The sequence below is a fragment of the uncultured Eudoraea sp. genome (genome assembly GCF_947490415.1).
Taxonomy (GTDB): Bacteria; Bacteroidota; Bacteroidia; order Flavobacteriales; family Flavobacteriaceae; genus Eudoraea.
Genome location: NZ_CANLGX010000003.1, coordinates 1 through 57,671, shown reverse-complemented (window position 1 = coordinate 57,671; position 57,671 = coordinate 1). Strand labels below are relative to the sequence as shown.

Annotated in this window: 54 protein-coding genes, 2 tRNA genes and 1 pseudogene (1 of these 57 running past the window's edge); 35 read left to right on the top strand and 22 right to left on the bottom strand. The window is 37.3% G+C overall.

The window, feature by feature from the left end:
• Positions 1-32, top strand: partial view of an NAD(P)/FAD-dependent oxidoreductase gene (locus tag Q0874_RS08515; RefSeq protein ID WP_299161887.1) — the 3' end only. Its footprint begins 1,219 nt before the window's first position; the window shows 32 of its 1,251 coding nt (coding positions 1,220-1,251); its start codon lies off the left edge, out of view; the stop codon is at positions 30-32.
• Between the two features lie 26 nt (positions 33-58).
• Here Q0874_RS08515 and Q0874_RS08510 read toward each other — a convergent pair.
• A pseudogene (locus tag Q0874_RS08510) lies at positions 59-166 on the bottom strand (DUF2237 domain-containing protein); the annotation flags it as partial.
• Between the two features lie 83 nt (positions 167-249).
• Entirely contained in the window at positions 250-477 is a 228-nt protein-coding gene (locus Q0874_RS08505) for a hypothetical protein (protein ID WP_299161885.1), read from the bottom strand.
• Between the two features lie 398 nt (positions 478-875).
• On the opposite strand from Q0874_RS08505, the gene Q0874_RS08500 reads away from it, so the two are divergent.
• Entirely contained in the window at positions 876-1,340 is a 465-nt protein-coding gene (locus Q0874_RS08500; protein WP_299161882.1) for a (2Fe-2S)-binding protein, read from the top strand.
• Positions 1,341-1,408: 68 nt separating this feature from the next.
• On the top strand, positions 1,409-3,658 hold the full coding sequence (locus Q0874_RS08495) for a molybdopterin cofactor-binding domain-containing protein (RefSeq protein WP_299161879.1): 2,250 nt from the start codon (positions 1,409-1,411) through the stop codon (positions 3,656-3,658).
• A gap of 171 nt (positions 3,659-3,829) precedes the next feature.
• On the opposite strand, the gene Q0874_RS08490 is transcribed toward Q0874_RS08495, so the two are convergent.
• Positions 3,830-6,094, bottom strand: coding sequence for a tetratricopeptide repeat protein (locus tag Q0874_RS08490; RefSeq protein ID WP_299161876.1), 2,265 nt, complete (start codon positions 6,092-6,094; stop codon positions 3,830-3,832).
• A 480-nt stretch (positions 6,095-6,574) separates the two neighbouring features.
• Between Q0874_RS08490 and Q0874_RS08485 the strand changes: the two genes are divergently transcribed.
• On the top strand, positions 6,575-7,162 hold the full coding sequence (locus Q0874_RS08485; RefSeq protein WP_299161874.1) for a DUF4136 domain-containing protein: 588 nt from the start codon (positions 6,575-6,577) through the stop codon (positions 7,160-7,162).
• A gap of 147 nt (positions 7,163-7,309) precedes the next feature.
• Here Q0874_RS08485 and Q0874_RS08480 read toward each other — a convergent pair whose 3' ends face one another.
• Together Q0874_RS08480 and Q0874_RS08475 are read right to left on the bottom strand one after the other, a co-directional pair.
• Complete coding sequence (locus Q0874_RS08480; protein ID WP_299161872.1) at positions 7,310-8,095, bottom strand: hypothetical protein; 786 nt, start codon at positions 8,093-8,095, stop codon at positions 7,310-7,312.
• Between the two features lie 34 nt (positions 8,096-8,129).
• Positions 8,130-8,651 carry a glycine zipper family protein gene (locus tag Q0874_RS08475; RefSeq protein ID WP_299161869.1) on the bottom strand — a complete coding sequence of 174 codons (522 nt, stop codon included), beginning with the start codon at positions 8,649-8,651 and terminating at the stop codon, positions 8,130-8,132.
• 329 nt (positions 8,652-8,980) lie between these two features.
• Between Q0874_RS08475 and Q0874_RS08470 the strand changes: the two genes are divergently transcribed.
• Positions 8,981-10,549, top strand: coding sequence for a M28 family peptidase (locus Q0874_RS08470; RefSeq protein ID WP_299161867.1), 1,569 nt, complete (start codon positions 8,981-8,983; stop codon positions 10,547-10,549).
• A 113-nt stretch (positions 10,550-10,662) separates the two neighbouring features.
• On the opposite strand, the gene Q0874_RS08465 is transcribed toward Q0874_RS08470, so the two are convergent.
• A tRNA-His gene (locus Q0874_RS08465) sits at positions 10,663-10,738 on the bottom strand.
• 257 nt (positions 10,739-10,995) lie between these two features.
• Here Q0874_RS08465 and Q0874_RS08460 point away from each other — a divergent pair.
• Entirely contained in the window at positions 10,996-13,086 is a 2,091-nt protein-coding gene (locus Q0874_RS08460; protein ID WP_299161865.1) for a tetratricopeptide repeat-containing sensor histidine kinase, read from the top strand.
• Here Q0874_RS08460 and bshB1 read toward each other — a convergent pair.
• The 5 genes from bshB1 to ccsA all read right to left on the bottom strand — a co-directional run bounded on the left by bshB1 (position 13,083) and on the right by ccsA (position 20,527).
• Entirely contained in the window at positions 13,083-13,805 is a 723-nt protein-coding gene (gene bshB1, locus Q0874_RS08455; protein ID WP_299161862.1) for a bacillithiol biosynthesis deacetylase BshB1, read from the bottom strand. The genes Q0874_RS08460 and bshB1 overlap by 4 nt on opposite strands.
• A gap of 19 nt (positions 13,806-13,824) precedes the next feature.
• Positions 13,825-15,003 (bottom strand): aminotransferase class I/II-fold pyridoxal phosphate-dependent enzyme, encoded by a 1,179-nt coding sequence (locus tag Q0874_RS08450; protein ID WP_299161860.1) that lies wholly within the window; start codon positions 15,001-15,003, stop codon positions 13,825-13,827.
• Between the two features lie 36 nt (positions 15,004-15,039).
• Entirely contained in the window at positions 15,040-16,449 is a 1,410-nt protein-coding gene (locus Q0874_RS08445) for an MATE family efflux transporter (RefSeq protein ID WP_299161858.1), read from the bottom strand.
• A 200-nt stretch (positions 16,450-16,649) separates the two neighbouring features.
• A complete protein-coding gene (locus tag Q0874_RS08440) occupies positions 16,650-17,204 on the bottom strand; it encodes a hypothetical protein (RefSeq protein WP_299161855.1) in 555 nt (184 codons plus the stop codon).
• A gap of 149 nt (positions 17,205-17,353) precedes the next feature.
• A complete protein-coding gene (ccsA, locus tag Q0874_RS08435) occupies positions 17,354-20,527 on the bottom strand; it encodes a cytochrome c biogenesis protein CcsA (RefSeq protein WP_299161853.1) in 3,174 nt (1,057 codons plus the stop codon).
• A gap of 141 nt (positions 20,528-20,668) precedes the next feature.
• Between ccsA and Q0874_RS08430 the strand changes: the two genes are divergently transcribed.
• The 8 genes from Q0874_RS08430 (at position 20,669) to Q0874_RS08395 (ending at position 29,512) form a co-directional block, all read left to right on the top strand.
• Entirely contained in the window at positions 20,669-21,433 is a 765-nt protein-coding gene (locus tag Q0874_RS08430) for a Rossmann-like and DUF2520 domain-containing protein (protein WP_299161850.1), read from the top strand.
• Positions 21,417-21,944 carry an HAD family hydrolase gene (locus tag Q0874_RS08425; RefSeq protein ID WP_299161847.1) on the top strand — a complete coding sequence of 176 codons (528 nt, stop codon included), beginning with the start codon at positions 21,417-21,419 and terminating at the stop codon, positions 21,942-21,944. Before Q0874_RS08430 ends, Q0874_RS08425 begins: the two co-directional genes overlap by 17 nt.
• Positions 21,945-21,948: 4 nt before the next feature.
• A complete protein-coding gene (locus tag Q0874_RS08420; RefSeq protein WP_299161844.1) occupies positions 21,949-22,536 on the top strand; it encodes a Maf family nucleotide pyrophosphatase in 588 nt (195 codons plus the stop codon).
• A gap of 172 nt (positions 22,537-22,708) precedes the next feature.
• Positions 22,709-23,425 (top strand): hypothetical protein, encoded by a 717-nt coding sequence (locus tag Q0874_RS08415; protein WP_299161841.1) that lies wholly within the window; start codon positions 22,709-22,711, stop codon positions 23,423-23,425.
• A gap of 156 nt (positions 23,426-23,581) precedes the next feature.
• Positions 23,582-24,538, top strand: coding sequence for a septum formation inhibitor Maf (locus Q0874_RS08410; RefSeq protein ID WP_299161838.1), 957 nt, complete (start codon positions 23,582-23,584; stop codon positions 24,536-24,538).
• A 5-nt stretch (positions 24,539-24,543) separates the two neighbouring features.
• On the top strand, positions 24,544-25,053 hold the full coding sequence (locus Q0874_RS08405) for a mechanosensitive ion channel domain-containing protein (RefSeq protein ID WP_299161835.1): 510 nt from the start codon (positions 24,544-24,546) through the stop codon (positions 25,051-25,053).
• Positions 25,054-25,168: 115 nt separating this feature from the next.
• Positions 25,169-27,703: a PIG-L family deacetylase gene (locus Q0874_RS08400; protein ID WP_299161832.1), complete on the top strand. Its 2,535-nt coding sequence runs from the start codon at positions 25,169-25,171 to the stop codon at positions 27,701-27,703.
• A gap of 102 nt (positions 27,704-27,805) precedes the next feature.
• A complete protein-coding gene (locus Q0874_RS08395; protein WP_299161830.1) occupies positions 27,806-29,512 on the top strand; it encodes a sodium:solute symporter in 1,707 nt (568 codons plus the stop codon).
• 114 nt (positions 29,513-29,626) lie between these two features.
• Here the strand turns inward: Q0874_RS08395 and Q0874_RS08390 are convergent, their stop codons facing one another.
• Both Q0874_RS08390 and Q0874_RS08385 read right to left on the bottom strand, forming a co-directional pair.
• Complete coding sequence (locus Q0874_RS08390) at positions 29,627-30,469, bottom strand: DUF2911 domain-containing protein (protein WP_299161827.1); 843 nt, start codon at positions 30,467-30,469, stop codon at positions 29,627-29,629.
• Between the two features lie 90 nt (positions 30,470-30,559).
• A complete protein-coding gene (locus Q0874_RS08385) occupies positions 30,560-31,708 on the bottom strand; it encodes a T9SS C-terminal target domain-containing protein (protein ID WP_299161824.1) in 1,149 nt (382 codons plus the stop codon).
• A 192-nt stretch (positions 31,709-31,900) separates the two neighbouring features.
• Between Q0874_RS08385 and Q0874_RS08380 the strand changes: the two genes are divergently transcribed.
• The 8 genes from Q0874_RS08380 (at position 31,901) to Q0874_RS08345 (ending at position 39,030) form a co-directional block, all read left to right on the top strand.
• Entirely contained in the window at positions 31,901-32,401 is a 501-nt protein-coding gene (locus Q0874_RS08380; protein ID WP_299161821.1) for an SRPBCC family protein, read from the top strand.
• Entirely contained in the window at positions 32,401-33,093 is a 693-nt protein-coding gene (locus Q0874_RS08375) for an SDR family oxidoreductase (protein WP_299163222.1), read from the top strand. Before Q0874_RS08380 ends, Q0874_RS08375 begins: the two co-directional genes overlap by 1 nt.
• On the top strand, positions 33,094-34,404 hold the full coding sequence (locus Q0874_RS08370) for a deoxyribodipyrimidine photo-lyase (protein ID WP_299161818.1): 1,311 nt from the start codon (positions 33,094-33,096) through the stop codon (positions 34,402-34,404).
• A 175-nt stretch (positions 34,405-34,579) separates the two neighbouring features.
• Positions 34,580-36,013 (top strand): amidohydrolase, encoded by a 1,434-nt coding sequence (locus tag Q0874_RS08365; RefSeq protein ID WP_299161815.1) that lies wholly within the window; start codon positions 34,580-34,582, stop codon positions 36,011-36,013.
• Positions 36,014-36,037: 24 nt separating this feature from the next.
• A complete protein-coding gene (locus tag Q0874_RS08360) occupies positions 36,038-36,469 on the top strand; it encodes a (4Fe-4S)-binding protein (protein WP_299161812.1) in 432 nt (143 codons plus the stop codon).
• Between the two features lie 72 nt (positions 36,470-36,541).
• On the top strand, positions 36,542-37,462 hold the full coding sequence (locus Q0874_RS08355; RefSeq protein WP_299161810.1) for a DUF5050 domain-containing protein: 921 nt from the start codon (positions 36,542-36,544) through the stop codon (positions 37,460-37,462).
• 45 nt (positions 37,463-37,507) lie between these two features.
• Positions 37,508-37,954: a VOC family protein gene (locus tag Q0874_RS08350; protein ID WP_299161808.1), complete on the top strand. Its 447-nt coding sequence runs from the start codon at positions 37,508-37,510 to the stop codon at positions 37,952-37,954.
• Between the two features lie 74 nt (positions 37,955-38,028).
• Positions 38,029-39,030 (top strand): pirin family protein, encoded by a 1,002-nt coding sequence (locus Q0874_RS08345; protein WP_299161805.1) that lies wholly within the window; start codon positions 38,029-38,031, stop codon positions 39,028-39,030.
• 60 nt (positions 39,031-39,090) lie between these two features.
• Here the strand turns inward: Q0874_RS08345 and Q0874_RS08340 are convergent, their stop codons facing one another.
• The 4 genes from Q0874_RS08340 to Q0874_RS08325 all read right to left on the bottom strand — a co-directional run bounded on the left by Q0874_RS08340 (position 39,091) and on the right by Q0874_RS08325 (position 41,825).
• A complete protein-coding gene (locus tag Q0874_RS08340) occupies positions 39,091-39,414 on the bottom strand; it encodes a GNAT family N-acetyltransferase (protein ID WP_299161802.1) in 324 nt (107 codons plus the stop codon).
• Positions 39,415-39,473: 59 nt separating this feature from the next.
• Complete coding sequence (murA, locus tag Q0874_RS08335; RefSeq protein ID WP_299161799.1) at positions 39,474-40,781, bottom strand: UDP-N-acetylglucosamine 1-carboxyvinyltransferase; 1,308 nt, start codon at positions 40,779-40,781, stop codon at positions 39,474-39,476.
• A 15-nt stretch (positions 40,782-40,796) separates the two neighbouring features.
• On the bottom strand, positions 40,797-41,450 hold the full coding sequence (locus Q0874_RS08330) for a DUF4290 domain-containing protein (RefSeq protein WP_299161796.1): 654 nt from the start codon (positions 41,448-41,450) through the stop codon (positions 40,797-40,799).
• Positions 41,451-41,537: 87 nt separating this feature from the next.
• Entirely contained in the window at positions 41,538-41,825 is a 288-nt protein-coding gene (locus Q0874_RS08325) for a DUF493 family protein (RefSeq protein WP_299161793.1), read from the bottom strand.
• An 87-nt stretch (positions 41,826-41,912) separates the two neighbouring features.
• Between Q0874_RS08325 and Q0874_RS08320 the strand changes: the two genes are divergently transcribed.
• The 5 genes from Q0874_RS08320 (at position 41,913) to Q0874_RS08300 (ending at position 46,444) form a co-directional block, all read left to right on the top strand.
• On the top strand, positions 41,913-42,476 hold the full coding sequence (locus tag Q0874_RS08320) for an ATP-binding protein (RefSeq protein WP_299161790.1): 564 nt from the start codon (positions 41,913-41,915) through the stop codon (positions 42,474-42,476).
• Between the two features lie 2 nt (positions 42,477-42,478).
• A complete protein-coding gene (locus Q0874_RS08315) occupies positions 42,479-44,377 on the top strand; it encodes an ATP-dependent DNA helicase RecQ (protein ID WP_299161787.1) in 1,899 nt (632 codons plus the stop codon).
• Positions 44,374-45,321, top strand: a complete 948-nt coding sequence (gene fmt, locus Q0874_RS08310) for a methionyl-tRNA formyltransferase (RefSeq protein WP_299161784.1) — start codon at positions 44,374-44,376, stop codon at positions 45,319-45,321. The genes Q0874_RS08315 and fmt overlap by 4 nt, the downstream gene beginning before the upstream one ends.
• Before the next feature lie 176 nt (positions 45,322-45,497).
• A complete protein-coding gene (locus Q0874_RS08305) occupies positions 45,498-45,770 on the top strand; it encodes an HU family DNA-binding protein (RefSeq protein ID WP_299161781.1) in 273 nt (90 codons plus the stop codon).
• 113 nt (positions 45,771-45,883) lie between these two features.
• Entirely contained in the window at positions 45,884-46,444 is a 561-nt protein-coding gene (locus Q0874_RS08300) for a YqgE/AlgH family protein (RefSeq protein WP_299161779.1), read from the top strand.
• Here the strand turns inward: Q0874_RS08300 and Q0874_RS08295 are convergent.
• Positions 46,437-47,279 carry an aminotransferase class IV gene (locus tag Q0874_RS08295; RefSeq protein ID WP_299161776.1) on the bottom strand — a complete coding sequence of 281 codons (843 nt, stop codon included), beginning with the start codon at positions 47,277-47,279 and terminating at the stop codon, positions 46,437-46,439. The two genes, Q0874_RS08300 and Q0874_RS08295, sit on opposite strands and share 8 nt — an antisense overlap.
• Positions 47,280-47,332: 53 nt before the next feature.
• Positions 47,333-47,716 carry an START-like domain-containing protein gene (locus tag Q0874_RS08290; RefSeq protein WP_299161773.1) on the bottom strand — a complete coding sequence of 128 codons (384 nt, stop codon included), beginning with the start codon at positions 47,714-47,716 and terminating at the stop codon, positions 47,333-47,335.
• Positions 47,717-47,851: 135 nt separating this feature from the next.
• On the opposite strand from Q0874_RS08290, the gene Q0874_RS08285 reads away from it, so the two are divergent.
• Together Q0874_RS08285 and Q0874_RS08280 are read left to right on the top strand one after the other, a co-directional pair.
• Positions 47,852-47,928, top strand: a tRNA-Met gene (locus tag Q0874_RS08285).
• 338 nt (positions 47,929-48,266) lie between these two features.
• On the top strand, positions 48,267-49,250 hold the full coding sequence (locus Q0874_RS08280) for an ATP-grasp domain-containing protein (RefSeq protein WP_299161770.1): 984 nt from the start codon (positions 48,267-48,269) through the stop codon (positions 49,248-49,250).
• A gap of 84 nt (positions 49,251-49,334) precedes the next feature.
• Here the strand turns inward: Q0874_RS08280 and Q0874_RS08275 are convergent, their stop codons facing one another.
• Together Q0874_RS08275 and Q0874_RS08270 are read right to left on the bottom strand one after the other, a co-directional pair.
• Positions 49,335-50,285: a phosphoribosylaminoimidazolesuccinocarboxamide synthase gene (locus tag Q0874_RS08275; RefSeq protein WP_299161767.1), complete on the bottom strand. Its 951-nt coding sequence runs from the start codon at positions 50,283-50,285 to the stop codon at positions 49,335-49,337.
• Between the two features lie 9 nt (positions 50,286-50,294).
• A complete protein-coding gene (locus Q0874_RS08270; protein WP_299161764.1) occupies positions 50,295-51,248 on the bottom strand; it encodes a PhoH family protein in 954 nt (317 codons plus the stop codon).
• 129 nt (positions 51,249-51,377) lie between these two features.
• Here Q0874_RS08270 and Q0874_RS08265 point away from each other — a divergent pair, with 129 nt between their 5' ends.
• The 5 genes from Q0874_RS08265 to dnaN all read left to right on the top strand — a co-directional run bounded on the left by Q0874_RS08265 (position 51,378) and on the right by dnaN (position 56,146).
• On the top strand, positions 51,378-52,208 hold the full coding sequence (locus Q0874_RS08265) for an SAM-dependent chlorinase/fluorinase (RefSeq protein ID WP_299161761.1): 831 nt from the start codon (positions 51,378-51,380) through the stop codon (positions 52,206-52,208).
• Positions 52,209-52,505, top strand: a complete 297-nt coding sequence (locus tag Q0874_RS08260; RefSeq protein ID WP_299161759.1) for a putative quinol monooxygenase — start codon at positions 52,209-52,211, stop codon at positions 52,503-52,505. It abuts the gene before it with no gap.
• Positions 52,506-52,509: 4 nt separating this feature from the next.
• On the top strand, positions 52,510-53,241 hold the full coding sequence (gene gldF / locus Q0874_RS08255) for a gliding motility-associated ABC transporter permease subunit GldF (protein WP_299161756.1): 732 nt from the start codon (positions 52,510-52,512) through the stop codon (positions 53,239-53,241).
• The gene (gene gldG, locus Q0874_RS08250; protein ID WP_299161754.1) at positions 53,241-54,908 is read left to right on the top strand and encodes a gliding motility-associated ABC transporter substrate-binding protein GldG; all 1,668 of its coding nucleotides are present in this window, start codon (positions 53,241-53,243) and stop codon (positions 54,906-54,908) included. The genes gldF and gldG overlap by 1 nt, the downstream gene beginning before the upstream one ends.
• Before the next feature lie 119 nt (positions 54,909-55,027).
• The gene (dnaN, locus tag Q0874_RS08245) at positions 55,028-56,146 is read left to right on the top strand and encodes a DNA polymerase III subunit beta (protein WP_299161752.1); all 1,119 of its coding nucleotides are present in this window, start codon (positions 55,028-55,030) and stop codon (positions 56,144-56,146) included.
• Positions 56,147-56,203: 57 nt separating this feature from the next.
• On the opposite strand, the gene Q0874_RS08240 is transcribed toward dnaN, so the two are convergent.
• Positions 56,204-56,566, bottom strand: a complete 363-nt coding sequence (locus Q0874_RS08240) for a DUF4870 domain-containing protein (RefSeq protein WP_299161749.1) — start codon at positions 56,564-56,566, stop codon at positions 56,204-56,206.
• Positions 56,567-56,754: 188 nt separating this feature from the next.
• Here Q0874_RS08240 and mnmE point away from each other — a divergent pair.
• Positions 56,755-57,671: tRNA uridine-5-carboxymethylaminomethyl(34) synthesis GTPase MnmE (gene mnmE, locus Q0874_RS08235; RefSeq protein ID WP_299161746.1), on the top strand; the 917-nt coding region annotated here is incomplete at its 3' end.

Below are 57,671 nucleotides of genomic sequence, written 5' to 3'. Positions count from 1 at the left end.
GCATTCTTGAAACGATTTCAAGTTCTATTTAATTAAAAGAACTGACATCTGAATGTAATTAGAAAATGGCCTCATATCCCTTAAGATGTTCCGGTGAAGTATATTGAAGTGATTTTTGAAGTGTGGCTTCAAGAACTATCGGAGGAGCAACACCTGCTTTCTCGGCTTCAAGCCATCTCTAAAATACACTGTCGCTGGATCAGTACAACGGGGCTATAACCCGGTTCATAATACATTCAACTTCAAAACTTAAAATGCTGTATCAGGTCTGCCTTTTAAGCGTATCTCAATTTTTTTCTTCTTTACTGTTAAACGTTTCATTATATCCATAAGATTGGTATCCTTAGATTTCTTATAAATCTCGTTTAAAGCTAATATCAGACGTTTCGCTTCTCTTGTTGCAGCCACCCTGTCACTAGTAGACATATTATTCATTTTGGCTTTCTCAAAGGCAAGTGCTTCATTTATTAAATCCATAGCAAACATTTTTTTTAACACTCTTTAAAGTTAATAAAACAGATCGCTATATTAAAGTGTATTCTATTGATTGTGATAATTTTATAATAGAGCAAGTCTATAGGCATTAATATGTGTAGCATAGATATAAAATAATAGTATAGGGGTCATTTTTATAATGAAATGGGTTCTTTTAAAATACAGCTTTGTCCCTGCAAAACATTTTGTTTCTTGGATTCACCAATTCTTGCCATAAACCCCAATTGTTATTGAACAACTAAATCCTTTTAATTATTCCTGGTTTTTATCTTTTGAAAGCACCTATTTGTTAGCAATTCACAGGAAATAATTTAATTAAAATCTTTGATGATATTGTTAAAATCCCTACTTTGAACATATTATTCACTCATCTTATTATCATGGCAAATTTTAGCTTGAATATCAATGGAAAAACACAGCAAATAGATGTAGACCCGGCAACACCAATGCTCTGGGTTCTGAGGGAACATCTTAATTTAGTAGGCACAAAATACGGTTGTGGTATTTCGCAATGTGGCTCCTGCACAATCCATGTTAGCGGTGTTGCGGTACGTTCCTGTCAATTACCCGTTTCTTCGGTAGGCAATCAGTCTGTCACTACTATTGAAGGATTATCCGAAAAGGGTGATCACCCTGTACAAAAAGCCTGGTTGGAACATGACGTCCCCCAGTGCGGATACTGTCAGGCAGGTCAAATTATGACTGCAAGCGCATTTCTTAAGAACAATCCCAATCCCAGCGATGAAGAAATTGAGGCCGCTATGAATGGCAACATTTGTCGCTGCGGCACCTACACGCGAATTAAAGCGGCAATCAAGACTGCAGCGAAAACTGAAAACGCATAGTTTTTATGACATGATCGGATGACCTCATCTGGACATTCACTATTAAAGCACAAATAAAATCACAGAAAATGACAATCGTTAAAACAACATACAACAGACGCTCCTTTTTAAAAAGTACCGCACTTGCCGGCGGTGGAATGGTGCTTGGTTTTAGTTGGCTCGCTTCCTGTAAGCCAACTCCGGAACAAGTATTGAATATGCCAAAAGAATGGTTTACCATCAATGGGTATTTGAAAATTGGAGAAAATGGTATGGTCACGATTATGTCTCCTAACCCTGAAATTGGGCAAAATGTTAAGACATCCATGCCTATGATTGTAGCAGAGGAATTGGATATAGACTGGAATAGCGTACTTGTGGAACAGGCCCCCTTGAATACGGCTATTTTTACCCGTCAGTTAGCCGGAGGTAGCCAGTCCATAAGACAGGGATGGCAGAGTTTACGCATGGCCGGGGCCACTGCAAGACAAATGCTAAAAGAGGCCGCAGCCCAGGCATGGCAAGTGCCCGTAGCTGAAATTACCACAGATAAAGGTGTTTTAACACATAAGAATAGCGGCAAATCGGCCGGCTATGGCGAAATGGCCTCCGCTGCTGCCAAAATTCCCGTTCCTGAGGAAGTAGCGCTAAAAGATATAAAGGACTTCACAATTATTGGCACCTCCCGAAAGAATGTGGATGGTCTTAATATTGTAACCGGAAAACCGTTGTATGGATTAGATTATCAAAAGGAAGGGATGCTTATCGCCATGATTGCACACCCGCCAGCTTTTGGTTTGAAACTAAAATCTATTGATGCTACTTCGGCAAAGGCTATGCCCGGAATTAAAGACGTATTCACTATTAAGACATTCAATGAAGATTACGAAAAAAGCGCTTTTGACAATAGTGCCTTTACAGATCTCGTGGTGGTGGTTGGCAATACGACATGGGAAGTTATGAACGCAAAAACAGCTGTGCAAATAGAATGGGAACAAGCACCTGATACTACAACAAATATGAGTCTTTTCGGCCGGTCAATGACTCTAAACTTTCCTGCAGGAATGGAAAACACCGATTCTCATAATGCAAAAATGTCTGAACTGGCAGCTAAACCGGGGAAGGTAGTTCGCAAAGATGGTAACCCTGAAGCAGCCTTTAAAAAGGCGGTAAAGGTCATTGAACGGAGCTACTCCTGTCCATTTCTCGCCCATAACACTATGGAACCGATGAATTTCTTTGCAAATGTTACTGAAGACGGTGCAGAGCTTGTTGGACCGGTACAGACCCCGGAATTCATGGAACGAAGTGTCGCAGAAAGATTAGGGATGCCCCTGGAGAAAGTGGATATTCAGATGACGCGTATGGGCGGTGGTTTTGGACGGCGGCTTTACGGACATTTTCTTACGGAGGCAGCGGTGATTTCTCAGAAAATGAAAGCACCTGTTAAGCTGGTCTACTCACGTGAAGATGATATGACAATGGGAGTTTACCGTCCATCTTATCATGCATACTACAGAGCAGCATTGGATGCAGATAATAACCTAATCGCTTTTCATGTGCGAACCGGCGGTATTCCCGAAAGTCCCCTGGCTGCAAACCGCTTCCCGGCAGGAGCAGTAGAGAATTACCTGGCCGAGGATTGGACTATAGATTCAAATATTACTGTTGGGGCATTCAGGGCACCAAGATCTAACTTTATAGCAGGCGCTGAGCAATCATTTCTGGACGAAGTAGCCGATGCAGCCGGCAAAGATCCTATTGAATTTAGGCTGGAGTTATTGAACCGTGCCCAGGAAAATCCCGTAGGTGAAAACAATGATTACGAAGCCAGCCGTTATGCCGGAGTATTGGAGTTGGTTAAAGAAAAGTCGGGCTGGGGCAAAGATATTTCAAATGTCCATAGAGGTGTCTCTGCTTATTTTTGCCATAACAGCTATGTTGCTCAGGTATTGGATATGGTCATTAAGAATGGTAAACCTGTAGTACAAAAAGTGTACTGTGCCATAGACTGTGGCATCGTCGTAAATCCTGATGCTGCCATTAACCTGGCCGAGGGTGGTGTAGTTGATGGTATTGGTCATGCCATGTATAGTGCCATCACTTTCAGGGATGGGGTGCCAGAGCAAAATAATTTTGACAGGTATAGGCTAATTCGCCATAGTGAAGCACCGAAAGCCATTGACGTACATTTCGTACAAAACAACATAGACCCAACTGGTCTTGGAGAACCACCGTTCCCTCCTATTATGGGAGCACTTGCCAATGCTTTGTACAAAGCAACAGGACAACGTCATTACCATCAACCGTTTATTTCAGAAAGACAGGTAGTGGGGTAGGAATTTTCAAGGAAGGAACTCCAATTATAATGGAGTTAGTATATTAATTGTTGCCTGGTATACCCAATTTTTGTAAAGCTTTGACTTTTTCCTAAATGATTTGCAGAAAGTTTATTTAAGGTATAAAAACAATCCATTTTATCAAAATAAGACGGTACTACCCTAATGTTATCAGGAACCCTGCTGTAGCCTTTGCAGTATTGACTGATAATCTCTGTTATTTGGATTGATTTGAAGTAAGAGGCGACATGTATTCATCGCACTATTTAACTGATTCAAATTAATTTCAGCTAAGAGCTTTATATATAGTAATCTTTCATCATAAGGGAACGTTTTTAATCCGGTTTCAATTATCTCGATAGACTCATTATTATTATTTTTCTGCTGAAGCATAAGAGCATAATTGTAATAAGCATTTGCATTTGGTGGTTCTTTGGAACAGGCTGCAGCCAAATATTCTAATGACTTATCCGTTCTATTCGTTTCGTTGTATAGTAAGCCCAACATATAATAGGGATAACTATAATCGGGTTCCTGTTCAATAATCTTTAAATACGTAGCCTCGCTTTCAGCTACCAGTCCTTTTTGGAAATAAATTAGGGCCAGATTTATGCGGGACCTGTTATTATAGCTATCCTCTAAAACTGCTTTCTCATAAAACTCAAGAGCCTTATCCGAATCTCCAAGGCTTTGGTGATAGACCCCTAATTGATGTAAACCGGCAGGAAAATCAGAATTTAAATTAAGTTCCGTTAAATACTCTCCGCTCGCCTTCTTAAATTCCTCCAATTGTTCCACACTGGTTCTGTCAATAGTATTGAAGTAGTGCGCTGCTGAAATGCGTACCGCTCGTACAGAATCCTTTAATAAAGGAATAACCTGTGGCGAAAAGTCGCTGCTTCCAATCGTCTCTAGTGCTCTTACAGTCTGATTTCTGACAAACACTGATGAATCATTTAAATACCTGGTTAAATCAAGTATTTCTTCATATGAAATTGAAGTATTAGCATAAAGTCCTATAGCTGTAGCCCGGGCTATTTCGGGATATTTTTTATCGGAAAAAACCTTTTTGAATTCCTGATTGTCTTCAGTATACCCTTTTAGTAAATGATCAGAAAAATGATCCGCTCTTTCAGGGCCGTATTTGTCTACTATAAAGTCGCTCGCCCATTTGGCCGTCTTATCCGCATGACATTTATTGCAGGCATTTGGCGTACTGTATTTTACAGATTGATCTGGCCTTGGTATCCTAAAACTATGATCTCTTCTGTAATCATTCACCATATACAATTTACCGTCCATATGGCAGTTAACACATAGAGCTGCATCTGTATTCATTGCATGGTAATGGTGATCCGGTGTATTATACTTATCCGGAACATGGCATGTTAAGCATAAGTCATTGCCCTGCTTTTTTAATTTAAGGGAATGTACGTCATGGCAGTCCTTGCAGGATACCCCAAGCCCGTACATTTTGCTTTGAAGAAAGGAAGTATACACATAAACTTCGTCTCGTATCTGTCCATCCAATTCATATAAAGGATCTTCCAACATTCTTGGAAAATAGTGATCCATAAAATTACCGGTATAATCAAAATACGGCGTCAAGTTTGTTCTTCTGGAATGACACCTGGCACATTTATCTACCAACTCTTTGGGTGGCACAGAACTACCCATGTACATTTCAGGGGGCAAAACACCATTTGCTTCATTTTCCTCTTGTTTATTATAGAAGGATACATGTGCACTTGAAGGGCCATGACATGCCTCACATGCCACATTTATTTCGCTAAAAGTCGTATTGTATACTCCTGCAGCCAAATCATAATTTTTACGCAGGTCCGTTGAATGACAATCAGCGCACATGGTATTCCAACGCTGACTCCCCCCGGACCAATTGATCCATTCATCATGTTTGATGTCCAGATCGGGTTGAAGATGAAACCATTTTTGCTCAACCGTATCCCATGCAGTAAGCAGGCAATTGTATTCCCCGTTTGGAAACTGCACAATATATTGCTGTAATGGGGTATAGCCAAAGGTATAAACAATCTTAAAATCAGAATAATTCCCGTCCTCCCCTTGCGTATTTACAAAATAATCGCCTGCTTTTTTGAAAAAGGAGCTTTTAACTCCCTTGTGGGTAAATGTGGTGTTATCAAAATTAGCAAGTATAGTGGTAGAATCTGCAATTTTCATTGCCTGATCGTGATGTGAATTCTCCCATAATTCATATTCTTGTTGGTGACATTCTATGCACGATGCTGAGCCTACAAAGGAAGCCTCGTGATATTCTTGCCCTACCTTTACATAAGCCTCCTTCTCGAGCCCATTGCAAGCAGCCAGGAATAGTGCCAATAGTATATTAGGGAAGATCGTAAAAATTGAAGGTTTAAATTTTTTCAGCCTAAAATATTTAATCATTTTTACTTTCAATCGTTCTATTTTGATTCGAAGATAGAACTCTAAATTTAGTTTTGAAAATTATACGATTAGATTAAATTATAACTGCCGTTTTAAAACTCAATAAATTTGGCAGGAGCATATTTGTAGCCTTTTTTAATAATAAATAACAAAATCAACACCGGATTTCTATGATTGCTAATTCCACGTTTTTTTGATCATTTGCCAGGCTAAAGAGTTAAAAAATGGCAAATACCAGTAGGCATCTTATTTCTGTTTTATGGTTCTTTCACGATATCAACGATAATAAGCAGGTTAATTATGAATGATATTTATATTCCACTTTTTGAAAATAATAACTGTTTTTATAATTGTTAAATTGACCTGATTCCAAGAATCTTAAGTCTAAGCATTATGTCTTATCTTTGTATTTCTGATCTATCTATTGCGATGGATAGTAACAATTACGGAATAAGTTCAAAGAAATGTTAACTCCTTTAAAACATAATAACAATGAAAAAATTCATTATTAGTTTCTCTGTTTTTTTAGTGGCTTTTTTGACCATTAGCCAAATTTACGCCCAGGTAACCAGCGATTATGACAAAACAGTAGATTTTACCAAGTTTAAAACAATTACATTCTTAGGCTGGCAGGATAATAGTGACCAGCTGATCAACGATCTGGATAAACAAAGAATCCTGGATAGTTTTGGCAAAGAATTCGAAATGAGGAATCTCACCTTTGTAGAACAGGGAGGTGAATTAGCTGTAACCTTATATCTTGTTATAGATCAAAAAACAAGTACAACGGCATACACCAATTATACAGGTGGCATGGGATATGGCGGAAGATGGGGCTATGGCTATGGTATGGGATATGGTGGCGGTATAGGCATGGGGTCAGCTACCACTAGTTATTCTGAAAGTGATTATCAGGTTGGTACTTTTGTCGTTAGTGTCTATGATGGGGAATCTAAAAAATTAATATGGCAGGGTATCTCTAGCAAAACAATTAATGAGAATCCAAAGAAAAGGGAGAAAACTATTCCAAAAGGGGTAAAGAAATTAATGAAGAAATATCCGGTGCAACCCCCTAAATAGAAGTTTCTCATTATTTCTGGCCATTTATTTTGATAAGTGGGATAAGCATGAAAATTAACAAATGTAAAGGCCCAATGGTATTCTATAAATCCCATTGGGCCTTTACTATATTCCTAAAATATCTGTTAACACAAAATAATGGCCTGTTTATTCAGCCATCTTCAATTGAGGAGCAAAAGAATACTGAGGCAGATACCAGCCTTCTGTAATTTTAGCTTCTTTTACTAATTCCATCAATTTAGACCATAATAAGGCACCGCTATCTCCTAACATTTCTGAAGTTTTTTCCAGGTTCTGATGATAGTCCAAAGGAGATTTACCCCAGGTTGTCAAAATATACGACGGGCGCTCTAATCCTATTTGACCGGCAAATACTCTGAATCCCATTTCCACATTCTTCGTTTCATACAAATGTTTATATGCGGCAAGTATCTCTTCAACTTCTTCTTCTGATCCGGGGTAGAAGTGATAATAATGCCATTTCCTGTACGTATTGCCCTCATCCCATTGTTGGGTAGAAGGAACATAAGATAATTCAGGTTTATATTGAACAACATAATGCCTGTAAGAGTCTAAAGAGAGGTCAAAATAATCCATGATGAGTTTCAACTCAGGCTTGTTAACCCTCTTTATCAGAGCCTCACGGGTTCCTTCACTTAGCTCCTCCAGGTTATTTAAGGGAACTATATGTACAAACTCAAAATTATCCTGTATATGTGTAAAATAGTTGAATCCCGTTACCTGGTTATCAGTCAGGTAATTTTTAAGATCCGCCAGAGACATTTCATACTCATCTGCCATTGCAGGCGATACTTTATCTTCACGTATCAACAATAAGTTCAGATTCTCCTCCATATTCTGGCCAAAGGCATTCGCCATCAACAAAAACATAAAAAGGGTGTTGAAATAGTTTTTTATAGAAGTAATCTTCATAATAATTGATTTAATAATTATATGGTTTTGGTTATTAGTTAACAGTATACCCTTTTCCTTGAAGGCATGCGCTGTAAGCTTTTTTAAAGCTATTTATCATATCTGCTTCTGCCTGGCCTGCCGCCTGGTTGTTTGCCTGTTGTTGTTGTGACCGGCCTATCCTGCTTGCTCTGTGTCCTGCCATAGCACCGGACGCAGCACCAATAGCTGCACCTTTCCCGGCATCGCCAGCAATTGCACCAATGGCCACACCTGCTAATGCTCCCCTGGCTGCGCCGCCAACGGCAGCACCGTCCGGACCAGTTTGCACTTGTTGCGCTTGTACTTGTGGAGGATTTAAAGGATCTATGCCACTTTGCTCAACGCCCCATTTATAGCAATAAGACTCATCCTGTGCTTGTTGCTCAGCACTTTGGTCTTTGGCAGGAAAAACGTATAAGCCCACTTTTTTTGAAACCATGGACCCAAGAGATTGCTCCTGAGCATATGTGCCATAATTAGCTCCAAATAATAAAGAACCAAAAACTAATAAATATTTGCAATAAGATAATTTCATAACCCGGTTTTATTATTATAATTAATAGAATTTTATAACGAAAAAATTAATCTCTAAATGTACAAAATATTCTCATTAAATATGATCTGCAAAGTTGGATAATAGTAGTTTTTGCAGTGAGATTTTAGGTTTTGTTACTAAATATTTATCCGGTGGAATGACTTGTATAATTCATATTTGTAAACCTTCATTTTTGCATCACCGAAATGGTACACGAATCTTATTTTAGGTTTGTGAAATTCAAATATTTAGTTTCTTTATCCCGCATTATAATTCATTTTCTTTTCACTATTTTTGGGGAATTTTCTAAAGTTTAGCATTCTAATTCTATGAAAAAAATATCATTAATTCTCTTTGCCCTTTTTTTTGCCTGTAACTCATCTCAGAAAACAGTTGCAGAACTAACCGATACTACTTCTGCAAATGTAACTTTAGATCCACGGGGCTATGCAGTAACAATTACCGAAAAAGAGCTTAAGGAACATTTATATATCTATGCATCAGATGAATTTCAGGGTAGAGAAACAGGGCAACCGGGACAAAAAAAAGCGGCAGAATACCTAAAATCTAATTATGAGGCAATGGATATCCCTGCGGCAAAAGAAGATGGTAACTATTTTCAGGAAGTTCCGTTGGAATTTCCCAAATTGCCTGTTGGTGCTATAATGGCGGGAACAACTGAATATGAGTTAGGAACCGATTTTTTAACATTTACACCTATTGAAGGAGATTTTAGTGAAATTGTTTATGCAGGCTACGGGATAGAAGACCAGGTTTACTCAGATTATGAAGGATTAGACGTATCGGGGAAGCTTATATTAATAAAGTCCGGAGAGCCTGTGAATGAAGACGGCACCTATCTGATTTCAGGAAGTTCTAAAAAATCTGTTTGGAGTAATAAGTCTGATGCTGCTGCGGCCAGATTAAAATTAGCCAGAAGTAAAGGAGTGAAAGGCGTACTTTATTATGATCCTGACAATTACGGGCGTTATAAAAGATATTATGACTATTTGAAAGGGGGTGATAAAATGAAGATGGAACTAAAGCTTGAAGAACACAATGCGGCATTAGTTCTGCTTAACGAAACCATGATAAAAGATTTATTCCCTGCCATTAAACAAGAGCGGACTTCCAAAATAATTTCACAGCCCATATCTCTTAATATTAAAAGCAATAATGAGGCCGTATCGTCGGAAAATATTGTGGCAGTTATTCGTGGTTTTGAAAAACCCGATGAGTTTATAGTCATATCTTCACATTTAGATCATATAGGAGTTAATAACAATGGTGACATTAATAATGGTGCAGATGACGATGGTTCCGGAACCGTTGCTATGCTTGAAATTGCCGAAGCTTTTAAACTGGCTGCAGATTCCGGTAACGGACCAAAACGATCTATAGTATTCCTGCATGTTACCGGTGAGGAAAAAGGATTGCTTGGATCAAAGTACTATACAGATAATGATCCTGTTTTTCCTCTTTCTCAAACTGTTGCCAACCTCAATATAGATATGATTGGACGCATTGATCCTAAATATGAGCGTGACGGAAATTATGTCTATCTTATTGGTTCTGATAAGTTAAGTAAGGAGCTTCATGAACTGTCGGAAGATGTTAATGACAAATATTCGCAGCTGAAATTAGATTATACTTATAACGATGAAAATGATCCCAATCGTTATTATTACCGAAGCGACCATTACAATTTTGCGAAAAATAATATTCCAGTCATTTTTTATTTTAGTGGTACACATGAAGATTATCACAGACCTGGAGACACACCGAATAAAATAAACTATGATGCGCTGGAAAGTCGTTCGCGACTAATCTTTTACACAGCCTGGGAAATTGCAAACAGGGAAGATCGTGTTGAGGTAGATATTACCCCTTCCAAATAAAGGTATTGACCAGCCAGTACATTTCATTCTTTTACAGTTTTTGTTAAAGTAGACCAGGAGGAACGCAAAAAATAAGCCCCATCAATAATGACAGGGCTTTAAACAATTATTAAGGGTGGAAGACCGGGTTCGAACCGGCGACCTCTGGAACCACAATCCAGCGCTCTAACCAGCTGAGCTACAACCACCATTTGTAAGCGCTGGCAAAGGTAATTTTTTTTACCCATTGTTTCAAACTAAACTCCTGAAATTTTTAGAGCTGTACCATGGTTTAGACCATAAACCAACATCGCCATAAATCAACGAAAAATCATCAATATTTTTAAAAATACCGATGAAATGCACGGTAAGGTCGATAAAACACACAAAATTCGGCGTTTCACAACATAAATTAGACCATTAGGCATCACAGCTGTAATTTTATTTATAGAACTGGTTAGTAACCCATGCCCTTTATTTTGACCTACATCCGGAAACATTTTATAGACGTCATTAAGCATGCTGCAATTGTTATACTCATTATTTGCAGCATTACAGATGCCTATGCTCAGCAGGAACTGCAAAAAAAATACAAAGACAGTATCCGGGAACTTAGGGCCCATAAAGACTTTTCTAAAAAAGACACCCTTTATATCGACCTCTTGAATGAATTAGGGTCACAACTTAGATATTATAATACTGATAGCCTGTTACTCCTTTCCAAAGAGGCGCTTCAATTAAGTATTGATTCTGGTTACAAAGAAGGCGAATGCAGATCCAGACTTCGTTTGGGGGATTACTTTTCTGATAAGGGAGATTCTGATAAAGCGATTTACAATTATGAAGTAGCTCACGAGATTGCCAAAGAACTTGGAAATAAAGATCTAAGCCTTAGAATCATTAACAATCTTGCTGGAGAAAATGCTTATAAAGGTAACTATGCCCATGCTTTAACGGGTTACCTGGAAGCAATTGAAATTGCGGAAGAAATAGACGATAAAGAGATGTTGTCCATTATGAATGAGAACATCGCCAACCTATATGCCTCACAAAAGGACTATGAACAATCCCTGGATTTTTACAAAAAAGTCAAAAAAATTAATGGGGAGCTAGGAAATGAGATTATTATAGCAGAAACCTTAAGTAATCTGGCCTCAGTCTATGCAGATATGGGTAAACTAGATTATGCAATGTTTAATATTAATTCAAGCGTTGGCATTTTTGAAAAGCACAAAATAATAGATTGGCTGGCATTTACCTACGAAATTAAAGGCAAAATATATTTAAAAGAAAATAAGTATAAATGGGCTCTTTATTGGTATAACCAGAGCGAATTATTACATAGAGATCTGGATGATAACCGTGGTAAAATTGACCTCTATAATGGAATGGCTGAGGCATATTTAGGGCAGGGTAAGGATAGTATTTCTGAGAAAATTGCACTTCAGGCTTATGCAATATCTGACAGAATACAGTTTATGGAAGGGACTCAAAAATGCGCTTATACTCTTTACAGAATAAATAAAAATAAAAAGAACTACTCAGAGGCTTTAATCTTTCATGAACTCTATCAAAAACTTTCTGATACCTTGTCCAGAAATGAGAATAAGAAGAGTTTAACCATGCTTAAAACCAAAACTGAATATGATAAACAGAAGCAAACGCTTATAGAGGAAAATGAAAAAGCATTAGCTCAACAACAGCGCTATATCATAGCAGCACTAGCCATATTAGTAGTGTTTATAATAATTATAATTTTGGTATATCGGGCAGAGAAAATCCAAAAACGACTTAACAAGGAACTAGAGGCCAAAAAAGAAATTCTGGAAAAACGAGAATCTGAATTGCAGGACAGTAATGAAACAAAAACTAAATTGTTCTCTATAATAGGACATGACCTTCGAGGTCCTGTAGGGGCTCTTCAAGAACTGTTAAGGCTTTATGCTGATGGCGATATTGAGACTGATGAATTTTTAGAGTTTGTTCCTAAATTAAGGGAAGACGTTGATCACATTTCATTTACCTTAAATAACCTACTTAGCTGGGGACATACCCAGATGAACGGTTCTGTAACCAAGCCTTCAATCATGGCTCTTGAATCACTGGTTTCTGAAAATATTAAATTACTTTCTGAAATTGCGAAAAAGAAGTCAATAAAAATTGTAAGCGAGCTTGTGGAAAATACACTTACATGGTCTGATAGCAATCAAATTGATATTGTTGTGAGGAATCTTATCAGCAATGCTTTAAAATTTACACCACAAAATGGGATGATAACTATATCGGCACGTGAACGCGATAATCTATGGGAGGTTTCAATTAAAGATACAGGTGTTGGGATGGATAAAATTACAGTAAAGAACCTTTTTGAAAAGAATTCGAATATCACTACCTATGGTACAGCTAATGAAAAAGGGACAGGTCTTGGACTGGCTCTCTGTAAAGAAATGGTAGAGAAGAACGGCGGTAGCATTTGGGTAGAAAGTGCCCTGCGCAAAGGTAGCTGTTTCTTTTTCACACTCCCCAAAAGGGAGAAAAGTTATAGTCAGGCAGTCTAAAAAATATCCCAGAGATTTTTAACGCCTATATGACGTTCCGTCGTAAACCCTTCTCCATATTCAACCCCAACCAAACGCCCTAAATCCCTGGCTCTATAAGCAATACTATCCGTAAAGTTTTTACTGCTTATAGGCGTATTGGGTTCTTTACTGTCAGGATCATAAAATTGTGAGGCATAAGCCGAAATAGCTTTCATTTTTAGTTCAATAAATCCAGATACATCAACAACAAAATCAGGCTCCAGGTTTTTCCATTGAATATAGTGATAAACTTGTTTAGGCCTCCAGGGTAACTGCCATTCGTCATCACCCGGTAACTTGGTGTCTATTTTTATCAATCCGCTAAGAAAACAAGCGTCACTTACCAATTTACTTCCCTTGGCATGATCTATATGCCTGTCTTTGATTGCGTTACACAATACAATGTCTGGTTGGTATTTTCGCACTAATTGAATTACGGCCAGTTGATGGTCTTTATCATTCCTAAAAAAGCCATCAGCAAATTCCAAGTTCTCCCTAACGGCTATCCCTAATATTTTTGCTGCGTTTTCGGCCTCCTTATCCCTGATTTCAGCAGATCCCCGGGTGCCTAATTCTCCTCTGGTCAAATCAACTATCCCCACTTTTTTGCCTTGTGCAGTGGCTTTGGCTATAGTTGCCCCTGCTCCTAACTCCGCATCATCAGGATGTGCTCCGAAAACTAAAATGTCTAACTTCATTTGGTATTTATCTGGTAATTTATTGACTATTTAAAGCTGGTTGTTTGGCTTTTACCTGTTCCAAAGCCTGATCTATATCTGCTATTAGATCTTCCGGTTCTTCGATACCAATAGAAAAGCGAATTAATCCGTCGGCAATTCCCTGCTTAAATCGATCTTCTTCCGATAACAGCGCATGTGAAGTCTGAGTTGGTGAAAGTACAGTACTTTCGACACCTGCCAAGCTCATGGAAGATTTAATAAGTTTAAGTGCCTTTCGGAATTTAGTAGCATCAATTGACTCCTTAAGTTCAAAGGAAAGCATCCCGCCAAAGCCATGCATTTGAGATTTGGCTAAAGCATGATCAGGATGAGAAGCCAGACCGGGATAATTAACCTGCTTAATATTCACATTCCCCTCTAAATACTCGGCAAGCCTCATTGCATTTTCATTTTGACATTTGACCCGAATCCCCATGGTCTTTATACTACGCTCCAACAGCCATACGGTATAATCGCTAAGACTTCCGCCAAGATTTATTGCTAATTGAAAAATCCGCTCCATATTTACTTTGGATGAAGCAACAGCTCCGGCACAAATATCTGAATGTCCTCCCATATACTTTGTGGCACTGTGGATAATCACGTCAATACCAAAATCAATTGGATTTTGATTTACCGGACTCGCAAAGGTATTGTCTATCATGGAGACTAAGTTGTGCTTTTTCGCAATGTTTGCGACAGCGGCCAGATCTGTGATGGTCAATAAAGGATTAGACGGTGTTTCAATATAAATAACCTTTGTATTCTCCTTGATTTTTGCTTCAAAATCTGATGATTTTAAACCTTCAGTAAATGAGTATGATATCCCAAACTTTTCAAATTGTTTTGTAACCAAGTTCTGTGTGCCTCCATATAACATGTTTTGCAATACCACATGATCACCAGCCTTTAAAAAAGCAAGCAGTGCTGTACTTACAGCAGCCATTCCACTTCCAAATATCATTGCATCCTCTGCATGTTCCAAAGCTGCTATTTTTTGAGACAAGGCCATTTGGTTAGGAGTGTTGAAATATCTGGGATACCTTTTAATATCCACATCTTCAAAGGCATATGAGGTGCTCATATACAAGGGAGAAGTAGCTCCTTTGTACTCGTTATCCTTTAATTCACCAACATGGGTGCATATTGTATTAATCCCCTTATTGTTATGTTTCATACGAATTCTATTAATGCATAAAGTTACAAAAATAGGCTATACCTGAACTTTTTTCCAATAGCCTTTTCTAAACCAGATGATCGCGATTACAGACAGCATTACTTCGGCAAGTGTTATGGCCAGAAATACCCCCAGAGCACCTAATTCAAAAGTAATTGCGGCCAAATAAGCAAAGGGTAATTGAAATGCCCAAAAGGCAATAAGATTAATCTTTGTGGGAGTTTTTGTGTCTCCTGCCCCATTGAAAGCCTGAGAGACAACCATCCCATAAGCGTAAAAGATATAACCTGCAGCAACAACCTGTAAACAAAGTGCCCCATTCTCAACAACGCTGGTAACATTAGTAAAAAGGCCTATTATTTCAGGAGCAAAAAAGAGATAGATTAAAGAAACAGCCAGCATAAAATAGGCATTATATTTTCCGGTAATCCAAACCGATTTCTCCGCTCTTTCAGGTTGTTTCGCTCCCAAATTCTGCCCTACTAATGTGGCAGCCGCATTACTCATTCCCCAGGCAGGCATGAAAGTAAACATCATAACCCTAATAGCAATAGTATATCCGGCCAATACTTCGCTGCCGAATTCGGACATTAACCGCATTAAAAAGACCCAGCTTGAAGTACCTATCAAAAATTGAGCGATACCTCCCAAGGAAACCTTTATAAGATTAAGCATTACGCCTGTTCTTAATACGATATCACTAACTGCTAATTTAATTCTGCTCCAGCCAAAAAATAAGATCCCCAACTGGAAAATTACGGCAGTACCTCTACCAATATTTGTGGCTATAGCTGCTCCCATAACACCAAATTCAGGAATTGGACCCCAGCCAAAAATAAAAACAGGATCCAGGATAATATTAAGTCCGTTTGATAGAACCAATGTCCACATTGCCACAGAGGCATCACCTGCCCCTCTGAATATAGCGTTGATTAAAAAAAGTAAAACTATTGTGATATTACCTCCTATAAGCAATTTGGTATAGCCATAGCCCTCGGCAATTAAGTCGGGTTCCCCACCCATAAGTGCTAATATTTCCTTAGAATATAGAAAGCCCACTGCGCCTATAGAAACAGCCACTGCTATCCCCAACAGAATTGCCTGCATAGCAGCTTGCCTGGCACCTTTAAGGTCTTTCTCACCTACCCTTCTTGCTACGACTGCAGTTGCAGCCATACTAAGGCCTATGGCAATAGCATATACCAGGGTGATAACAGATTCCGTGAGGCCTATTGTGGCCACCGCATTTACACTTACCCTGGATACATAGGCTATATCAACAATAGCGAATATAGATTCCATCATCATTTCCAGAATCATGGGTATGGAAAGCATAAAAACTGCCTTACGGATACTACCAGTAGTGAATTCGGTTTCCTTACCGGTAATGGCTATAATAAAATACCTGAAAAGTTTATTGAATGTAATTTTATTCTGATGTGTCATTTTATAGAAATTATATTAATTGAAGAAAGAAATGTCATATAATCTTCCAGGGATGGAGATTATTTTTCGGTAACTACCCCGATGACATCTATTACTAACATAATTTCTATTACTTCATGATAAAACAAAGATGCAAATATTTTCTGAAGTAGAAAAATGAATGAAATATTCGGATTCGGCTTACTAAAAGTCTCTAACTCCTAGTCTAATTTCTCCGGTCCTTCTGAATTGTTATAAATCATCCAGCGTTCGTTTTGAATTGATCGATATGTAATTTCATAACGTAATCCATTCCTTAATAGTTCCCCAAGGCTTGTTGTAAGCAAATTATAATCCTTTTCAGAATCCTGTACACTAAACACGTTATAGCTAGAATTAGCAGGAATGGCTATGCCCTTATCCAGGGTTGAAGAGGAAAAGAATTTAACACTATCTAAAACCGGCATTTCAGATTTGAGATAATTATATAAATAGTTATCGTAATCCCTAAGATCGTGCTTTTCACCTTTGTAATAAATGATAACAGATTCAATGATAGCGGGACCAACTCCGTGATTTTTAATATCCAATGAAAAAGTGTTTTCAGCTTTATCATCTGAGGTGGATATTTGCACATAGGGCAAAATAGACAGATAATTCTGCTTACTCATTAAGTTAGTCTGATAGATAAAAATTATAAGGGTCAAAACACTTACACTCATTGCTGAGAGACTTAATATTTTATCTGAATTCCATTTTAACTTTAATCCGGCCATGTATTTATGTGCAAATAAATTATGGTTTAAAAATATTAAAAATATAAAAGTGTTTCACTAATATCATAATTAATGATGAACAGAGGATAGTTATAAATAAAACCTTTTGATCAATGGTCCTAAAATAGAATTCTGTAGAAAGAGCCTGATTATTTGAGGTAGTTCAATCTATACCGCCAATAGCTAATTCCTCCTAAAAGCAATACCCCAAATAGTGTATACCAAACAAAGACAGGAGTAATTACCTGAGACCCGCTGGCATAACTATGGAGCCCCACCAAATAGAAGTTTACCCCAAAATAGGTCATCATAATACTTCCAAAAGCAAGGATAGTTAGAAAATTAAATGTCCATCTTCCACGTAATCCAGGTACCAGTCTGGTATGTATTACAAAGGCATATATCATTATTGAAATTAGGGCCCAGGTTTCTTTAGGATCCCAACCCCAATAGCGCCCCCAGCTTTCATTGGCCCATTGCCCCCCGAGAAAGTTTCCTATTGTCAGCATAATGAGTCCAACGGTAATTGAAAGTTCATTAATTATTGTGAGTTCCTTCAGGTTTAATTCCATCCGTGCTTTGTTCTTAGTATTGGTAAGAATAATTAACAAAAGAGAAACTATTCCAAGAATCATCCCAACGGTAAGCGGCCCGTAACTACCAACTATAACCGCCACATGGATCATTAGCCAGTAACTGTCTAAAACAGGGACGAGATTTGCTATTGACGGATCAACCCAGCTTTGATGTGCAATCCACAATAACATGGAAGTAACAAAGGCCGATGCTGCAATGGTCATATTACTTTTCCTGCCTAATAATAATCCCATCCCCATGGTAGCCCAGGATACATAAAGGATACTTTCATAAGCATCACTCCATGGAGCATGGCCGGAAATAAACCAACGTAAAATTAATCCGGACGTATGCCAGATAAAAAATATATAAATTATTCCCTTAAAAAAATACGTCGCTATATTCCATATCCTTCTTTCCCTAAAAATTGTAAATACAAGAACAAAGAACATAAGGATACCAACAAGGGCATAGTATTTATATAGGCGATTAAAAATATCGAGCTTGTTGTAAATAATTTCTGCCTTTACCCTATTCTCTGAAGGAAGCACCTCACTGCCATGGTTTTGTTGATTCTGATGAAACGCAGCCAATAGTTTATCCGCTTCTGAATAGTCGTCATTTGCGATTGCCCTTTGAAGTGAGAGCAAATAGTAAGGAACAGCATTTTTGATGAAATTCGCATAAAGTGAGTCAGATACTTTGTATTGCCCGGACCTGTATTCTATGGCAGAAACCCATTTGTTATTCTCATCATTCAACAAAGGGAAGATTTTTATAATTTCTCCGCTTAGTGCCCTGTTTAAAAGCCCAAGGCGTAAATCAACATCTTTATAATCCTGTTGAAATTTATCCGGAGTACTGGTGGCATAAGCATCTTGTAGGTAAGGTGCCAGTTTATAAGCCCCTTGGGAGTCAAAAAAATCGGTGGCTTTTACGAATCTCTGAGATCCTTCTACTTCTATTATACCCCGGAGGCTATCATTTTGTCCTTTTTTATCAAGGGCTATAAATTCTGTATTGTACCAAAGGGCCGGATTTAACATCATAGATAAAAATACCTGATCGGCATTAAGATCTTTATAGGTATCCTTAAAACTTAGTTTGCGAAGTAACTCAGAAGAAAATGTATTTAGCGGTTTCATTCTTCCGCCGTCGTCTTGTATGACCAATTCTCCAAATTTCGCGGCATGTTCTTTAGAAACTGTGGAAGCATCTAAAAGGGAATCTAGTTGCTGCTGACTTGGAGTGCTTTGGTGATTGTGGCCCCCGTCCTGAGTTTTTCCCTGGGCATTCAGGCTTAAAACCCCAAAAAGCATTATAGCCGAAGCCACTGCCTTTTGCTTCTTTAATTTATCTAACCCTTGGGTCAACTCCTTAAATCGGGTTTTGCCAAAGAACATGATCCCCATTAGGCCCATATATAATAAAAAGTACCCCATATAGGTAATCCAGGTGCCCCAAAAGTCATGATTAACTGAAAGAACGGTTCCGCGCTCATCCGGATCAAAACTTGCCTGGAAAAACCGGTATCCCTTATGGTCAAGAATATGATTCATAAAAATATCATAATCAAATGGCCGCTCGTCTTCTACGGTAACTTTGCTCATAAAGGAGGCGTAGCTTTTTTCTGTGCCTGGGTATTTCTCGGCAATAAAATCGTTCAGTTTAATGCTAAAAGGCAATTGATAAACTTTTGATCCATATCGAAGGCTAAAATCAAGACCGCCAACTTTAAATTTTTCTGAATACTTGCTTGAACCCTTACCTCCCAGCAGTTTTTTCGTAACCGTTTCACCATTACTGCTTATTTTAAGAACCAAAGCATCCTGGGTGGCTGGTGTAATTTCATTTTCCGGCACGCTTACAACCCCGTAAGAACCCTGAACAAGTGGCTCGGGTATAACAAATTGCATCCCCCCCATATTATAAAGCGATCGTAATTGAAGCTCCTGCAAACTGTCTTTTAATACCTTGCCGCGATACTGATCTGCCATTCGCATAAAGCTTCCTTCGAAAGGAGCTTTAATTTGATAACTACTATCTGTTGTAATAATATTTACCGCACCATCTGTCTGCTTATTTAAGGAAAAAAGAATATTATGGATATTTGCTATTTTTCCATTTTCCAGATAATGCTCATGCCTGTTACCATCTCCGGCTTCCACTATTTTTAAATAATAATTTCCTTTAGTATCAGGAATCAAGTCATTTTTGGCTCCTTCAATAAAACCATCATAAGCAATGGCAACTTCTTGTCCGTTAAAATCTGATGTCCAGGGTAAATTAGACTTTATGGCTTCAGGAGTTACGATAAGGTCATCTTCAAGGATCTTTCGTTTAGGCTCCCCTGCTATTTCTCCATCAATAAATACGGTAAGAAAGGTTTTTTCAGAATAGAAAACATTTTCTGTACGACCTTCCCGAATAGGCATCATACCCTCAAAACTTATGTATCGGGTGACAAAGGCGCCAACAATTATTAAAATCCATGAGATGTGGAGTAATAAAACCGGCCATTTTTCTTTGCGCAATAGACGATAACGAAAAATATTACCAACAAAGTTGATTACAAAAAAAACCATGATCAACTCAAACCAGGTGGTATTATAGATCCAGATTCTTGCAGTTTCCGTACTATACCAACTCTCTATGAATGTACCAAATGCCATGGCGGTAGCAAAAACAATGAAAAGAACCGCCATTAAACGGGTAGAAAAGAAAAACTTCTTGAATAGTTCTTTCATCTTAATAGAGATAAATTTGAATTCCGGAGGCAAAAGTAAGGCCTTTTTGTGATTTAAAATTACACTTACCGTCTTAAAAAGTTAAACAATATTGTTAATTTTTAAAGTGAGGTTAACATTATAAATATTGTACTTTTGAACATGCTTTCAATAGTACTTACGGGCACCGGAAATGTTGCACAGCAGCTTTTTACTGCTATGCACAACAAAAAGGGGGTTAAAATAATTCAAGTCATAGGACGCGATAAAAAAAAATTAACGCCTTTTAAAAATTGTCCGGAAACCACAACAGACTATGAACATATTTCAGATGCAGATATCTATATTATCGCTGTAAATGATGGTTCCATATCCACTGTAGCACAGCATTTTAAAAATAAATCAGGTCTGGTGGTGCACACTTCAGGAACCATGCCCCTATCGGCACTTCCAGCTTCGGTAAGAAGAGGTGTTTTTTATCCCTTGCAAACTATCAGCAAAGAGCGAAAAGTTGACTTTAGTGAAGTTCCCATCTGTATTGAAGCAGAAAGTAGTGAGGATTACAAAATGTTGGAAGAACTGGCAGGTTCTATTTCAGATCATATACAAATCATGTCATCCAATCAGCGAAAGTTAGTGCATTTGGCGGCAGTCTTTGTCAATAACTTTACCAATCATTTGTATTTAATCGGGAGTGATATCTGTAACGAGGCGGGGATCTCATTTAATATTTTAAAACCTTTAATTCTGGAAACAGCTAAAAAAGCAACAGAAATGTCCGTCCTAAAAGCCCAGACGGGTCCTGCTATGCGTCATGATCAGACCACTATTGATCAGCACCTCGATCTGTTAAAAAAGGAAAGTCATAAGAATATCTATTCTGTATTAAGTAATTCAATTCAAAAAACCCATGGGAAAAAGCTATAAACAAATTTTAAAGGATATCACAACATTTGTATTTGACGTAGATGGGGTATTTACAGATGGCAATGTACTAATTACCTCAGAGGGGGAATTGCTTCGTAAAATGAGCGTAAAAGATGGCTATGCCCTGAAAACGGCAATTCAAAAAGGGTATAATGTCTGCATAATCTCCGGAGGGACTAATGAAGGCGTAAGAGTAAGACTGAAAGGACTTGGCGTTACGGATATTTATCTTGGAGCGGCCCATAAAGAAGAGCCTTTTAAAGCCTATTTATCCAAGCACAACATCGATTCCAAAAATGTTCTTTATATGGGTGACGATCTGCCGGATATTCCAGCTATGAAATTAGCAGCTATCGCCTCATGCCCGCAGGATGCGGTGCAGGAAGTCAAAGAGGTATGCGATTACATATCGCACAGGTATAGTGGGGATGAATGTGTAAGAGATGTTATTGAGCAGGTCCTGAAAGTGCGAGGCGATTGGTATACTAATTTCAGTGCAGCCAACGATTAGTATTATGCTTAGTGAAAAGGTAAAGAATTTTCATATTATTCTTGCTTCTGCATCTCCAAGAAGGCAGGAATTCTTTAAAAGATTAGGTCTCGAGTTTGAGGTACGCCTAAAGCCTGTAGAAGAAATTTATCCGGAGCATTTAAAGGGGGTAGCTATCGCTAACTTCCTGTCCAGACTAAAAGCAAAACCCTTCCTGCCAGAGCTTAATTCAGATGATTTATTAATCACTTCAGATACCGTGGTTTGGCACAAGGATAAATTTTTAGGTAAACCAGAAGGTGAAAAGCAAGCCTATTTAATGTTAAAATCAATGTCTGGCGACTGGCATGAGGTTATTACTTCGGTCTGTTTCACCCGCGCCAATGATCAAATATTAATAGATAGCAGTACACTGGTTAAATTTAAAGATTTGACCGATGAAGAGATTCGGCATTACATAAAAGAATATAAACCCTTTGATAAGGCCGGGGGATACGGCATCCAGGACTGGATTGGGTTAATTGGGATTGAGGAAATCAAAGGATCATATACCAATGTAGTAGGGCTTCCCACACATTTAGTTTACAAGACGTTAAAAGAAATAATTGATTAATTACGTAGCTATTATGAACGACTGATAAAATTCTTTGGATTATCGAAACGTAATTTTGTGAAACAAAACCAAAGGTCTGGCAGACCTTTGGTTGAGATACCCGCTTTAGGAAGTAATCAAACCACAAATAGAACCTATGATTAAATTTTTTAGAAGAATCAGATTTGACGTTATGGAAAATAATAACACTGGAAAGTATTTAAAATACGCCATCGGTGAAATTATTCTTGTGGTTGTGGGTATTTTATTGGCATTGAGTATTAACAATTGGAACTCGGGTCGGATCGAACAAAACAGTATTATTAACTATTATGAGAGAATTAGTATTGAACTGGATCAAGAAATAGCTTCAGCTATAAGGCAAAAGAAGGATAACGATACATTAATTCATAAGAATCAAAGAGCATTAAGAATTTTAAATTCCAAAAATTTAGATTCCTTGGAAGTATTGAAAAACCTTTTAGGAGCTACAGCCACAAATTGGACAAGTCAATATTCATTTCCAATAACGAATGAATTCTTAAAACAGGGCTATTTATCCAAAATAAAAAACGAAAGTCTAAAAGCCTGCTTCAAGAACTATTCTAAAGCATTAAAGCATATAGAGTACACTAATAATTATAATAATGTTCAATATCAGAATACGATAGAACCGTTTTTTATTAAAAATATTAATTACAGTGAGATTGCATTAAAAGACTATAGGAAAGATTTAATTAAAGGAGGTCCTAGAACAGAGTTTGCTCAATTATATGACAATCTTGAAATGTGGAATATATTGACATTTAAACTAGAATCGTTGAAAACTGAATCAAACAGATTTGACGGAACAGTTTATGTATTAGAAAAACTTAAGTCTCAGATAGAATCAGAACTAACGAAAGGATAAGACGTGTATAATTAATATACTCAATATTCCAAATGAAATAGGTAGAATGAACCCTACTCCAATTTAGTTGGCCTTCCTGCACATTTAGTTTACAAAACGTTAATGGACATGGTGAACCAGTAGTTTTTAACTAGTTTTGGTCAAAATTTAATTCCTATGAAATTTTTTATCAGTAATCTAATTTTACTCTTTGTAGCCTTATCCGTACCGTTTGTCTTTATGTCCTGTGAAGTGAAAGCCAGCTCCAAAGGAACTGAAATTGTTGATGCTGAAAGCCTGAAAAATAATTCTGAAACCGCAAAACCAAATCTTCTTTCAAGGGAGTTTAAAGATTATTGGTATTCAGGAGAAGCGGAAATCACCTCCTATAAACTGGAACAGGCCAGATATGGGGAACTAAGAGATGGACATGCAGTATTAATTTTTGTTACGGAACCATTTTTGGCAGATAAACAAGTTAAGGCAGATAGAAATAATCCTGATAATATTCCGGTACTAAAATTGAACAGTACTAAAAAATACTTTACGGGTATTTATCCTTATTCTATTATGAGCAGTTCATTTTATCCGGTTCAAGATAATCAGCATGCGATAAAAATATCTGCTTCTGTTCAGGAATGGTGCGGACATGTTTATGCTCAGTTGAATAACAGAGAAGATTTTGAGTATGAAGCACATTCTTATTTTGAAGGCGAAGCAGATCAGGAATTTAAAATGGAAAAAAACATTTTGGAAAATGAGTTGTGGAATAAATTACGAATAAACCCTGGCGGGCTTCCTCAGGGCGAACTGGAAGTTATTCCTTCATTAGAATATATCAGGGTAGCTCATAAAAAGATCAAACCCTTTAAGGCCATAGCCTCCCTTACAGCGCAAGATGGAATTAGTTCGTATACCTTAACCTATCCCGAATTAGATCGCACTCTTACCATTAACTTCGGTACGGCTTTTCCTCATACCATAGAAAGTTGGTCGGAGGAATTTAAAAGTGGTTTTGGTACAAATGCTAAAATACTGACCTCTAAGGCTACAAAAATTAAGCTCCTTAAAACGCCTTATTGGCAGCAAAATGGAAATAAAGATATAATTTTAAGAGAGCGATTAGGGTTATAAAGTCTATGGAAGAATTTATTTTAAATCATAAGAGTGAACTTTTAGCGACGGTTATCACTTTAGTAGCATTACTGGTCTTAAAGTTTATTTTGTCTAAGACTATTCGTAAAGTAGGCAGCGTTAGCGACTTAAATAAAGTACGCACCAGATTGATTATAAAATATGTCTCTTTTGGCCTTAGCGTTGTTGGGCTTGCAGTAATTATATTTATTTGGGGGGTTAATTTCAGAGAGCTTGGCCTTATTTTTTCCTCCGTCTTTGCAGTTATTGGTGTTGCCATATTTGCTCAATGGTCAATTTTAAGCAATGTTACGGCTGGCATTATTCTTTACTTTTCTTTTCCCTTTAAAATAGGCGATCGCATTAAAATAATGGACAAGGAAATTGAGTACGATGGGAACTATGTTATTGAGGATATTAAGGCATTTCATATTCATTTGCGAAATGATGATTCAGAATTATTGACGTATCCCAATAGTCTTATGCTTCAAAAGGGTGTTTTGCTGATTAATTAATCGGCAAATGAACAACATCAGCATAGTGAATTATTATAAGTTGTTAAAGAAGTTTTAAATATTGTTGAGGCACTAGTAATATCTCTATATTTGAGCACTATCTTATAAAAAAAACATGCGTTATTTTCTGGCACTCTGTATAGGGCTATTTTTTGGACTACACACTGCTTTAACCCAAGTGCCAAAAAAAAGCACTTCTTCCGATATTTATCATTCATTACAAAAACTAAACTTTTTGGGCTCTGCTCTGTATATTGCAGCACATCCTGATGATGAAAATACCAGGTTAATCTCATACTTTTCAAACGAAGTTAAAGCCCGGACCGGATATTTATCTATCACCAGAGGTGATGGAGGGCAAAACCTTATAGGTTCGGAACTTAGGGAACTACTGGGGGTTTTAAGAACAGAAGAATTACTGGCGGCGAGAGGAGTTGACGGTGGAGAACAGTTTTTCACCAGGGCAAATGATTTTGGGTATTCAAAACACCCTGATGAAACTTTAAAAATATGGGATAAGAAGGCCGTTTTGGGCGATGTTGTTTGGGTCCTTCGAAATTTCAAACCAGATGTTATTGTAAATCGTTTTGATCACAGAACACCCGGTTCAACTCATGGACACCATACCTCTTCAGCAATGCTAAGTGTAGAGGCTTTTGATCTAGTTAATGATCAAAATGCATATCCTGAACAATTGGATAAAGTAAGTCTTTGGCAACCCAAAAGATTGTTCTACAATACATCATGGTGGTTCTATGGGAGTCCTGAGAATTTTGAAAAAGCCGATAAATCCAAAATGATAAATTTAGATGTTGGGGTTTATTATCCCATGAAGGGGCTTTCTAACAACGAAATTGCATCTATTGCAAGCAGTCAGCATTTGAGTCAGGGGTTTGGCAGAATGTCCGACAGAGGTAGTCAGGATGAATATATAGAATTGTTGTCCGGGGATCTGCCAAATGATAAATCTAATATTTTTGAAGGAATCGATACAAGCTGGTCAAGGATTAAAGGAGGTGAAGCTATTGGCAAAATATTGGTTTCAGTAGAAGAAAATTTTGACTTTGTAAATCCGTCAAAACACCTACCGGAATTACTGGAAGCACATAAATTGCTCGCTACTCTAGAGGATGATCATTGGAAACAAATTAAATTAAAAGAACTGCAGGATATTATTCTCACTGTTTGCGGACTATATCTTGAAGCTTCATCTGAAGTGTCAAATGCATATCCCGGTAGTACAGTAAAAATAAATATTGAGGTTCTTAATCGAAGTAATGCTCCTATTTCATTTAATTCTGTTTCTCTTGCCTCTAATTCTTTTAACCAGAATAATATACTCTTAGCTAATAATCAAAAAAAGAACCTTGTATTGGATCTGAAAATACCTGAAACGGAGCAATACACAAGTCCTTATTGGCTTACAGAAAAGGGAAGCCTTGGCATGTATAAAGTGAATCAACCAGAAATAATTGGAAGCCCCGAAACGATACCCCCTTTTCATGCAAGCTTTGAATTGGGATTCGATGGGTATTCCATAAAAATAGAAAAACCGGTTATTCACAGATATTCAAAACCTGATAAAGGGGAACTTTATGAGCCCTTTGAGATTATACCGGAAGCTACCGCAAAATTTAGTGACAAGGTTTTGATATTTGCAGACAGAACTCCCAGAAAAATCCCAGTTACAATTACGGCTCATAAAAACGGACTTAAAGGAAATGTGAAATTGGGCCATAATAATGGTTGGGTGGTAGATGAAGAATTTATAGAATTTGAAATTGCAAACAAGGGTGATGAAAAGACACTTGTTTTTACCTTAACCCCGCCGTCCCAGGAAGATGAAAGTACGATTACACCTATTATCAGAATTGATGGCAAAGAATTAGATAGAGAGTTAATAGAGATTGCGTATGACCATATTCCTACCCAAACAGTTTTACTTCCCTCTGAAGCCAAAGTTGTAAGACTGAACATCAAGAAAGTGGGAGAGCATATTGGTTATATAATGGGTGCCGGAGATGAGGTTCCCGAGAGCTTGGAGCAGATAGGTTATACTGTTCATCTAATTGATCCCGCAGATATAGAATCGGGTAGTCTAAACAAATATGACGCGGTTGTTACGGGAATCAGGGCATATAACGTTGTTGAAGAGCTTAAATTTAAACAGCGTTTTTTACTGGAATATGTAGAGCAGGGAGGGAACCTTATTGTACAATACAACACTGCAGGACGCAGAGACGCCTCTTTTAAAGATCTCGCCCCCTACCCTCTTAAATTATCCAGGGACCGCATTACTAATGAGGATTCTGATGTAAAGATTATTGCAAGTGACCATTCAGTTATTAATTTTCCCAATGCCATTTCTAATTCAGACTTTGAGGGTTGGGTTCAGGAGAGAGGGCTTTACTTTCCTGATGAATGGGATCCCAAATTCACACCTATTCTGCAGATGAATGACAAAGGAGAATCATCAACCAATGGAGCGCTTCTTGTAGCACCATATGGTAAAGGAAATTATATATATACCGGAATAAGTTTTTTTAGAGAACTTCCTGCAGGGGTTTCCGGAGCTTATAAGATATTTGCTAATATTTTATCTTTAGGAAAAGAACAAATAGATAACACTACAGATATTAAAGGTAAATGATGCTGGAGAAACTTACCTGGAAAAAAGAATATACACTTGTATTGGTACTCAATACTATTTACATTCTTATTTTTTATTTTATAATGACCTCATACAGTTGATATGGGGAAAATAGACTGGATTATACTTGGTGGAACCCTATTATTTATAGTTGTTTATGGGGTCTGGAAAACCAGAGGGAATAAAAATGTAAATGATTATGTACTTGGGGGCAATCAGTCAAAATGGTGGACGATTGGCCTATCCGTAATGGCAACTCAGGCCAGTGCTATTACCTTTCTCTCCACACCCGGTCAGGCTTTTCACGATGGAATGGGTTTTGTTCAATTCTACTTCGGACTTCCATTGGCCATGATAATTATATGTATTGTATTTATTCCTCTATATCACAAATTAAAAGTATATACTGCCTACGAATTTCTTGAAAGAAGGTTTGATCTTAAAACCCGTACTCTTGCTGCCATATTATTTTTAATACAACGAGGCCTTGCGGCGGGTATTACCATCTTTGCACCCTCAATTATCCTCTCTGCCGTCCTGGGATGGGATTTAAAAACCCTTAATATTATTATTGGTTCCTTAGTAATTATTTATACCGTTTCCGGTGGTACAAATGCAGTAAGTGTTACCCAAAAACAACAGATGTTTGTTATTATGACCGGGATGTTTATTGCCTTCTTTTTTATTCTGGGTTATTTGCCTGCAGATATCACATTCACCAAAGCCCTTAAGATTGCAGGTGCAAGTGATAAACTTAACATCCTGGATTTTAGTTTAAATACACAGAGCAGATATACTTTCTGGAGCGGCATTACCGGTGGGATGTTCCTAGCTCTTGCCTATTTTGGGACCGATCAAAGTCAGGTACAGCGCTATCTTTCCGGTAAATCCATCAGAGAGAGCCAGTTAGGCCTTATTTTTAATGGGATCTTCAAAATACCTATGCAATTTTTTATTCTCCTGGTTGGGGTTATGGTTTTTGTATTCTATCAATATAATCCGTCCCCCTTAAATTTTAATCCTGCAGCTACGAATGCAATAATGCAAACTTCCTATGCAGAAGATTATAAATTATTGGAGGAAGGTCACAAGAATCTGGAAATTGAAAAGAAAATGGTGCAGGATCAGTTTTCATCGGCCATGGATTTAAACGACCAAGCCGCTACTGCCGAAGCTAAAAACGAAATGCTCCTGATCATTGAAAGGGAGAAAAATAACAGGGAAGCAGCAAAGGCTATGATAAGAAAGGCAGATGATGTTGTTGAAACAAACGATAAGGATTATGTATTTATCCATTTTATCTTAAATTATCTACCAAAAGGCTTAGTAGGACTCTTATTGGCTGTAATTCTATCTGCAGCCATGTCCTCCACTGCCTCAGAATTAAATGCCCTTGGCACAATTACTGCCCTGGACCTTTATAAAAGAAATAAAAAAGATGAATTTTCACCCGAGCACTATGTGAAGGTTTCCAAGTTATTTACCTTGCTTTGGGGGATAGTTGCTATTCTCATAGCCTGTGTAGCAAACCTGTTTGATAATTTAATACAATTGGTAAATATCATTGGTTCTATTTTCTACGGTAACGTTTTGGGAATATTTTTACTGGCCTTCTTTTTTAGATTTGTAAAAGGAAATGCCGTTTTTATTGCCGCTATTATTACCCAGGTAGCCGTAATTCTTGTATGGTATTTAGATTGGATGTCATATTTGTGGCTCAATGCTTTTGGATGTGCACTGGTGATTCTCCTGGCAATAGTACTTGAATCATTTGACAGGCTTCATAAGAACCCTCCAATTAAATCCTAATAAATTCTGACATCCGGAGATAGTACATTTAATTAATGATACTAGTTCTTAGATGATATAAAAAAACCCCAACCAAAAAGGGAGGGGTTTTAAATTCTTAGAATTTAGAATATTTTACAATGCCCCCCATTCTTTAAGAGAGTCCTTGTTCATTTTTACATAGTCTGCATTGCCGGCCGCCTCTGCTACTGCCATAGATTTCTTAGCCGCTTCAATAGCGCCTTTGGTATCACCCATTTTAGCGTAAATCAGAGATTGCCTCCTCGTCATCCAATACGCTTTGTCGTTCATTGATACCGCTTTATCAATCCATTCCTTAGCTTTGGACAGGTCTTTACCTTCTTCATGGTAATAAGAAGCTGCTGCAAAATAATCATTAGCTGTTGGTCCATTCATGACATTTTCAATACTCTTAACTGCCTTCTCTTCAGTAGGTACTTCAAAGGGAACACCTACATAAGCTTTTTCCCAATAAATCCCCAGAGTTGCTCCATCATTGTGTAAAGCATCAATACTCATAGTAAAGGATTCCACGTCAAATGGTAAAGACATTACCTCTACCGTGGTCTTTGCCGCTACTTTTGAATCATCCCAATTTTCTGGAGTTCCCCAGTTATTAGTATCAGAATAGAAAATTACTTCCCAGGATGTTGTTCCCGGTTTCGTAAATACTGCATAGGACCCTGCTTTAACTTTTTGACCGCCAATAGTAACATCATCGCTAAAAGTTACCATGGAATTTTTGTTGGCTCCGGTTCTCCATAATTTGTCAATAGGAACAAGATCTCCAAAAATAGTCCTTCCCCGCATTGAAGGTCTTGAATACTCTACGGTTACATCGGTCAATCCAACCGTTTGCATAATCTTTGCAGATGGGCTGGGCGCCGGTGTTGTTATCTGTCCGTTCATAGAAATAGATCCCATAACGATGCAGATCAATAGTGATAGTTTTTTCATTATTTAATAGGTTTTATAGTTATGACAAAACTAAATATAATGGGGTATTTCCCTTGTTAACAAATCCTTAAATAATGCTCAAAGAAAGCTTCAGTCCAGTATAAATGGTTTAGATATTGTTACGCCCTGCAGATAAAAGGTTAAGTAATACACGGAACTCCCTAATCCGCTTAGATCTATGCTGTTATTTTCAATTAAACTTCCATGCGTATGTCTAACTCTTTTCCCGGTAATGTCAAATATTGCTCGTCCAAACAATGGCGCATTTGAATTAAGATCGTACTGAAGTTCATTTGAACCAAAGGCTCTGAAAATAATCAATTCATTTTCTTCTTTCTCCGCATCTGCCGGAGTTTCTGCAGTTTCCTGAGGGGCGTCGTCGGTGTCAAAAGTATATAGTTGAGAAGCAAGAGTTATGGGAGGAAGGTTATTTTGGTAACGCTCAGAAGAAACATAGTATGTGTTTGAATCCGAATAGGTGATTCCCTCTACCTGTGAAAACCCAATGCCCAAACCCAACTTTTCCTCCGTCCCGTTAAATGAAAAATTTATCGGAAGTTCACTTATCCGAACAATAAAAGGTTGTAATTGAGATGAATATCCCAATAACATCAACACATTTGAGAATTTGTTGTATGCTGCTCCTGTAACCAGACCAGAGACATCATAAAATCCCATATTCTTAGCTGAATAAGATCCCGGAATTTTAGGTATGGAATATGCTACTGTACCATTAGTCTGCCATTGTTTTGTAAATATGAGTAACTGAGTCTTAAAGTCAACCATGCCTTCTGCATCCCAGTCAGAATTCTGAATCTCTGTAAAATCCGTTTGATCTTCGTAGGAAAAGTCAATTCTTTCAGCACTTATTGTATTCGAAACGTCATAATCAGATTTAGCCACTCTATAAACGGTAAGGTCTTGTCTGTTGCCGGTATTATTACCAAAGTCTCCAATATAAATATAAGTATCATCCTGTGTTATATCTTCCCAATCTATGTTGGTGGCATTGTCTATAGTGATTGTCCGGATAATCTGTGAACTTAAGGTATCTACTTCATACAATCGAGGAGAATTTCCTGAATCATTATGAGTTATGAGTTTGTTGTTGTAATAAATAAGCCCGGAGGATTCCAGAACATCTTCCGGCAAAGTCCCAATAGTAGTGGCGCTCACCTGGGCATTTAAAAAGAAGACAGGAAGGAAAAAACTTAAAATATATAATTTGGAAATCATCATACTTTATTCCAGAAATATACAAAAATCACGCATCGGACTACAAATTTCCCGATCATAAGTCGTATTGCACCATTGTATGGGATTATCCCACCTCTATCTCCGACGATAAAATAAGGCTACATTTACTATTTGTTTAACACATTTAATTTTTTATTAAACAATATTGCTCTTAATTTTGTTAAAAACATTTTAATGAAGTTATATCAACTACATTCCAGGCAAACCTTACCCATTACTCAGGATGAGGCATGGAATTTTTTATCAAATCCCGCAAATCTGAAGCTTATCACGCCGGACCACATGGGTTTTCATATTTTAAACGGTGCCGACAGGGATATGTTTCCAGGTCAGATCATTCAATATTCAGTTGCTCCGTTTGCCGGAATAACAACAAAATGGGTCACCGAAATCACACATGTTAAGGAAGGTGAATACTTTGTAGATGAACAAAGGTTTGGCCCATATGCACTTTGGCATCACAAGCATTTTATAAATCCCGTTTCAGGTGGGGTAGAAATGGAGGATATCATTGACTACAAGTTACCCTTTGGAATTTTGGGCCAATTAGCACATCCCATGCTGGTTAAAAAACAACTGGAAAAAATATTCGCATACCGCGAAATGAAACTTGAGGAAATTTTCGGACGTATGAAGGACTCCTCCAATAAATTAAGTATAAAATCCATTTCATGATGAAGAAAAATATATTATTAATCGGAGGATCCTATGGTATTGGTTTATCTATAGTAAAACAATTACAGGAAACCCATACAATTTATGTAGCGTCCAGAAGTGCAGATGGTTTGAAGAATCTGAACGTAGAATATATTCAATTTGACGCATTAACTGACTCATTGAATACTGCGCAATTGCCTGAGGAACTTCATGGATTTGTATATTGCCCCGGCAGTATTAACTTAAAACCTCTAAAAATGCTTAGCATGGCTAACTTTGAGGAAGATATGCAACTTAACTTTTTTAGTATGGTAAGGGTTGTTAAAGACATCATCGGCCGGATGGCAGATAATTCTAGTATGGTGTTCTTCAGTACGGTCGCCGTAGGTACAGGAATGCCGTTTCATACAAGTGTATCTGCTGCCAAAGGTGCTATAGAGGGTTTTGTAAAATCTCTAGCCGCAGAATATGCGCCTAAAGTTCGAACGAATGTCATTGCTCCCTCTCTTGTAGATACCCAGCTGGCAGGCCGCTTATTAAATAATGATCGAAAAAAAGAAAGTATGGCCGAACGCCATCCTCTCAAACGAGTAGGCCATCCTGAGGATATTGCCAATATTGCGACTTTTTTGCTTAGTGATAAAAGCAGTTGGATAACCGGACAGGTAATAGGTGTAGACGGAGGCTTGTCTACCCTCAATATTAACTAAATGCAAGGAAAAGTAAGTGTTTTTTGGTTTCGGAGAGACCTAAGGCTCCATGATAATGCCGGGCTGTACAATGCTCTGAAAGGAAGCCATCCGGTATTGCCCATTTTTATTTTTGATACTGAAATACTTCAATCGCTTCCGGAAAATGATGCGCGGGTTACTTTCATTTACGATTCTTTACAGGAAATGAGAAAGAAGATGAAAGAGCAGTATCAATGCTCAATTGGCATCTATTATGGCAATCCCCTGGATATTTTTAAAAAACTTACCAATCAATATGACATACAAAATGTATATACCAACAGGGATTATGAACCTTATGCCCAAAAAAGGGATAGTGAGATTGCACAAGAACTAAAATTATCCGGAATCGAATTCAAAACTTTTAAAGATCAGGTAATCTTTGAGGAGAATGAAATAGTTAAAGATGATGGCAAACCCTATGTGGTTTATACGCCATATATGCGCAAGTGGAAAGAAAAATTCAAAACAGATAAGCCGGTTATGGCTTATGACTCCGAGTCGTTATTAAACAGGGTGTTCAAACAAGCAGATTTGCCTAATCTGTTACTGGAAGAAATAGGATTTAAAAGATCTGAAATTGCTGTTCCTGCTTATGATATTTCTCCATCATTACTTAATTCATATGAAAAAACCAGAAACTTTCCGGCCATAGAAAAAGGCACCTCCAAGTTAGGGCCCCATTTGCGATTTGGGACCGTTTCTACGCGACAAACAGTGTTAAAAGCCCTAAGTGCCAGGAATGAGACTTTTTTAAATGAATTGATTTGGCGCGAATTTTTTATGCAAATCTTATGGCATTTTCCGCATACTGTTTATAAAGCTTTTAAACCAAAATATGATAGAATCCCATGGCGAAATGATGAAAAGGAATTTGAAATGTGGAAAAAAGGGGAAACAGGATACCCCCTTGTTGATGCGGGAATGAGGGAACTTAATTCTACGGGGTTTATGCATAACCGGGTACGAATGCTGGTAGCAAGTTTTCTTTGTAAGCATTTATTAATAGATTGGCGTTGGGGAGAAGCTTACTTTGCTTCAAAACTTTTAGACTTTGAACTTAGCAGCAACATTGGAAACTGGCAATGGGCTGCAGGGAGTGGCGTAGATGCAGCGCCGTATTTCAGGATCTTTAATCCCCTTACACAAGTAGAAAAATTTGATCAACAAAAAGAATACATCAATAAATGGGTTCCTGAACTACAGGAATTGACATATCCCCAAATGATGGTGGATCATAAAATGGCCCGTGAACGCTGCCTTAGAATATACAAAGAAGCACTAAACTGAATCCTTTTGGTTACATCTGGCAAATTAACATGCTCCTTAAAGAATTCAGTGATTTAATTCTTTAAAAGGCGTTGGCCAAAGGGTTAGAGACTTTTTATGATTGTTAAAGACATTACCCAGCAAAAAAATGTATTTTTATTGGATTGATTACCAATTCTAATTCTTTTTTAAAAATATGAGAAAATTACTCTTTGGATTATTGTTGATTCTAACTTCTACAGCCTCTGCTCAAAAAATAAGCAACAACAAAAAAGAAATTATACAATCTATTGAAAAGCACAATGCAGAACTAATAGCTATTAGCGATTCTGTATGGGCTCTTGCTGAAACAGCTTTTAATGAAAAACAATCTTCGGTAATTTTAGCTGACTATGCAGAAAAGAACGGTTTTTCTGTTGAGCGCGGCGTTTCCGGAATGCCCACTGCCTTTATAGCAACTTATGGATCCGGAAAACCGGTTATAAGTATTTTAGGTGAATTTGACGCCCTGCCGGGAATATCCCAAAAGGCACAACCTACAAAGGAAGCTTTAAATGAAGGAGCAGCCGGACACGGTTGTGGCCATAATTTATTTGGAACTGCCAGTCTTGGCGCTGCGGTGGCCGTAAAAGAGCTCATAGAAGAGGGCAAAATTAAAGGGACTATTAAATTTTTTGGCACTCCGGCAGAAGAAAAATATTTTGGAAAGGTTTGGATGGTACGCGATGGCTTATGGGATGATGTTGATGTTAACCTAAGTTGGCATCCGGCGGACAATACAGAAGCCGATGCACAAAGTACATTGGCCCTGGTTGACTTTAAAGTTGAATTTTTTGGTCAGGCGGCACATGCGTCTGCTGATCCCTGGAATGGAAGAAGTGCCTCCGATGCCTTAGAATTATATACCACAGGAATTAACTACTACAGGGAACATATTAAACCAACGGTACGGATTCATTACCATATTCAAGATGGTGGACAAGTAGTTAATGTAGTACCTGATTATTCTAAACTTTGGGTGCGTGTAAGAGACACTAAGCGAAGCGGAGTAATGCCTGTATACGAAAGGGTTCAGAAAATGGCCGAAGGCGCAGCAGTAATGGCGAATGTAGATTACAAGATTTCCCTTATTTCCGGAATTTATGAAGTTTTGGTAAATAGATCAGGTGAGGAAATCATGCAAAAGAACCTGGAATATTTGGGGGATATCACATATACAGATGAAGAACAGGCCTTTGGCAAAAAGATTCAGGAGGTTACAAAAAAGCCTCAGATAGGAATGGACAGCAAAATTAATCCGCTGAAGGAAACCAAAGAACACCCCGGCGGTGGGTCAACAGACGTGGGTGATGTAAGTTGGAATGTTCCTAACATAAATTTAAGTGTAACTGTAGCGCCAAAAGATACTCCATGGCATTCGTGGGCAGTAGTAGCGTGTGGTGGAATGAGTATTGGTCATAAAGGGATGACCTACGCTGCTAAAGCTTTAAGCATGACCGCTGTTGATCTCTTTGAGGATCAAAAATTAATAGAAAAAGTTAAGAATGAATATATAGAACGGAAGGGTGGCGAGGTCTACGAACCAAATATTCCTCCGGGGCCACCACCAGTGGGAGATAACTATGAATAAAGTATAAAGAATAACTTATAAATTATGGCAGAAAGAGAAATAATTAAAGAATATTCAAAGGGTGATCTAACTGTAGTATGGAAACCAAAGAAGTGTGTCCATTCTGCTATTTGCGTGCATACCTTGCCGAAAGTGTATGATCCGAATAAGAAACCCTGGATTGAACCAGAAAATGCAACTATTGATGAATTAAAATCACAAATTAATAAATGCCCTTCCGGGGCGCTAACCTATACTATGAAAGAAGAAACAAAAAATTCCGAAGAAGAAACTAATAATACCCGCGTAGAAATAATGACCAATGGCCCCCTTTTGGTGCATGGCAATTTAGAAGTAAAGGATGCCAGTGGTAAGACTGAAAGTAAAAGCGGGGTAACGGCGTTATGCAGATGTGGTGCATCGGCTAACAAACCCTATTGTGATGGAGCTCATAAAAAGATAGACTTTGTAGGGTAAAATAATTGTTATCTATTCATAATTTAGGTATCTGGAATTGAAAGTCATTGTATAAACTAAACTCTGAATATTATGAATGTGATATTTAACAAAATTCTGGTAATTCTCTTTATTATGGGTGCGGGACAAAATTTTGGACAATCATCCCAGCTTAAATCAATGCTGGAAGTTTATTCAATAGAAACGGGGGAACGAAAAGTAATATATGAGGAAAAGGCTCACTTTGAAGCCCCCAACTGGAGTCCTGATGGGAACTTCTTAATTCTCAATCAAAATGGACTTTTATACAGGATAAAAATTGATGGAAGTTCAAAGGAGCAAATAGATACAGGAGCTGCTGTGAGATGTAATAATGACCACGGAATTTCTCCTGATGGCACTATGCTGGCCATTAGTAATAATGATCCTATAGAGGGCGTGGAGTCCGGCACTTCCCGAATCTATACATTACCTTTAAAAGGAGGCACACCTCAACTTGTGACATTAGAATATCCATCCTACTGGCACGGATGGTCTCCCGGGAGTGATGCCGTTGTATATACCGCAAGTCGCAATAATAACTATGATATTTATAGAATTTCAATTCAGGGAGGTGAAGAGGAACGCCTCACCAACAGCCCGGGTCTGGATGATGGCCCTGAATATTCCCCGGATGGTAAATACATTTATTACAATTCAATGCAATCCGGTAAAATGGAGATTTGGAGAATGAAACCCAATGGTAGCGAAAACGAACAATTAACCAATGATGCCTATTCAAATTGGTTTGCACATCCCTCACCTGATGGAAAGTATTTTGTTTTTATTTCCTATCTGGAAGATCAGGGAGACCGTCATCCTCCATTAAAATCCGTTGCATTGAGACTCTACGATTTAAATACAAAAGAAATTAAAAGTCTTTGCCTTTTTTTAGGCGGACAGGGAACAATTAATGTCCCCTCCTGGTCGCCCGATAGCAAACACTTTGCTTTTGTATCTTATGATAATCAATAATGCATTATTTATAAGTGCCTAAAAAAATATTCAAAACCCTTTCCTATGAAAAAACTAATGCTCTTACTCTTAATTTGCTATTTTTCAAAATCGTATGCCCAGGACTTTGATTTTCAATACGACCATTATTCTTTTATAGTGACAGATCTCAAAAAGACCGGAGACTTCTATGCTAACATATTAAAACTAAAGGAAATTCCTCATCCTTCTGCAGCACAAGGATTTAGATGGTTTAGTATACATGGAAATTCTCAACTTCACCTTATAGGTAAAGATTCCGTGATTCGTCAAAATAATAAAAGTATGCATCTGTGCCTGGCAACACAAAACCTGGATGGTCTCATTTCTTATCTGGAAGAGAAAAATATCCCTTATTGGGACTGGCCCGGAAAAAAGAATGCCGTTACAGACCGTGCAGATGGAGTGCGTCAGATTTATATTAAAGACCCTGAAGAGAATTGGGTTGAAATTAATACCGCAATCCATGATTGATATGTGAAATTTTATTTGGAATGTAACTTTAAGTAACTACAAAAAAATTATCAAAACATCAAAAATTTAAAACTATGAGTAACCCAGTCAAACGAATATTTCCTTTAGGTTTCCCATGGGAAACGCAAGACCCGTTTTTGTTCTGTGTTTATCATTTAGATCATTACCCAAAGGGAAATAGTGCAATGGAACCCGACGTATCTCTTGAAGGGCGTAACCTGGGCAACGATTTCACTATAAAAGATGGTTGGAGAATGTATCACGGACATACCATTCCCGGGTTTCCTTATCATCCGCACAGAGGTTTTGAAACGGTTACAATTGTAAATAAAGGGTATTGTGATCATTCAGACTCATTAGGAGCTGCTGGTAGATTTGGACAGGGTGATGTACAATGGATGACTGCTGGCAGGGGGGTTCAGCATTCTGAAATGTTCCCTTTGCTCAATACAGATAAGGATAATCCGTTGGAATTGTTTCAAATTTGGATCAACCTACCAAAAACAGATAAATTTGTTGACCCACATTTTAAAATGCTCTGGCATGAGGATATCCCCCTTGTTAAGATCAATAATACTACAGTAAAAATAATTGCAGGTAGCTATTCCGGAAAGACTGCACCAGATCCCGCGCCCAATTCCTGGGCAGCAAATTCTGATAACGAAGTGGCCATATGGAATATTCATATGGATGAAAACGAAACATTTAATTTGCCTCCTGCATCTTCAAATTTAAACCGTACCCTATATTATTACGACGGTGCAGAAGTTAAGATTGGTGAGCAGGTGATTAAACCCAATCACGGTGTGGAGCTTAATTCAGATGCAGAAGTTACATTAGAAAATGGCAGCAAGAAATCACACTTTTTATTATTGCAGGGAAAACCTATAAACGAACCGGTTGCTAAGTACGGCCCCTTTGTTATGAATACGCAGCTGGAAATTCAACAAGCCATGGAGGAATACAGGCTTACGCAATTTGGTGGCTGGCCCTGGCCACATGCAGACAACGTTCATCCAAGAGAAAAGGGAAGGTTTGCTAAGTACCCAAACGGAGATGTTGTAGAACGTGAATGATTTGATAATCAATTAAGAGCCTTTTGGTAATTTGGACTTTTACTATTATTGATATTTTTTCTAGCCTACCGAAAACCCCGGAGCTAATAAACCATCTGCTTTACCTGGATTACGCTTAAGGTATGCAGCAATAAAAGGACATAAGGGAGCTATTTTAAATCCATTTTCCCTGATATGTTCAAGAGTTTTGGATACAATAATAGCTCCTATACCATTCCCTTCTAAAGTGCGGGGTACTTCGGTATGGGTGAGATATATAATATTATTCTTGGCCTGGATATATTCTATAAATGCAGTTTCGCCTTCAACGAGCAATTCAAATCTTTTCTTTTGACCCAAATCATTGCTAATCAGAGGTAGTTTTTCCCAAGCCGGATTTTTCATTTTTAAGATTTTAAGAATAGTATGCCTCCATAAAAATAGGAGGTCTATAACTCCTTTTGTTACATCCTTTCAATCTTAGCGCCAATTGCCCTTAGACGATTGTCAATATCCTCATATCCCCTGTCTATCTGCTCAATATTATGGATGATTGATGTTCCTTTTGCGCATAGAGCGGCAATTAAAAGGGATACTCCGGCTCTGATATCGGGGGATACCATGGTTGTAGACTTTAATGTGGATTTAAAATTGTGGCCAATTACAGTAGCCCTGTGTGGATCGCAAAGAATAATTTTTGCCCCCATATCTATTAACTTATCTACAAAGAACAAACGGCTTTCAAACATTTTCTGATGGATGAGCACTTCGCCCTTGGCCTGTGTTGAAATAACAAGGATAATACTTAACAGATCCGGGGTGAGCCCGGGCCAGGGTGCATCTGAGATAGTTAAAATAGAACCATCAATATAGTTGTGAATTTTATAACCCTCTTTATGTTCAGGAATGTAAATGTCGTCCCCTCTTTTTTCCAGAGAAATACCCAATTTTCTAAAAACCGATGGAATCTGACCTAAGTCGTCCCAGCTGACATTCTTGATCGTTAATTCGCTTTTGGTCATTGCTGCAAGACCTATCCAACTCCCTATTTCTATCATGTCCGGCAACATGGTATGCTCTGTGCCTTGCAAATTCAGAACCCCGTCAATAACCAATAAATTAGACCCAATACCGGAAATTTTTGCTCCCATCCGGTTTAGCATCTTGCACAATTGTTGCAGATAAGGCTCACATGCTGCATTGTAAATAGTTGTTTGCCCTTCTGCCAGGACAGCTGCCATAACAATGTTAGCGGTACCTGTAACCGATGCCTCATCTAAAAGCATATAGGTGCCTTTTAGTCTTTTGGCTTCTACCCCATAAAAATGCTCCTCTTTATTATATCGGAATTTTGCACCCAACTGAATAAATCCTTCAAAATGGGTATCTAATCTGCGCCTACCTATCTTATCACCTCCTGGTTTAGGAATGTAACCCTTGCCATATCTGGCTAATAAAGGGCCTACCAGCATAATAGAGCCTCTTAATCCCCTGCCATCAGTTTTAAATTGTTCAGATTGCAAATAAGACAGATTAATGTCATCTGCTTTAAAAGAATAAGACCCTTTGCCTTTTTTCTGGATTTTTACTCCCAGGTCTTCTAGTAAGGAGATTAGCTTGTTAACATCAAGAATATCCGGAATGTTGTTTATGACTACCTCATCCGGGGTAAGCAAAACCGCACAAAGAATTTGTAATGCCTCATTTTTAGCGCCTTGTGGGGTTATTTCCCCATGAAGTTTATGGCCGCCCTCAATTTTGAATGTTCCCATTTAAGGAAGAAATATTTAATACCGTTTTTTACCTCTGTTAGTATTTCGCTGGCCCTTTTTTGGGGAACTGGTCCTATTGGATTTTGAAATCCGTGATTTAAGAAACTGTCCACTATCAGTAAGGTTAACACCATCAGCAGCTAAATCTATTTTTCCATCACTTAGTTCATAAAGGTGCTTAAAAATTGCTTTATCCTCTACGGTATCCTTGTTCCAATTAAGATAACACTTCTTCATGTGATTAGCTATAGCATATTCCAGCCCTGCCCGCTTATCGCCTTCATCCCATCCAATGGCTACATCTATCATTCGCTTTATGTTATTGCCATAAAAACGGTATTTAGGATGGTTTTGTGGGTATTCCAATGGATCAGGTCTTGCTTGCAGGACTTCCTTTGGAGTTATGGGAAAAGGTGATTCAGCTTTCAACTTAAAGTCGGACATAATAAATAGTTGATCCCAAAGTTTATGCTGAAAATCGGGTACGTCCCTCAAATGAGGTTGAAGGTTACCCATGACACTAATAATGGCCTTTGCCACTTTATTTCTCTCTTCATCGTCTTTTATAGAGACGGCATGATCTACCATTTTTTGAAAATGGCGACCGTATTCGGGAATAATGAGCTTTTCGCGCTCAGTATTGTACTCTAGGTTTTCTACTGGATTCAAATTTCTATATAATTCTGATTAAATATATGTAAAGGAAGTATCTCTATAACGGTTGCAAATTAGGAAAATTATCCCAGTTATACCAGTTTATAAAGATATTACGCCCTCAACGAGGCCAACTTCTTTGTATTTTTCTATAACCGCATCAGGATTTGCAAGATTTACCATAATTGAAAGACTCGTATATTTACCCTTACTGGATTGTTTAGATTCAATAACAGCTCCTGTATTATCAAAAATTTGTTGTATTTGGGTGATTTTATCCCGGTCTGTGGGAACTATAAATTTATATAAGTAATCTGCTGGCCAGCTGTTACTTTTAAGTAATTCTTCTTTGAGTCTAAGGTAAAAATCATCTGATTTCTCAGTATCCATTTAAAAGTTTTTACAAATATAAAGCTTCGTGATCAATTTTTTATGCTTGCTCGCATTGATTACTTTTGTGATTGTAAAATTTAGTTATTGAAATCTAAAAAAATAGTTATTACGGGAGGGCCGAGTACTGGAAAAACGGTCATTGTACAGCAACTTGAAGCACTTGGTTATACCTGTTTTCACGAGATTGTGAGAAGTATGACTCTTGAGGCAAAAGAAAAGGGTAATCCTGATTCCTTTGTTTCCAATCCACTTGCTTTTGTCAAAGATCCTTTTGAATTTAATCAAAGAATCCTTAGCCGCAGGATGGAACAATATAGCAAGTCCGTTAATATGAATATTCCCTATGTCTTTTTTGACCGCGGTATTCCAGATGTTTTGGCTTATATGGACTATTTTGACCAAAGTTACCCCCGTGATTTTGAAGAAGCGTGTACAACCAACAGATATGATAAAGTTGTAATCCTGCCTCCATGGGAAAAGATATATGTATCTGACAATGAAAGATTAGAAAGCTTTGAGGAGGCCATTGAAATTTATGACCACTTAAAAAAGACTTATATGAGATATGATTATGAGCCGGTTATTATTCCAACTGGCACTGTGGAAGAGCGTATTTCTTTTTTGTTAAATGAGGTGAAGAAAGATTGACAATGAGGGATCCGCAAGAAATCTTAAAAAAATATTGGGATTATGAAGACTTTAAAGGATCTCAGAAAGCTATAATAGATGCTGTGTTAAATGGTAAAGATGTGCTTGCGCTTTTACCTACAGGGGGAGGTAAATCTTTGTGTTATCAAATTCCGGCGATGGCCGGTGAAGGATTATGCATTGTTGTTTCGCCATTAATAGCCCTTATTCAAAACCAGGTTCAGCAATTGAAGGATATAGGTATTAAGTCCATTGCCTTAACAGGAGGTATTTCCAGAGAAGATTTAAATAATCTGCTAGACAATTGTATTTACGGAAATTATAAATTCTTATATCTATCACCTGAACGTTTACAACAGGAAATAGTAAAAGACAGGATTGCTCAAATGGAGATTAATCTTATTGCGATAGATGAAGCACACTGTATCTCTCAATGGGGAAATGATTTTCGACCGGCGTATTTAAATTGTTCTCTTTTGCGGGATATTAAACCAGAAGTTCCTGTAATTGCACTTACAGCCACTGCCACCGCAAAAGTTGCCCAGGATATTACCGAGAATCTTAAGTTCAAAGAACATCAAATTTTCAAAGATTCGTTTAGCAGGAAAAATATATATTTTGGGGTAATTTGGGAAGAAGATAAACAAAGGCGTCTGTATGAGTTATGCAAGAATACAGACCAAAGTGGTATTATATATGTGCGCAGCAGAAGAATGGCTCAGGTAATCGCTGCTTTTTTAAATAAAAAAAATATTTCTGCTACCTTTTATCACGGGGGTATTCCAAAAGAAGAAAAGGAGAAGAAACTAAATTTATGGCTCAATAATAAGGTAAGAATAATGGTGGCCACAAATGCCTTTGGAATGGGAATTGACAAAGCCGATGTTACTTTGGTAATTCATTATCAAATCCCGGAAAGTCTGGAGAATTATTACCAGGAAGCTGGCAGGGCAGGGAGAAATGGTCTCCCGGCTAAAGCCATAATGATAACCAACAAAGACGATGAATTACAACTAAAAAGCCAATTTTTAAAAGTATTGCCCGATGTCAAATTTTTGAAATTACTTTATAATAAACTCAATAATTATTTTCAAATACCCTATGGAACTCTGACTGAAGAAATATTTCAGTTTCGATTTGAAGAATTCTGTCACCTCTATAAGCTCAATTCACCTATGGCATATAATGGGTTACGCATTCTTGATCAAAATTCTGTGATATCCTTATCGCAAAATTTTTCCCGTAAAACAACTGTACAATTTTTATTTTCTAAAAACGCCCTCTTAGACTACCTGGAAAGACATCAGAGCATTGTACCATTCGCACAAACCATTTTAAGAACTTATGGAGGGATTTTTGATTTTGAAACAAAAATAAATACGCTTTTAATTTCAAAAAAAACTTCACTTTCAGAAGAAAAAATATTAAATGACCTGGAACAACTGGATAAAGATAAGGTCATAAGTTTAAAAGCAAATAACAGAGATCTGGAACTCGTTTTCCTGGTACCCAGGGAAGATGACATTACCATTAATAATTTTTCAAAGAAAGTAGAAATGCAGTTGCAAACAAAGGTAAATAAGGTTGAAAGCATGCTTGGTTATATAAAAAATGACAAGTTGTGTAGAAATCGACAACTGCTATCGTATTTTGGTGAAAAAACTGATGAACGTTGTAATAATTGTGATGTTTGTAATAACCAAAAGAAACTTGACTATACCAATTTTCTTGAAATAAAAAGTGATATTATTGAATTATTGGAAATGAAAGAAAGTAGTTCAAGAGACATTATCCAGGAATTACCGCAAAATGAGCTCTTGATATTAAAAACACTTCAAATGTTGCTAGAGGACGGTAAAATTACTATTAATTCAAAAAATGAATATAGCCTTCAAAGATGAGAAACTTGAGAATAGTATTTATGGGCACCCCGGAATTTGCTGTCGCTACTTTAGAAAAGCTGGTCCAAGAGGGCTACCAAGTTGTAGGAGTAATTACAGCACCCGACAAACCTGCAGGAAGAGGTCGAAAAATACATGAATCTTCCGTTAAACAATATGCAAAAAAAGCTGGCTTACATATAATGCAGCCAACTAATTTAAAGGATAAGGAATTTCTTGATGAATTAAGATCACTAAGGGCTAACCTTCAAATTGTGGTAGCATTTAGAATGTTACCAAAACAAGTATGGTCTATGCCCGAATATGGTACATTTAATCTTCATGCTTCATTATTACCTGACTATAGAGGGGCCGCTCCTATAAACTGGGCAATAATTAATGGGGAAAAGGAAACAGGTGTTACTACATTTTTTATAGATGAGAAAATAGATACAGGCGAACTTATTTTGCAAGAAACAACAGAGATTGGACCAGATGATACTGCGGGAGATCTGCACGATAAATTAATGTCCCTCGGAGCGGGATTAGTTTTAAAGACGGTATCCCTGATTGAAAATAACCAGGTTGTAACAAAAAAACAGCCTTTGGACCGCCAATTTAAAACTGCAGATAAAATCAATAAAGAAACTTGTAAAATAGATTGGGAAGAATCTCCTGAGAAAATATACAATCATATTCGAGGACTTAGCCCATTCCCAACTGCCTGGACAAATTTGAACAACGAAGACGAATTAATTACAATAAAAATATACAAAGCTAAATGGGAAAAGGAGGAGCATAATTTTAAACCCGGAACTGTTCATTTCACTAAAAAAGAGCTAAAAGTCGCCTCCCCGGGAGGGTATGTTTACCTGACAGAATTACAGCTTCCAGGTAAACGGAAAATGGCTGTTATTGATGTTTTAAATGGGCTTAAAATCAAAGAATCAGCCCATATGACCTAAAGCCCCATGACCATTGGGCTTGGAGAATCAGCCAAAAAAACCCAACTTTATCAACAAACGTTTTAAGTTATCAACAAAAACGCTGATTTACCCCAGTTTTACTTGTCTTAACCGCAAATCCGTATAAATTTGTTCAAGCTTAAAATTATTTAACAACTATTAATTTATTTAAAATTATGAACAAAACAGAATTAATTGATGCGATGGCAGCCAGTGCTGGCATCACTAAAGCAGCAGCAAAAAAGGCGTTGGAGTCTTTCTTAGGGAACGTAGAAGGATCACTTAAGAAAGGGAATAGAGTATCTCTAGTAGGTTTTGGATCTTGGTCTGTTTCTAGAAGAAATGCCAGAGAAGGAAGAAATCCTTCTACTGGAAAGACTATACAAATTGCAGCTAAAAATGTAGTTAAGTTTAAAGCAGGTTCTGATTTAAGCAGCGCTGTAAACTAATCCATCTTTTCGAAATATATGAAAGCGTCCCATAAACCGGGGCGCTTTTTTAATTTATATGGGTTTTTGTTATTTACTAGATTTATCTTATTTTTAAAAGTATTAATAGAGCTATGATAAGTTTAAAACCCAAAAAAGGGAAATTGCTGATTGCAGAACCTACGCTTACAGGAGATGTTTCTTTCAATAGATCTGTCGTTCTTTTGGCAGAGCATAATGATGAAGGATCGGTAGGATTTATTCTTAACAAGCCACTGAATTATGACATTAGTGATCTTATTGAAGATATAGATGTCCCATTCCAGGTATTCAACGGAGGACCAGTAGAACAAGACAATCTTTATTTTATTCACAAGGTACCGCACCTTATTGATAACAGTATTGAAATATCAGATGGAATATTTTGGGGTGGTGATTTTGATAAAACTGTAAAACTCATTAACCAAAAGGTGATCACTAACACGGATATACGATTTTTTCTGGGGTATTCGGGATGGTCATCACTGCAGCTTGATCAGGAACTGGATTCAAAATCCTGGATTGTAGTAAAAAATGAATATGAGAGTAATATCATCCAAAAATCTACAATAGCTTTCTGGAAAGAAAAAATGCTGGAACTCGGTGGTGATTATTTATTGTGGTCTAATGCGCCCGAAAATCCTAGTCTTAATTAAACCTGGCGGCAGCATTTAGTTTCCCCAAAATATCTTTAGCCACTTTGTTTTCAAAAGTCTTCTTGCGATATTTTGTTATTGGTTGTATTCCCATAACACTGTTTGTAATGAATAATTCATCGGCCTGCTGAAGTTCAAATGGGGAAATGGATATCTCCTGGCATTCATAAGTGTCAATTTTGTTGAGAATATCCAATATTTTTTTTCTTACAATACCTTTAATACAGCCGTCTTCTAGAGGTGGCGTTTTTAAAACATTATTTTTTACAAGGAAAATATTCCCGTTAAGTGCTTCAGTTACCGACTTGGAATCATTTAACAACAAACAATTACTATAGCCATTCTCTTTTGCATAAACACTACCCACAACATTCAGGATTCTGTTGGTTGTTTTAAGATTGGAAAGCATGTTTTTACTTATTGTAAAATCTTTAAATAGTTCCACTTCATAACTGTCTTCATTTAAAAAATAATACGGATTTGTTAAAAGATCTGCATCAATAATATAGGATACTTCATTGCTTTCCGGTTTATAGGAGCCCCCATTATTCCTGAATACCGTAATCCTAATTCGGGCCGAATTGCTTTCTGCCCCTGTGGGAACTGCTTTTAATATTTGTTCTTCTAAAAACTCCATGGTAAAAGACATTGGTATCTCCATTCTTAATATCCGCATGGAGGACATTAGACTTAAATAATGATCTTCCCAAAAAATAATCTTCCCGTTTACTACCCTAAGTGTTTCAAAAAGAGCATCACCATAAAGTAAGCCTCTATTTTTACCATTCAGATAGAGGGCATTATCATCTACTATTTGTCCATTGAAATTAACCATAAAAAAAGCCTTGATAAATCAAGGCCAAATATACTGTTAAAATTAATTTTATATTACTTGGAACCCAGTACTTGTTTAAGATCGGATACCTGGTTTGTCCATAACATTTTTGCTTCATCAATTTCATCCTCTTCTGCAAAATCAGTTATAAAAAGAGATACATCCTTCGTGATTTCATCAACAATAATCCGCATCTCAAAAAAACTATCATCCTCATTTTCCGACCATGTAAACTTTATGAATTCATCACTTTTCTTTTTTAAGAGTTTGGCCTCCTCTTCAGATCCATCCCACATGAAGTTGAATATTTCACCACGAGAATTTACATTGTCTGCAAACCATTCAGACAGTCCCGATGGCGTTGACAGATACTGGTACAACAACTGGGGAGAAGACTGTATTACAAACTCAATTTCAAATTTTATTTTATCACTCATTCCACAACATATTTATGTTGGACAATATATATATTTAAATATGATAAAAAAATAAATCGGACATATTAATTTTGATCATTGAATTTTGACGGACAAGAAATTAACCTTTATATTTGCAGGCATTTTAAAGCCTTTGGCGAGGTAGCTCAGGTGGTTAGAGCGCAGGATTCATAACCCTGAGGTCGGGAGTTCAAGTCTCCCTCTCGCTACCAGTATTTAATAGATTGCCGAGATTTAGGTCTCGGCTTTTTTAATTCAGCTACAACAGCTGAAAAGTCCGGTAGCCGAACAATAGTTCCATCTCATATGCTTAGGTATAGTTTTGTGGCCCTTCTATTGGAAAATGGAAGGAATATCAGGCATATTTAACATCATTTGAGTCATAGTTCTAACATAACGACCAAGATTTACACCCATGTGACCAAAAGATCATTCATACACATCAAAGATTTTTTATCTTAGTTCTTATAAATGAAAAATAGTTTATAACCATGTCTCATTTTTTGGTAACATAATGAACAGGATTACAAAAAATTAAAATACTAAATATATGAATATAGCAGTTACTGCAGTTGGAGGAGGAGTTGGCATGAATATTATTAAGTCATTGGAAGATTCTAACTATAATATTATAGGGTTAGATGCAGATCATTTGGCAGCGGGGCTTTATCTGTCAAAAACCGCTTATTTAATTCCATATGCAAACACGGATAATTATATACCAAAACTCTTGGAGATATGCAAAAATGAAAAAATTTCACTTTTGTTTCCAGGGTCGGATCCTGAGTTGATGCCGCTATCCTTAAATAGGCATCTCTTTGATAAAATTGGAACTAAGGTGGTAGTAAGTAGACCAGAAGTAATTACCCTGTCTGACGATATACAACTGGCTTTTGAACATCTTATGAGATCCGGTGTCAATGTTCCTATTACTTTTTTAGCTGAAAAATTTAATCCGAGTAAAGAGAGCTATCCATTTATATTAAGACAAAGAGTTGGTGGCGCAAGAGCAAAGAATAAATTTTTAATCAAAAACAGTGTTAAATGGGAGAAGGCTTTAAAAAAAATTGAAAGTGACATTTCCAACTATATAATAATGGAATACATAGAAGGTGATGAATACACCTGCGGCAGCATTAACTTAAACGGTTCTTGCGAAGGTGTAATTGTTATGCGAAGAATTTTAAAAGGTGGTGAAACTTACAAATGTTTCACCATTAAAAATGATGTTATAGAAGAAGAAGTTAGAAAAATATTGGAGGTGATTAAACCTTTTGGAGCGTGCAATGTAGAGTTAAACTTAAAAGATGGAAAGCCTTATGTTTTTGAAGTTAATGCTCGATGCTCAGGCACCACAGCAGCAAGAGCCTGCTCCGGTTTTAACGAACCTAAAATGATTGCCGATTATTTGTTAAAAGGTATTAAACCAGAATATTCTTTTAAAGAACAAACTATTTTAAGATATTGGAAGGAGTTTAAAGTGGAAAATGACCTTATTGACGAATTAAAACAACAACAGGTAATCAAAAGATAAGCACAAAATAAAAATAGCTATCTGACAAATTTAAATTAAAAATGTAAAATCATCGGGGGATTTTACTTATGTGGATTATGGTAATTACTTTTCCAAATACTTCAAGACGTTCTTCTCAATACGCTCTTGAATGTTTGAGATATCTGCCTTTACAAATGGTTCTCCTGTGATATTCTCGTACAATTCAATATAACGCTCAGAAACTGTAATAATGTACTCATCAGACATTTCGGGAACCGTTTGTCCTTCCAGCCCCTGAAATCCATTACTAATCAACCATTGACGAACAAATTCCTTAGAAAGTTGTTTTTGACCTTCTCCCCTACTCTGTCTTTCTTCGTATCCCTCCGCATAAAAGTAGCGGGAAGAATCAGGAGTATGAATTTCATCAATTAATAGAATTTCACCTGCTTTGTTTTTTCCAAATTCGTATTTGGTATCAACCAGGAGTAAACCTCGCTGTTTTGCAATTTCCGTGCCTCTCTTATATAATGCCCTGGTATAATTTTCGAGGATTTCATAATCCTGCTCTGATACAATACCCCGCTTTATGATATCTTCTCTGGAAATGTCTTCATCGTGATTTCCCTCTTCGGCTTTTGTAGCGGGGGTTATGATTGGTTCTTTAAACTTATCATTTTCAATCATTCCATCGGGCATCGGAACACCACAGAGCGCTCTTTTCCCGGCTTTATACTCACGAGCCGCATGCCCCGAAAGATATCCCCGTATTACCATTTCAACCTTAAATGGTTCGCAGGCCTGGCCAATAGCTACATTTGGATCCGGAGTGGCCAATAACCAATTTGGAACTATATCTGAAGTAGCCTTCATCATTTTGGTAGCAATCTGATTGAGTATCTGGCCCTTGTATGGAATTCCTTTAGGCATGACAACATCAAAAGCAGACAAGCGGTCTGTTGCTATCATGATCAAAAGATCATTTTTTAATCGATATACTTCCCTAACTTTTCCCTTGTATACACTTATTTGGTTAGGGAAATTAAAATTTGTTGTCATTAATGTCTCGCCCATATCGCTAAACTAGTTTTGATGCTCAATATTTTTATAGGCATCTATTACTTTCTTCACAAGATTATGGCGAATCACGTCTTTATCATCCAGATATATAATTTGTATCCCCGGAACACTTTTAAGGATTAATAATGCTTCTTTTAGGCCGGAGATGACTCTTCGTGGCAAATCAATTTGTCCGGGGTCGCCGGTAATCAAAAATTTAGCATTCTTTCCCATACGGGTAAGGAACATTTTCATCTGGGCATGCGTCGTATTCTGCGCCTCATCAAGGATTACAAATGCATGGTCCAAAGTTCGTCCGCGCATAAAAGCTAACGGGGCAATTTGTATGGTTCCGTTTTCAATATAATGAATAAGTTTTTCACCAGGTATCATATCCCGCAACGCATCATAAAGAGGCTGCATATATGGATCCAGTTTTTCTTTCAGGTCTCCGGGTAAAAATCCAAGGTTTTCTCCAGCCTCAACCGCAGGCCGTGTTAAAATGATCCTTTTAACCTCTTTATTCTTTAATGCCCTCACCGCTAATGCCACCCCGGTATAGGTTTTACCCGTACCTGCAGGACCTATTGCAAATACCAGGTCATTTTTTTCAGTAGAATCAACCAATTTTCTTTGGTTGGCTGTAATTGCTTTAATGTAACGACCATTAACCCCATGAACAATAATGTCTCCGCTACTTTCAGAAGATTCATATTCTCCTTTACCGTTGCTTGTAAGCAATCGCTCTATTACATTTTCGTCTAGGGTGTTGTATTTGGTAAAATGGGCCGTAAGCATATGAAACCGCTTATCAAACTCGTCCAGCAGAGGTTCATCGCCAAAAACTTTTATTTTGCTTCCTCTGGCTACTATTTTTAATTTGGGAAAATACTTTTTTAAGAGATTAATGTTTTCGTTTTGATGTCCGAAGAATTCCCTTGGACTAATCGCAGTAAGTTCTAAGTTAAGTTCGTTCAAAGAATAGATTTATTTAATTGATGTATGCCGTAAGATAAATTTCTGTAGGCTGTTTTTTTCACGTAATTTTGTCAAACAAACTTAAGTAAAAATCGGTTTGAATAGTTAAAAAAATATCAACAGTGCTGCATGGCGATCATTACTTTAACTACAGATTTTGGATATAAAGACCATTTTGTAGGAGCCCTTAAGGGGACTATTTATAAAGAGCTTTCGGATGCTAAAATTGTTGATATCACACACGCCGTAAGCCCTTTTAATATTCAGGAATGCGCTTATATTCTTAAAAACTCTTACAAGGCTTTTCCGGAAGGAACCATTCATATTGTTGGGGTAGATTCTGAACCCACCATTGAAAACCAGCATATTGCTGTATTGGTTGATAACCACTATTTCATAAGTGCCAATAATGGGGTAATTAGTCTAATAACTTCAGAAATTAAACCCGAAAAAGTTGTTGAAATAAATATTCCGAACCCCGTGAATGGATCCTTTCCTGTACTGGACATATTTGTCAAGGTTGCATGCCATATAGTGCGCGGAGGAAAGTTGGAGGTTGTTGGTAAATCATTTGAAGACTTAAAAGAACTCAAAGAATTTGCTCCAAGAATAACAAACGAGGGTAAAACAATTGTTGGGAGTGTTATTTATATAGACAACTATGGAAATGTGATAACAAATATTCAGAGAAGCCTGTTTGAAGCCTACCGGAATGGGAGAAAATTTGAAATTAACGCGAGAAATAGAAAAATCAGTCAAATCCATAACAGGTATAGCGACATAATAAATTTCGACCTTGGAAAAAACCAGCGAAAGGGTCCGGGAGATTTATTGGCCCTTTTCAATTCGTCTGACTATTTAGAACTAGCTATTTATAAGAGCGATCTGAACACGGTTGGGGGCGCCTCTACCCTATTGGGTTTGGATTACAGAGATACCATTATAATAAACTTTTTATAAATGCTGATACGCATCGTTAAGTTGACATTAAAGAAAGAAAATATTGCTAGTTTTGAGCAAATTTTTGAAGAAACCAAAAGCTTTATCCGAAATTTTGAAGGCTGTCTTTTCCTTGAACTATACCAGGACAGAGAACATTCAAACATCTTCTTCACCTACAGTCATTGGGAAAAAGAAGAAAACCTGGATGCTTATAGAAAATCTGAATTCTTTAGAAATGTTTGGGGGAAAACGAAATTATTGTTTGAAGAAAAGGCCGAAGCCTGGAGTGTGAACAGAATTAAATCAGTAAAATAAACCTATGCTTGCCATATTTAAAAGAGAAGTACTTTCATTCCTTATGACCCCCGTCGGTTATTTGATTATCGGCTTTTTCCTGGTGCTCAATGGTTTGTTTTTATGGGTGTTTAAAGGTGATTTTAACATATTTGAATACGGTTTTGCAGATTTGAGTAATTTTTTCCTTTTAACTCCCTGGGTATTTTTGTTCCTGATTCCTGCAGTGACCATGAAGAGCTTTTCCGAGGAAAAGAAAGCTGGCACATTAGAATTGCTTTATATAAAACCAGTTAGTTTAGGACAAACCGTTTACGGTAAGTTTTTCGGTGCATTATTTCTTGTTGTAATTGCACTGATTCCAACCTTCCTTTATAGCATTTGTATTTCGCAATTAGGCATTACACAGGGCAATTTGGATTGGGGTCTTATTTATGGATCATATTTTGGACTGTTTTTCTTAGCCATGAGCTACACAGCTATTGGAATTTTCACATCCACATTAACCGAAAGTCAAATCGTTGCTTTTATCCTTGCCTTGGTTGTTTGTTTTATGTTCTATTATGGATTCGAAGGGGTTTCAACACTTTTCACTGATGGTGGTACCACGCAATTTGTAATGTCATTAGGAATGAAATCGCATTTTGAAGGGATTTCAAGAGGGGTTTTAGACAGCAGGGATTTAATTTATTTCCTTAGTTTGTCTGTACTCTTTCTGTTTTTTGCAATTGTTCAATTAAAAAATCATTCCAGGTAATGAAGCGAAGTAGGTTACTTACCAATGGTTTGGCATTGCTCGTATTTATATTGGTTAATGTAGGTGCAAGTTTAATTTATTCAAGAATAGATCTTACAGAAGATAAGCGATACACGCTGTCCGAGCAGGCATCAGAAGCGGTATCAGTTTTTAATTCACCTATTGTAATTGATGTACTCCTGAAGGGTGAATTGCCTGCCGAATTTGCAAAACTAAAAGCGGAAACCAAACAGATATTAGAGGAATTTGCTTCCATAAATAATAATGTAAAATATAACTTTGTTGACCCTCTCTCGGATAACTCCCAGCCCGAAGCCACTATTGCTGAATTACAAAGTCTGGGACTAACTCCGGCGAATATAACAGTTGAAGAAAATGGAAGGGTATCTCAGGAAATTCTTTTCCCATGGGCCATGGTCAACTATAATAATAAAACCATTAAAGTTCCTCTTTTAAAAAATAAATTGGGAGCTTCTTCAGAAGAGCGGGTGAATAATTCTGTACAAAATTTAGAATATGCCTTTGCAGATGCTTTTACTAAACTGGCAATTAAAACAAAAAAAAGAGTAGCGGTAATAAAAGGCAATGGAGAATTGCAGGATATTTATCTGGCTGACTTTCTTACTACCATAAGGGATTACTACAATATAGGGGCGATCACCCTGGATTCGGTAGAAAAAAATCCTCAAAAAGTATTGGATCAGCTAAAGGAATACGATCTGGCGCTTATTGCCAAACCCACAGAGGCTTTTACCGATAAAGAAAAATATGTGTTGGATCAATTTATCGTAAATGGTGGAAAATCTATTTGGTTAATAGATCAGGTAGCCATAGAATTAGACAGTCTCTTTAATTCAAAAGGCAGTTCTATGGCTTTTCCAAGAGACCTTAACCTGAATGATTTTTTCTTTAAATATGGATTCAGGATAAATCCGGTGCTTATTAATGATTTATATTTCACACAAATAGTACTGGCGACGGGTGAAGGGAACAATTCTCAATATAATCCGGTACCCTGGTTTTACAATCCTATGGTTCTCTCACCCAATAACCACCCGGTTAATAATAATCTGGAGGCACTTCGCTTTCAATTTGCAAATAGTATTGATACTATTGCCAATTCCTATCGCAAAACTGTACTGTATTCGAGTTCACCGCTTTCAAGGCCCGAAGGCATACCAAAAATGATAAGTTTAGACATTATTAATACCCCTCCAAATAAAGAAATTTACAATGATGGCAATAAGCCTGTGGTACTGCTTATTGAAGGTGCATTTAATTCTGCATTTATCAATAGAATTGTTCCTATAAAACTAGAAGGCACTAAACTCAAAGGGAATGATAATAAGATGCTCGTGGTTGCAGATGGAGATGTAATAAAAAACCAAATTAGGAACAACAGACCACTTGAGTTGGGGTATGACAAATGGACCAATAATTTTTATGGAAACAAGGAATTTTTGGTGAATAGCATCAATTATCTTTTGGATGACACCGGACTTATAAACATTAGAAATAAGAAAGTAAAAATCGCATTATTGGATCCGGAAAAAATTGTTGAACAAAAAACAAAGTGGCAATTGATTAACGTTGGTATTCCCGTAGTACTTGTTATCTTTTTCGGTTTGGTTTTTAACTATTTTAGAAAGAGAAAATACACCGCCTAAGTGTTAATAAGTTTGTTTTATACACTAGGACATTTAGGATATATTTGTTTAATTGGATTTCATACAATAATATCACAAATTGTTAAAAAGGAATCAATCAAAAAAAGCATAAATAACGAATGAAATTTATAGTATCCAGCACTTATTTATTAAAGCAACTTCAGGTTTTGGGTGGGGTTATTAATAACAGTAATACTTTACCTATTCTTGATAATTTCCTATTTGTCCTAAGTAAGAACAAACTCACAGTTTCTGCCTCCGATCTGGAGACCACAATGAGTTCTGTCCTGGAGGTAGATTCGGATTCAGAGGGTACAATAGCAGTACCGGCAAGGCTTTTGCTGGATACCCTAAAGACTTTTCCGGAACAGCCACTGACATTCGTCGTCGAAGATAATAATACGGTAGAGATCAGTTCTAACCACGGTAAATATGCACTGGCTTATGCAGATGGTGCAGAATTCCCTAAAGCAGTAGAACTTGCGAATCCCAGTTCTACCAATATTATGGGCGATATTCTTGCCAATGCCATAAATAAAACAATTTTTGCTGCCGGTAATGATGATTTAAGACCGGTAATGAGTGGGGTGTTCTTTCAATTCTCATCAGAGCATTTGATTTTTGTGGCCACAGATGCCCATAAGTTGGTAAAATACCAGCGTAACGATGTTAAAGCTTCTGAAGTAGCTGAATTTATAATGCCTAAAAAACCATTAAACCTTTTAAAAGGTATTCTTGCGGGCAGTGAGGAAATGGTGAAAATAGAATACAACGATAGTAATGCCAAATTTAGTTTTGACAATACAGAACTCATTTGCCGTCTTATAGATGGAAAGTACCCAAATTACGAGGCTGTAATTCCAAAAGAGAATCCAAATAAATTGACCATTTCCAGGAATCAAATATTGAGTTCAGTAAGGCGGGTCTCTATTTTCTCTAACAAAACTACGCATCAAATAAGGCTGAAAATTGCCGGAGCCGAATTGAATATTTCCGCTGAAGATATTGATTACAGTAATAAAGCGGAAGAAAGGCTAACCTGCTCCTATCAGGGAGACGACATGCAAATTGGATTTAATTCCCGGTTTTTAGTAGAAATGTTGGGAAATCTGACCTCAGAAGAAATATGTTTGGAAATGAGTCTTCCCAACAGAGCCGGTATACTAACGCCAATAGATGGCCTTGACGAGGGGGAAATGGTAACCATGCTGGTAATGCCGGTGATGCTTAATAACTAAAGGCAATAAATAATATAAAAAATCCCGCTGTTTGGCGGGATTTTTTTGTTTCATATGTTATTTAATAAAAGGTATGGTCATGAAATTACTGGGAGACTCTCCTCTAGAAGCTTTTACGGCGTTCACGATGGGCATTATAAAGCCAAGTAGGCCTGTCCCGATTAATGTAAGTATGCCAAGTCCAAATAATAGAATAGCAGGAATACTCAAGACGATGTAAAGTAATAAACTTAGTTGTAGATTAAGAACAGCCTTTCCATGTTCATCCAAACTATCTACGGAATTCTTTGAAGTCAGCCATATAATTAAGGGGGTTATTAAGCCACCAAACCCAATGATATAATTTAATAATTGCGTCAAATGCGTAATAACGAGCAGTTGCCTGTCGGCGCGCATTGTTCTTTGATTGATAACTTCCATTTTTTGATTGATTTTGATGATGTTATATATAAGACGTGATTTTTTATAAAATGTTACACACTATTTTAGGAATATTTAGATAATTAAAAAGATAATCTTTTGATTAGCGCCGTTTTATAACATGAAGCCCATAAAATCTATTATACAGGGGATAACTGGCTTTTCCCTATTTTTGCAAAAATATGTCTATGATTTCCAAGGATACCATAATTGCGTTAGCCACACCATCCGGTGCAGGTGCCATAGCGGTTATTCGATTATCCGGAAGAGAAGCCATTTCTTTGGTTTCAAAATTATTCAGGTCTGTTAGCAGGAAAGATTTAAAAAAAGTAAATACGCATACCATCCATTTAGGTTATATAATGGATGGAGATACTACTATAGATAAGGTCCTGGTATCCATTTTTAAAGGGCCAAACAGTTATACTGGAGAGAATGTAGTTGAAATTTCATGCCATGGCTCAATATACATCCAACAACAAATAATCCAATTGTTCATCAGGAATGGTTGCCGTATGGCAAATGCAGGTGAATTTACCTTGCGTGCATTTTTGAACGGTAAAATGGATCTGAGTCAGGCCGAAGCAGTGGCAGATCTAATATCAAGTGAAAACGAGGCATCTCATAAAATTGCCATGCAACAGATGCGGGGAGGTTTCAGCAATGAAATTAAACTCCTGAGGGAAGAACTTTTAAACTTTGCCTCCTTGATTGAATTGGAGTTGGATTTTGCTGAAGAGGATGTTGAATTTGCTGACAGAGAAGAATTTCAGGGTTTACTAAGCAGAATTGAAAGCGTTCTAAAAGGACTGGTAGATTCTTTTGCCCTGGGAAATGTAATAAAAAGCGGGATTCCCATAGCTATTGTAGGGGAGCCTAATGTAGGTAAATCTACTCTTTTAAATTCACTGTTAAATGAAGAGCGTGCCATTGTATCGGAAATTGCAGGTACCACCAGAGATACCATAGAAGATGAAATAACCATTGGAGGTATTGGGTTTCGGTTTATAGATACTGCCGGAATCAGGGAGACTCTTGATACTGTTGAGCGCATAGGAATTGAGAGAACCTATGAGAAGATGGAAAAAGCAGAGGTGGTGCTATT

What these genes read in the sequence shown, in the direction of transcription:
- Q0874_RS08505 (WP_299161885.1), bottom strand. Translation starts at nt 477, where the DNA reads ATGGATTTAATAAATGAAGCACTTGCCTTTGAGAAAGCCAAAATGAAT.
- Q0874_RS08500 (WP_299161882.1), top strand. Translation starts at nt 876, where the DNA reads ATGGCAAATTTTAGCTTGAATATCAATGGAAAAACACAGCAAATAGAT.
- Q0874_RS08495 (WP_299161879.1), top strand. Translation starts at nt 1,409, where the DNA reads ATGACAATCGTTAAAACAACATACAACAGACGCTCCTTTTTAAAAAGT.
- Q0874_RS08485 (WP_299161874.1), top strand. Translation starts at nt 6,575, where the DNA reads ATGAAAAAATTCATTATTAGTTTCTCTGTTTTTTTAGTGGCTTTTTTG.
- Q0874_RS08480 (WP_299161872.1), bottom strand. Translation starts at nt 8,095, where the DNA reads ATGAAGATTACTTCTATAAAAAACTATTTCAACACCCTTTTTATGTTT.
- Q0874_RS08475 (WP_299161869.1), bottom strand. Translation starts at nt 8,651, where the DNA reads ATGAAATTATCTTATTGCAAATATTTATTAGTTTTTGGTTCTTTATTA.
- Q0874_RS08470 (WP_299161867.1), top strand. Translation starts at nt 8,981, where the DNA reads ATGAAAAAAATATCATTAATTCTCTTTGCCCTTTTTTTTGCCTGTAAC.
- Q0874_RS08460 (WP_299161865.1), top strand. Translation starts at nt 10,996, where the DNA reads ATGCCCTTTATTTTGACCTACATCCGGAAACATTTTATAGACGTCATT.
- bshB1 (WP_299161862.1), bottom strand. Translation starts at nt 13,805, where the DNA reads ATGAAGTTAGACATTTTAGTTTTCGGAGCACATCCTGATGATGCGGAG.
- Q0874_RS08450 (WP_299161860.1), bottom strand. Translation starts at nt 15,003, where the DNA reads ATGAAACATAACAATAAGGGGATTAATACAATATGCACCCATGTTGGT.
- Q0874_RS08445 (WP_299161858.1), bottom strand. Translation starts at nt 16,449, where the DNA reads ATGACACATCAGAATAAAATTACATTCAATAAACTTTTCAGGTATTTT.
- Q0874_RS08440 (WP_299161855.1), bottom strand. Translation starts at nt 17,204, where the DNA reads ATGGCCGGATTAAAGTTAAAATGGAATTCAGATAAAATATTAAGTCTC.
- ccsA (WP_299161853.1), bottom strand. Translation starts at nt 20,527, where the DNA reads ATGAAAGAACTATTCAAGAAGTTTTTCTTTTCTACCCGTTTAATGGCG.
- Q0874_RS08430 (WP_299161850.1), top strand. Translation starts at nt 20,669, where the DNA reads ATGCTTTCAATAGTACTTACGGGCACCGGAAATGTTGCACAGCAGCTT.
- Q0874_RS08425 (WP_299161847.1), top strand. Translation starts at nt 21,417, where the DNA reads ATGGGAAAAAGCTATAAACAAATTTTAAAGGATATCACAACATTTGTA.
- Q0874_RS08420 (WP_299161844.1), top strand. Translation starts at nt 21,949, where the DNA reads ATGCTTAGTGAAAAGGTAAAGAATTTTCATATTATTCTTGCTTCTGCA.
- Q0874_RS08415 (WP_299161841.1), top strand. Translation starts at nt 22,709, where the DNA reads ATGGAAAATAATAACACTGGAAAGTATTTAAAATACGCCATCGGTGAA.
- Q0874_RS08410 (WP_299161838.1), top strand. Translation starts at nt 23,582, where the DNA reads ATGAAATTTTTTATCAGTAATCTAATTTTACTCTTTGTAGCCTTATCC.
- Q0874_RS08405 (WP_299161835.1), top strand. Translation starts at nt 24,544, where the DNA reads ATGGAAGAATTTATTTTAAATCATAAGAGTGAACTTTTAGCGACGGTT.
- Q0874_RS08400 (WP_299161832.1), top strand. Translation starts at nt 25,169, where the DNA reads ATGCGTTATTTTCTGGCACTCTGTATAGGGCTATTTTTTGGACTACAC.
- Q0874_RS08395 (WP_299161830.1), top strand. Translation starts at nt 27,806, where the DNA reads ATGGGGAAAATAGACTGGATTATACTTGGTGGAACCCTATTATTTATA.
- Q0874_RS08390 (WP_299161827.1), bottom strand. Translation starts at nt 30,469, where the DNA reads ATGAAAAAACTATCACTATTGATCTGCATCGTTATGGGATCTATTTCT.
- Q0874_RS08385 (WP_299161824.1), bottom strand. Translation starts at nt 31,708, where the DNA reads ATGATGATTTCCAAATTATATATTTTAAGTTTTTTCCTTCCTGTCTTC.
- Q0874_RS08380 (WP_299161821.1), top strand. Translation starts at nt 31,901, where the DNA reads ATGAAGTTATATCAACTACATTCCAGGCAAACCTTACCCATTACTCAG.
- Q0874_RS08375 (WP_299163222.1), top strand. Translation starts at nt 32,401, where the DNA reads ATGAAGAAAAATATATTATTAATCGGAGGATCCTATGGTATTGGTTTA.
- Q0874_RS08370 (WP_299161818.1), top strand. Translation starts at nt 33,094, where the DNA reads ATGCAAGGAAAAGTAAGTGTTTTTTGGTTTCGGAGAGACCTAAGGCTC.
- Q0874_RS08365 (WP_299161815.1), top strand. Translation starts at nt 34,580, where the DNA reads ATGAGAAAATTACTCTTTGGATTATTGTTGATTCTAACTTCTACAGCC.
- Q0874_RS08360 (WP_299161812.1), top strand. Translation starts at nt 36,038, where the DNA reads ATGGCAGAAAGAGAAATAATTAAAGAATATTCAAAGGGTGATCTAACT.
- Q0874_RS08355 (WP_299161810.1), top strand. Translation starts at nt 36,542, where the DNA reads ATGAATGTGATATTTAACAAAATTCTGGTAATTCTCTTTATTATGGGT.
- Q0874_RS08350 (WP_299161808.1), top strand. Translation starts at nt 37,508, where the DNA reads ATGAAAAAACTAATGCTCTTACTCTTAATTTGCTATTTTTCAAAATCG.
- Q0874_RS08345 (WP_299161805.1), top strand. Translation starts at nt 38,029, where the DNA reads ATGAGTAACCCAGTCAAACGAATATTTCCTTTAGGTTTCCCATGGGAA.
- Q0874_RS08340 (WP_299161802.1), bottom strand. Translation starts at nt 39,414, where the DNA reads ATGAAAAATCCGGCTTGGGAAAAACTACCTCTGATTAGCAATGATTTG.
- murA (WP_299161799.1), bottom strand. Translation starts at nt 40,781, where the DNA reads ATGGGAACATTCAAAATTGAGGGCGGCCATAAACTTCATGGGGAAATA.
- Q0874_RS08325 (WP_299161793.1), bottom strand. Translation starts at nt 41,825, where the DNA reads ATGGATACTGAGAAATCAGATGATTTTTACCTTAGACTCAAAGAAGAA.
- Q0874_RS08315 (WP_299161787.1), top strand. Translation starts at nt 42,479, where the DNA reads ATGAGGGATCCGCAAGAAATCTTAAAAAAATATTGGGATTATGAAGAC.
- fmt (WP_299161784.1), top strand. Translation starts at nt 44,374, where the DNA reads ATGAGAAACTTGAGAATAGTATTTATGGGCACCCCGGAATTTGCTGTC.
- Q0874_RS08305 (WP_299161781.1), top strand. Translation starts at nt 45,498, where the DNA reads ATGAACAAAACAGAATTAATTGATGCGATGGCAGCCAGTGCTGGCATC.
- Q0874_RS08300 (WP_299161779.1), top strand. Translation starts at nt 45,884, where the DNA reads ATGATAAGTTTAAAACCCAAAAAAGGGAAATTGCTGATTGCAGAACCT.
- Q0874_RS08295 (WP_299161776.1), bottom strand. Translation starts at nt 47,279, where the DNA reads ATGGTTAATTTCAATGGACAAATAGTAGATGATAATGCCCTCTATCTG.
- Q0874_RS08290 (WP_299161773.1), bottom strand. Translation starts at nt 47,716, where the DNA reads ATGAGTGATAAAATAAAATTTGAAATTGAGTTTGTAATACAGTCTTCT.
- Q0874_RS08280 (WP_299161770.1), top strand. Translation starts at nt 48,267, where the DNA reads ATGAATATAGCAGTTACTGCAGTTGGAGGAGGAGTTGGCATGAATATT.
- Q0874_RS08275 (WP_299161767.1), bottom strand. Translation starts at nt 50,285, where the DNA reads ATGGGCGAGACATTAATGACAACAAATTTTAATTTCCCTAACCAAATA.
- Q0874_RS08265 (WP_299161761.1), top strand. Translation starts at nt 51,378, where the DNA reads ATGGCGATCATTACTTTAACTACAGATTTTGGATATAAAGACCATTTT.
- Q0874_RS08260 (WP_299161759.1), top strand. Translation starts at nt 52,209, where the DNA reads ATGCTGATACGCATCGTTAAGTTGACATTAAAGAAAGAAAATATTGCT.
- gldF (WP_299161756.1), top strand. Translation starts at nt 52,510, where the DNA reads ATGCTTGCCATATTTAAAAGAGAAGTACTTTCATTCCTTATGACCCCC.
- gldG (WP_299161754.1), top strand. Translation starts at nt 53,241, where the DNA reads ATGAAGCGAAGTAGGTTACTTACCAATGGTTTGGCATTGCTCGTATTT.
- dnaN (WP_299161752.1), top strand. Translation starts at nt 55,028, where the DNA reads ATGAAATTTATAGTATCCAGCACTTATTTATTAAAGCAACTTCAGGTT.
- Q0874_RS08240 (WP_299161749.1), bottom strand. Translation starts at nt 56,566, where the DNA reads ATGGAAGTTATCAATCAAAGAACAATGCGCGCCGACAGGCAACTGCTC.